This is a genomic window from Vibrio kyushuensis (assembly GCF_050337325.1).
GTDB lineage: Bacteria > Pseudomonadota > Gammaproteobacteria > Enterobacterales > Vibrionaceae > Vibrio > Vibrio kyushuensis.
The window spans coordinates 57,672-113,730 of record NZ_JAKJSV010000007.1 but is presented as its reverse complement, the minus strand read 5'-3'; the positions used below and the strand labels follow the sequence as shown (position 1 = coordinate 113,730).

The 56,059-nt window shown below is 43.2% G+C and carries 57 protein-coding genes and 9 tRNA genes (2 of these 66 only partly in view); 23 read left to right on the top strand and 43 right to left on the bottom strand.

Features of this window, described 5'->3' with window-relative positions; genetic code table 11:
- Positions 1-1,551: the 5' portion of a 2',3'-cyclic-nucleotide 2'-phosphodiesterase gene (gene cpdB, locus L4D20_RS16220; protein ID WP_428802645.1), read on the bottom strand. The gene continues 411 nt to the left of window position 1, outside the view; 1,551 of the gene's 1,962 nt are visible here — the first part of the coding sequence; its start codon is at positions 1,549-1,551; the stop codon falls past the left edge of the window.
- A 486-nt stretch (positions 1,552-2,037) separates the two neighbouring features.
- Between cpdB and cysD the strand changes: the two genes are divergently transcribed.
- The 4 genes from cysD (at position 2,038) to cysC (ending at position 6,856) form a co-directional block, all read left to right on the top strand.
- Positions 2,038-2,946 carry a sulfate adenylyltransferase subunit CysD gene (gene cysD / locus L4D20_RS16215; protein WP_428802644.1) on the top strand — a complete coding sequence of 303 codons (909 nt, stop codon included), beginning with the start codon at positions 2,038-2,040 and terminating at the stop codon, positions 2,944-2,946.
- Between the two features lie 17 nt (positions 2,947-2,963).
- Positions 2,964-4,391, top strand: coding sequence for a sulfate adenylyltransferase subunit CysN (gene cysN / locus L4D20_RS16210; protein WP_428802643.1), 1,428 nt, complete (start codon positions 2,964-2,966; stop codon positions 4,389-4,391).
- A gap of 86 nt (positions 4,392-4,477) precedes the next feature.
- Positions 4,478-6,202 carry an SLC13 family permease gene (locus tag L4D20_RS16205; RefSeq protein ID WP_428802642.1) on the top strand — a complete coding sequence of 575 codons (1,725 nt, stop codon included), beginning with the start codon at positions 4,478-4,480 and terminating at the stop codon, positions 6,200-6,202.
- A gap of 30 nt (positions 6,203-6,232) precedes the next feature.
- Positions 6,233-6,856 carry an adenylyl-sulfate kinase gene (gene cysC, locus L4D20_RS16200; protein WP_428802641.1) on the top strand — a complete coding sequence of 208 codons (624 nt, stop codon included), beginning with the start codon at positions 6,233-6,235 and terminating at the stop codon, positions 6,854-6,856.
- Positions 6,857-6,873: 17 nt separating this feature from the next.
- On the opposite strand, the gene L4D20_RS16195 is transcribed toward cysC, so the two are convergent.
- The 8 genes from L4D20_RS16195 to msrA all read right to left on the bottom strand — a co-directional run bounded on the left by L4D20_RS16195 (position 6,874) and on the right by msrA (position 13,222).
- On the bottom strand, positions 6,874-7,776 hold the full coding sequence (locus L4D20_RS16195) for a TIGR03899 family protein (protein ID WP_428802640.1): 903 nt from the start codon (positions 7,774-7,776) through the stop codon (positions 6,874-6,876).
- A 298-nt stretch (positions 7,777-8,074) separates the two neighbouring features.
- Positions 8,075-8,581 carry a DUF3299 domain-containing protein gene (locus L4D20_RS16190; protein ID WP_428802639.1) on the bottom strand — a complete coding sequence of 169 codons (507 nt, stop codon included), beginning with the start codon at positions 8,579-8,581 and terminating at the stop codon, positions 8,075-8,077.
- A gap of 8 nt (positions 8,582-8,589) precedes the next feature.
- Positions 8,590-9,849 (bottom strand): ABC transporter permease, encoded by a 1,260-nt coding sequence (locus tag L4D20_RS16185; protein ID WP_428802638.1) that lies wholly within the window; start codon positions 9,847-9,849, stop codon positions 8,590-8,592.
- Complete coding sequence (locus L4D20_RS16180) at positions 9,846-10,562, bottom strand: ABC transporter ATP-binding protein (protein WP_428802637.1); 717 nt, start codon at positions 10,560-10,562, stop codon at positions 9,846-9,848. The genes L4D20_RS16185 and L4D20_RS16180 overlap by 4 nt, the downstream gene beginning before the upstream one ends.
- Positions 10,563-10,632: 70 nt before the next feature.
- Complete coding sequence (gene zrgA, locus L4D20_RS16175) at positions 10,633-11,400, bottom strand: zinc uptake protein ZrgA (protein WP_428802636.1); 768 nt, start codon at positions 11,398-11,400, stop codon at positions 10,633-10,635.
- Positions 11,401-11,439: 39 nt separating this feature from the next.
- Positions 11,440-11,739 (bottom strand): DUF2607 family protein, encoded by a 300-nt coding sequence (locus L4D20_RS16170; protein ID WP_428802635.1) that lies wholly within the window; start codon positions 11,737-11,739, stop codon positions 11,440-11,442.
- Positions 11,740-11,911: 172 nt separating this feature from the next.
- Positions 11,912-12,463: a YtfJ family protein gene (locus L4D20_RS16165; RefSeq protein WP_428802634.1), complete on the bottom strand. Its 552-nt coding sequence runs from the start codon at positions 12,461-12,463 to the stop codon at positions 11,912-11,914.
- Positions 12,464-12,595: 132 nt separating this feature from the next.
- Entirely contained in the window at positions 12,596-13,222 is a 627-nt protein-coding gene (gene msrA / locus L4D20_RS16160; protein WP_428802882.1) for a peptide-methionine (S)-S-oxide reductase MsrA, read from the bottom strand.
- 150 nt (positions 13,223-13,372) lie between these two features.
- On the opposite strand from msrA, the gene tamA reads away from it, so the two are divergent.
- The 3 genes from tamA to L4D20_RS16145 are packed head-to-tail and all read left to right on the top strand — an operon-like array spanning position 13,373 to position 19,249.
- Complete coding sequence (gene tamA, locus L4D20_RS16155; RefSeq protein WP_428802633.1) at positions 13,373-15,088, top strand: autotransporter assembly complex protein TamA; 1,716 nt, start codon at positions 13,373-13,375, stop codon at positions 15,086-15,088.
- A 13-nt stretch (positions 15,089-15,101) separates the two neighbouring features.
- Complete coding sequence (gene tamB, locus L4D20_RS16150) at positions 15,102-18,878, top strand: autotransporter assembly complex protein TamB (protein ID WP_428802632.1); 3,777 nt, start codon at positions 15,102-15,104, stop codon at positions 18,876-18,878.
- A 17-nt stretch (positions 18,879-18,895) separates the two neighbouring features.
- Positions 18,896-19,249: a DUF2799 domain-containing protein gene (locus L4D20_RS16145; protein ID WP_428802631.1), complete on the top strand. Its 354-nt coding sequence runs from the start codon at positions 18,896-18,898 to the stop codon at positions 19,247-19,249.
- A 49-nt stretch (positions 19,250-19,298) separates the two neighbouring features.
- On the opposite strand, the gene ppa is transcribed toward L4D20_RS16145, so the two are convergent.
- Both ppa and fbp read right to left on the bottom strand, forming a co-directional pair.
- Positions 19,299-19,826, bottom strand: coding sequence for an inorganic diphosphatase (gene ppa / locus L4D20_RS16140; protein ID WP_428802630.1), 528 nt, complete (start codon positions 19,824-19,826; stop codon positions 19,299-19,301).
- Between the two features lie 220 nt (positions 19,827-20,046).
- On the bottom strand, positions 20,047-21,057 hold the full coding sequence (fbp, locus tag L4D20_RS16135) for a class 1 fructose-bisphosphatase (RefSeq protein ID WP_428802629.1): 1,011 nt from the start codon (positions 21,055-21,057) through the stop codon (positions 20,047-20,049).
- A gap of 241 nt (positions 21,058-21,298) precedes the next feature.
- Here fbp and mpl point away from each other — a divergent pair, with 241 nt between their 5' ends.
- The 5 genes from mpl (at position 21,299) to thiQ (ending at position 26,978) form a co-directional block, all read left to right on the top strand.
- Positions 21,299-22,651, top strand: coding sequence for a UDP-N-acetylmuramate:L-alanyl-gamma-D-glutamyl-meso-diaminopimelate ligase (gene mpl, locus L4D20_RS16130; RefSeq protein ID WP_428802628.1), 1,353 nt, complete (start codon positions 21,299-21,301; stop codon positions 22,649-22,651).
- A gap of 35 nt (positions 22,652-22,686) precedes the next feature.
- Positions 22,687-23,307 (top strand): flavin prenyltransferase UbiX, encoded by a 621-nt coding sequence (locus tag L4D20_RS16125; protein ID WP_428802627.1) that lies wholly within the window; start codon positions 22,687-22,689, stop codon positions 23,305-23,307.
- Positions 23,308-23,647: 340 nt separating this feature from the next.
- A complete protein-coding gene (thiB, locus tag L4D20_RS16120) occupies positions 23,648-24,652 on the top strand; it encodes a thiamine ABC transporter substrate binding subunit (RefSeq protein ID WP_428802626.1) in 1,005 nt (334 codons plus the stop codon).
- Between the two features lie 32 nt (positions 24,653-24,684).
- Positions 24,685-26,280, top strand: a complete 1,596-nt coding sequence (gene thiP / locus L4D20_RS16115; RefSeq protein ID WP_428802625.1) for a thiamine/thiamine pyrophosphate ABC transporter permease ThiP — start codon at positions 24,685-24,687, stop codon at positions 26,278-26,280.
- A complete protein-coding gene (gene thiQ / locus L4D20_RS16110; RefSeq protein ID WP_428802624.1) occupies positions 26,274-26,978 on the top strand; it encodes a thiamine ABC transporter ATP-binding protein in 705 nt (234 codons plus the stop codon). The genes thiP and thiQ overlap by 7 nt, the downstream gene beginning before the upstream one ends.
- A 90-nt stretch (positions 26,979-27,068) precedes the next feature.
- On the opposite strand, the gene yjgA is transcribed toward thiQ, so the two are convergent.
- Complete coding sequence (yjgA, locus tag L4D20_RS16105) at positions 27,069-27,599, bottom strand: ribosome biogenesis factor YjgA (protein WP_428802623.1); 531 nt, start codon at positions 27,597-27,599, stop codon at positions 27,069-27,071.
- 121 nt (positions 27,600-27,720) lie between these two features.
- Between yjgA and pmbA the strand changes: the two genes are divergently transcribed.
- A complete protein-coding gene (gene pmbA, locus L4D20_RS16100) occupies positions 27,721-29,064 on the top strand; it encodes a metalloprotease PmbA (protein WP_428802622.1) in 1,344 nt (447 codons plus the stop codon).
- A gap of 153 nt (positions 29,065-29,217) precedes the next feature.
- Here pmbA and mgtE read toward each other — a convergent pair whose 3' ends face one another.
- The 12 genes from mgtE to L4D20_RS16040 form a co-directional block, all read right to left on the bottom strand.
- A complete protein-coding gene (mgtE, locus tag L4D20_RS16095) occupies positions 29,218-30,573 on the bottom strand; it encodes a magnesium transporter (RefSeq protein WP_428802621.1) in 1,356 nt (451 codons plus the stop codon).
- 130 nt (positions 30,574-30,703) lie between these two features.
- A complete protein-coding gene (locus L4D20_RS16090) occupies positions 30,704-30,982 on the bottom strand; it encodes an HPr family phosphocarrier protein (protein ID WP_428802620.1) in 279 nt (92 codons plus the stop codon).
- Between the two features lie 45 nt (positions 30,983-31,027).
- The gene (rapZ, locus tag L4D20_RS16085; RefSeq protein WP_428802619.1) at positions 31,028-31,888 is read right to left on the bottom strand and encodes an RNase adapter RapZ; all 861 of its coding nucleotides are present in this window, start codon (positions 31,886-31,888) and stop codon (positions 31,028-31,030) included.
- Between the two features lie 8 nt (positions 31,889-31,896).
- Complete coding sequence (gene ptsN / locus L4D20_RS16080) at positions 31,897-32,343, bottom strand: PTS IIA-like nitrogen regulatory protein PtsN (RefSeq protein WP_428802618.1); 447 nt, start codon at positions 32,341-32,343, stop codon at positions 31,897-31,899.
- Positions 32,344-32,345: 2 nt separating this feature from the next.
- Complete coding sequence (gene hpf, locus L4D20_RS16075; protein ID WP_428802617.1) at positions 32,346-32,633, bottom strand: ribosome hibernation promoting factor; 288 nt, start codon at positions 32,631-32,633, stop codon at positions 32,346-32,348.
- A 25-nt stretch (positions 32,634-32,658) separates the two neighbouring features.
- Positions 32,659-34,131, bottom strand: a complete 1,473-nt coding sequence (locus L4D20_RS16070) for an RNA polymerase factor sigma-54 (RefSeq protein WP_428802616.1) — start codon at positions 34,129-34,131, stop codon at positions 32,659-32,661.
- Between the two features lie 51 nt (positions 34,132-34,182).
- The gene (lptB, locus tag L4D20_RS16065; protein WP_428802615.1) at positions 34,183-34,908 is read right to left on the bottom strand and encodes an LPS export ABC transporter ATP-binding protein; all 726 of its coding nucleotides are present in this window, start codon (positions 34,906-34,908) and stop codon (positions 34,183-34,185) included.
- 2 nt (positions 34,909-34,910) lie between these two features.
- The gene (gene lptA, locus L4D20_RS16060; RefSeq protein WP_428802614.1) at positions 34,911-35,405 is read right to left on the bottom strand and encodes a lipopolysaccharide transport periplasmic protein LptA; all 495 of its coding nucleotides are present in this window, start codon (positions 35,403-35,405) and stop codon (positions 34,911-34,913) included.
- Positions 35,386-35,949, bottom strand: coding sequence for an LPS export ABC transporter periplasmic protein LptC (lptC, locus tag L4D20_RS16055; RefSeq protein ID WP_428802613.1), 564 nt, complete (start codon positions 35,947-35,949; stop codon positions 35,386-35,388). Before lptC ends, lptA begins: the two co-directional genes overlap by 20 nt.
- Positions 35,946-36,518, bottom strand: coding sequence for a 3-deoxy-manno-octulosonate-8-phosphatase KdsC (gene kdsC, locus L4D20_RS16050; RefSeq protein WP_428802612.1), 573 nt, complete (start codon positions 36,516-36,518; stop codon positions 35,946-35,948). The genes lptC and kdsC overlap by 4 nt, the downstream gene beginning before the upstream one ends.
- Positions 36,518-37,489 carry a KpsF/GutQ family sugar-phosphate isomerase gene (locus tag L4D20_RS16045; RefSeq protein ID WP_428802611.1) on the bottom strand — a complete coding sequence of 324 codons (972 nt, stop codon included), beginning with the start codon at positions 37,487-37,489 and terminating at the stop codon, positions 36,518-36,520. The genes kdsC and L4D20_RS16045 overlap by 1 nt, the downstream gene beginning before the upstream one ends.
- 20 nt (positions 37,490-37,509) lie before the next feature.
- The gene (locus L4D20_RS16040) at positions 37,510-38,475 is read right to left on the bottom strand and encodes a calcium/sodium antiporter (protein ID WP_428802610.1); all 966 of its coding nucleotides are present in this window, start codon (positions 38,473-38,475) and stop codon (positions 37,510-37,512) included.
- 243 nt (positions 38,476-38,718) lie between these two features.
- Between L4D20_RS16040 and mlaF the strand changes: the two genes are divergently transcribed.
- From mlaF to L4D20_RS16000, 8 genes are all read left to right on the top strand, one after another.
- On the top strand, positions 38,719-39,513 hold the full coding sequence (gene mlaF / locus L4D20_RS16035; protein ID WP_428802881.1) for a phospholipid ABC transporter ATP-binding protein MlaF: 795 nt from the start codon (positions 38,719-38,721) through the stop codon (positions 39,511-39,513).
- Positions 39,514-39,527: 14 nt separating this feature from the next.
- A complete protein-coding gene (gene mlaE, locus L4D20_RS16030; RefSeq protein WP_428802880.1) occupies positions 39,528-40,304 on the top strand; it encodes a lipid asymmetry maintenance ABC transporter permease subunit MlaE in 777 nt (258 codons plus the stop codon).
- A 2-nt stretch (positions 40,305-40,306) separates the two neighbouring features.
- On the top strand, positions 40,307-40,798 hold the full coding sequence (gene mlaD, locus L4D20_RS16025) for an outer membrane lipid asymmetry maintenance protein MlaD (RefSeq protein ID WP_428802609.1): 492 nt from the start codon (positions 40,307-40,309) through the stop codon (positions 40,796-40,798).
- Positions 40,799-40,802: 4 nt separating this feature from the next.
- Positions 40,803-41,471 (top strand): ABC transporter substrate-binding protein, encoded by a 669-nt coding sequence (locus tag L4D20_RS16020; protein WP_428802608.1) that lies wholly within the window; start codon positions 40,803-40,805, stop codon positions 41,469-41,471.
- Complete coding sequence (locus L4D20_RS16015) at positions 41,471-41,788, top strand: STAS domain-containing protein (RefSeq protein WP_428802607.1); 318 nt, start codon at positions 41,471-41,473, stop codon at positions 41,786-41,788. Before L4D20_RS16020 ends, L4D20_RS16015 begins: the two co-directional genes overlap by 1 nt.
- Positions 41,789-41,791: 3 nt before the next feature.
- On the top strand, positions 41,792-42,046 hold the full coding sequence (gene ibaG, locus L4D20_RS16010) for a BolA family iron metabolism protein IbaG (protein WP_428802606.1): 255 nt from the start codon (positions 41,792-41,794) through the stop codon (positions 42,044-42,046).
- A 9-nt stretch (positions 42,047-42,055) separates the two neighbouring features.
- Complete coding sequence (gene murA, locus L4D20_RS16005) at positions 42,056-43,321, top strand: UDP-N-acetylglucosamine 1-carboxyvinyltransferase (RefSeq protein WP_428802605.1); 1,266 nt, start codon at positions 42,056-42,058, stop codon at positions 43,319-43,321.
- Between the two features lie 86 nt (positions 43,322-43,407).
- Positions 43,408-44,148 carry a 1-acylglycerol-3-phosphate O-acyltransferase gene (locus L4D20_RS16000; protein ID WP_428802604.1) on the top strand — a complete coding sequence of 247 codons (741 nt, stop codon included), beginning with the start codon at positions 43,408-43,410 and terminating at the stop codon, positions 44,146-44,148.
- Between the two features lie 292 nt (positions 44,149-44,440).
- Here L4D20_RS16000 and L4D20_RS15995 read toward each other — a convergent pair.
- The 13 genes from L4D20_RS15995 to mutY all read right to left on the bottom strand — a co-directional run bounded on the left by L4D20_RS15995 (position 44,441) and on the right by mutY (position 50,327).
- Positions 44,441-44,516, bottom strand: a tRNA-Asn gene (locus tag L4D20_RS15995).
- A 33-nt stretch (positions 44,517-44,549) separates the two neighbouring features.
- Positions 44,550-44,625, bottom strand: a tRNA-Thr gene (locus tag L4D20_RS15990).
- 39 nt (positions 44,626-44,664) lie between these two features.
- Positions 44,665-44,740, bottom strand: a tRNA-Asn gene (locus L4D20_RS15985).
- A gap of 31 nt (positions 44,741-44,771) precedes the next feature.
- Positions 44,772-44,847 (bottom strand) — tRNA-Thr (locus L4D20_RS15980).
- 67 nt (positions 44,848-44,914) lie between these two features.
- Positions 44,915-44,990: transfer RNA gene (locus L4D20_RS15975), tRNA-Phe, on the bottom strand.
- A gap of 221 nt (positions 44,991-45,211) precedes the next feature.
- On the bottom strand, positions 45,212-46,837 hold the full coding sequence (locus L4D20_RS15970; protein WP_428802603.1) for a methyl-accepting chemotaxis protein: 1,626 nt from the start codon (positions 46,835-46,837) through the stop codon (positions 45,212-45,214).
- Between the two features lie 339 nt (positions 46,838-47,176).
- A tRNA-Asn gene (locus tag L4D20_RS15965) sits at positions 47,177-47,252 on the bottom strand.
- Between the two features lie 55 nt (positions 47,253-47,307).
- Positions 47,308-47,383 (bottom strand) — tRNA-Phe (locus tag L4D20_RS15960).
- Between the two features lie 7 nt (positions 47,384-47,390).
- A tRNA-Thr gene (locus L4D20_RS15955) sits at positions 47,391-47,466 on the bottom strand.
- 63 nt (positions 47,467-47,529) lie between these two features.
- Positions 47,530-47,605, bottom strand: a tRNA-Phe gene (locus L4D20_RS15950).
- 103 nt (positions 47,606-47,708) lie between these two features.
- Positions 47,709-48,860, bottom strand: a complete 1,152-nt coding sequence (gene mltC, locus L4D20_RS15945; RefSeq protein ID WP_428802602.1) for a membrane-bound lytic murein transglycosylase MltC — start codon at positions 48,858-48,860, stop codon at positions 47,709-47,711.
- A gap of 121 nt (positions 48,861-48,981) precedes the next feature.
- A complete protein-coding gene (locus tag L4D20_RS15940; RefSeq protein WP_428802601.1) occupies positions 48,982-49,254 on the bottom strand; it encodes an oxidative damage protection protein in 273 nt (90 codons plus the stop codon).
- On the bottom strand, positions 49,251-50,327 hold the full coding sequence (gene mutY / locus L4D20_RS15935; RefSeq protein WP_428802600.1) for an A/G-specific adenine glycosylase: 1,077 nt from the start codon (positions 50,325-50,327) through the stop codon (positions 49,251-49,253). Before mutY ends, L4D20_RS15940 begins: the two co-directional genes overlap by 4 nt.
- Positions 50,328-50,492: 165 nt before the next feature.
- On the opposite strand from mutY, the gene trmB reads away from it, so the two are divergent.
- Together trmB and glsB are read left to right on the top strand one after the other, a co-directional pair.
- Entirely contained in the window at positions 50,493-51,212 is a 720-nt protein-coding gene (gene trmB, locus L4D20_RS15930) for a tRNA (guanosine(46)-N7)-methyltransferase TrmB (RefSeq protein ID WP_428802599.1), read from the top strand.
- Positions 51,213-51,354: 142 nt separating this feature from the next.
- Entirely contained in the window at positions 51,355-52,275 is a 921-nt protein-coding gene (glsB, locus tag L4D20_RS15925) for a glutaminase B (RefSeq protein ID WP_428802598.1), read from the top strand.
- Positions 52,276-52,349: 74 nt separating this feature from the next.
- On the opposite strand, the gene hemW is transcribed toward glsB, so the two are convergent.
- The 6 genes in view from hemW to proC are tightly spaced (at most 47 nt apart) and all read right to left on the bottom strand, a layout consistent with a single transcriptional unit that may run on beyond the window.
- Positions 52,350-53,519 (bottom strand): radical SAM family heme chaperone HemW, encoded by a 1,170-nt coding sequence (gene hemW / locus L4D20_RS15920; RefSeq protein WP_428802597.1) that lies wholly within the window; start codon positions 53,517-53,519, stop codon positions 52,350-52,352.
- Positions 53,520-53,531: 12 nt separating this feature from the next.
- A complete protein-coding gene (locus L4D20_RS15915; RefSeq protein WP_428802596.1) occupies positions 53,532-54,122 on the bottom strand; it encodes an XTP/dITP diphosphatase in 591 nt (196 codons plus the stop codon).
- A 28-nt stretch (positions 54,123-54,150) separates the two neighbouring features.
- Complete coding sequence (locus L4D20_RS15910) at positions 54,151-54,582, bottom strand: DUF4426 domain-containing protein (protein ID WP_428802595.1); 432 nt, start codon at positions 54,580-54,582, stop codon at positions 54,151-54,153.
- A gap of 38 nt (positions 54,583-54,620) precedes the next feature.
- Positions 54,621-54,929 (bottom strand): DUF167 family protein YggU, encoded by a 309-nt coding sequence (gene yggU / locus L4D20_RS15905; RefSeq protein WP_428802594.1) that lies wholly within the window; start codon positions 54,927-54,929, stop codon positions 54,621-54,623.
- A complete protein-coding gene (locus L4D20_RS15900) occupies positions 54,929-55,486 on the bottom strand; it encodes a YggT family protein (RefSeq protein WP_428802593.1) in 558 nt (185 codons plus the stop codon). The genes yggU and L4D20_RS15900 overlap by 1 nt, the downstream gene beginning before the upstream one ends.
- Before the next feature lie 47 nt (positions 55,487-55,533).
- Positions 55,534-56,059, bottom strand: the 3' portion of a protein-coding gene (proC, locus tag L4D20_RS15895) for a pyrroline-5-carboxylate reductase (protein ID WP_428802592.1). It continues 293 nt past the right edge of the window; 526 of the gene's 819 nt are visible here — the last part of the coding sequence; its start codon lies off the right edge, out of view; the stop codon is at positions 55,534-55,536.

Sequence of the window (56,059 nt, the reverse complement as noted above, 5' to 3'; positions counted from 1 at the left end):
ACAGTTACCGTCATATTTTGGCGCCATAGTGACATCAATCTTGTATTCAACGCCATCCATTACATCGAAGTTGTAAGTACGGAAACCATCCCAATCGATAAGCGATTGTGGTGCTGTTGTTGTTGCATCGATATGCTTAAATTGACCGGCAGAACACTCTAACCACTCTTGCACTTCACGGCCTGTCACTTTAAGCGCAACGAGCGTGTTCGGGTAAAGGTATAAGTCAGCGGCGTTACGGAATGTTAGTTGGCCAGACTCTACTTCAGTAAAGTTAGCAGGATCATTCTTACGACCACCGGCTTTAAATGGTGCAGCAGCTGAAAGCACTGGGATGCCATCAAGATCAGGGTCACCTTGAATAAACGTCTCTACGTAATCTTTCTGTGCAAGGTTGACGATTTGAACCGTTGGATCATCTTGAACCAGTGACAAGAAGCTGTACATCACGTCATTTGCTTGACCAATGGGTTGGTTAACAAAGTCACGAGTGCCTTTATGATCGTCTTTAAGTGCTTCAATAATACCGGGATCAGCTTTGGCTAAAGATTTTTTGTTCGCTTTATCGAATATTGGTCGAGCTTCTGATTGGCCTTTAACCACGCTCCAGTTACCGTCTTGCTGTTTTAGAACTAGATCCATTACACCAACATGGCTACCCCAGCGACCAGGCATAACAGCGGTAACACCGTTGATCGTACCTTTCTCGTTATCAACACCTTGAATGTTGTCGAAACCACGACCAGGGAATACAGCATGAGAGTGACCAAATGCGATTGCATCAATGCCATCTACTTCTGACAAGTAATAAGTAGAGTTTTCAGCGCCTAGCTTATGAGGATCAGAAGAAACACCTGAGTGAGGAATCGCGACGATAACATCAGCGCCTTCTTTCTTCATTTCAGGAACAAGCTTCTCTGCCATCTTTTTGATGTCTTTCGCGAAGACTTGACCTTCTAGATTCTTCTTATCCCAAACCATGATTTGTGGTGGAACAAAGCCGATGTAACCCACTTTGATTTCGTGAGCTTTTCCATCCACATCTTTAAAAGTGTGAGTCTTAATTAGATACGGCTTGAAGTAATGATCGCCGGTCTTCTCATCAAATACGTTGGCACTAACGTATGGGAAGTTTGCGCCATCAAGCGTTTTTGCGAGGAAATCTAAACCGTAGTTGAATTCATGGTTACCAATGTTACCCACATCATAATTAAGCTGGTTCATTGCCTTGTAAACAGGGTGAACTTCGCCTGCTTCAATGCCTTTTGCAGCCATGTAGTCACCCATTGGGCTGCCTTGGATAAGATCACCATTATCGACTAAAACACTATTTTTTACTTCTTGTTGTGCTTGTTTTACTAGTGTCGCGGTGCGAGCAAGGCCGATTTTTTGTGACGGAGCATCTTTGTAGTAATCGTAATCCATCACGTTGGTGTGAATATCTGTTGTTTCGATGATACGTAGCTTGATGGTATCGGCCATTACAGGGCCAGCCATCATTAACATGCCACCAAGAACTGCCATCGAAAGGGGTTTCACTGCCATTTTCATTTTGTTCTCCATTACGGGGGATAAAGAATAATCTTGATTAATGTAACAAAAACTAGTGCAACAAAGTGTTGTGGTTATATTAAAACGTGATCTGCTTGCATGATGGGTCAAATAACTGCCAACAAGATCTCACTAATGTAAATGCAATGTTCAACTTCAATTGCGCTTGAAAATCAGAAGATTATTTTGCTTATCCATTTTTGTTATAAAAAATGAACTTTTAGAATTTCAAGTAATATAAAGAGATGGTCATAATGCACTCATAGATAAAATGGATGCGATTATGATGACACTTTAAATTCTGTGTACATTCTAACCCGCCCCTAAAAATCATTACTGTTGATTAGGATAGACGCTTTTGTCTTAAAGGTTAGATGGAATCTTTTCTAATACTCATTTCAACAATAGTGCTATTGCCAACTCAATATAATCCTGACCATAGATTTAGGGACAAAATTAAGCCTAAAGGCTTACAAGGAAATAGATATGGATCAACAACGCTTAACCCACTTGAAGCAACTTGAAGCTGAGAGTATTCATATTATTCGAGAGGTCGCTGCTGAGTTTGATAACCCAGTAATGATGTACTCGATTGGTAAAGACTCATCGGTCATGCTTCACCTTGCTCGCAAGGCTTTCTATCCAGGGAAAATACCGTTCCCGTTATTGCACGTCGATACGGATTGGAAGTTTCGTGAAATGATCGAGTTTCGCGATCATGTAGCGAAAAAACATGGCTTTGATCTTTTGATTCATAAAAATCCAGAAGGCATGGCAATGGGTTGTAGCCCGTTTAAACATGGCTCTTCAAAGCATACTGACATAATGAAAACTCAAGGCTTAAAGCAAGCATTAAATAAATACGGGTTTGATGCTGCTTTTGGTGGCGCACGTCGCGATGAAGAGAAATCACGAGCAAAAGAGCGTGTTTATTCATTTAGAGATAAGAACCATACATGGGATCCTAAAAATCAACGCCCGGAGCTATGGAAAACGTATAACGGTCAGGTGAATAAAGGCGAGAGTATCCGAGTATTCCCGTTATCGAATTGGACCGAACTCGATATTTGGCAATACATCTATCTTGAGAATATTGAGATTGTACCGCTTTATCTTGCAGATAAGCGTCCGGTGGTTGAGCGTGATGGCATGCTAATCATGGCTGATGATGATCGCTTAGAGCTACAAGAAGGCGAAGTTATTGAAGAGAAGTATGTTCGTTTTCGTACTCTTGGCTGCTACCCACTAACCGGTGCTGTTGAATCAGAAGCGAATACACTGCCTGGCATTATTGAAGAGATGTTGGTGGCAACATCAAGTGAGCGCCAAGGGCGGGCGATCGACCATGATCAGTCAGGATCAATGGAATTGAAGAAGCGACAAGGTTATTTCTAAGGATCTAAGGAAAGAATATGAACAATGTAATTGAAGCTCAGGTGGCTGAGCTTGGTATTGAAGGCTACCTAAATCAACATCAACATAAATCATTACTTAGATTCCTTACTTGTGGCTCGGTAGATGATGGAAAAAGTACTTTAATTGGGCGCTTACTTCATGACACTCATCAGATTTATGAAGATCAACTAGCAGCGGTACACAATGACAGCCAACGTGTTGGGACGACAGGTGAAAAGCCAGACCTTGCTCTATTAGTGGATGGTTTGCAGGCTGAGCGTGAGCAGGGCATTACAATTGATGTAGCGTATCGCTATTTCTCAACTCAAAAACGTAAGTTCATCATCGCGGATACTCCGGGACACGAGCAGTACACAAGAAACATGGCAACCGGTGCGTCTACGTGTGATGTTGCGATTATATTGATTGATGCCCGTAAAGGGGTGTTGGATCAAACACGTCGTCATTCGTTTATCTCTAATTTGGTCGGCATTAAGCACTTTGTCGTTGCCGTGAATAAGATGGACTTGGTCGATTATTCGCAGGAAACGTTTGAAAGAATTCGTAACGAATACCTCTCGTTTGCTGAAAACCTACAAGGTGAAACTGACATCCAAATACTTCCTCTTTCTGCGCTAGAGGGCGAGAACGTAGCATCGCCAAGCAAAGAGATGAGTTGGTTTAAAGGGTCAACACTACTTGAGTTACTTGAAACCGTTGATATCGATCGGTCAAAACTAGAAGGTGAATTCCGTTTCCCTGTTCAGTATGTGAATCGTCCGAACTTAGACTTCCGTGGCTTTGCTGGCACCATCGCTTCAGGCACAGCTAAAGTCGGCGATAAAATCAAAGCGCTTCCTTCAGGCAAAGAGTCGAAAATTGCACGTATTGTTACGTTTGATGGAGATTTAGAAGAGGCGCAAGCAGGCCTTGCTGTAACACTAACATTGGAAGATGAGATCGATATCAGCCGCGGTGACTTGATCGTACTTGATAGTGCTCAAGTTGAGTCGACCAATCACCTTTCTGCGGATGTGGTGTGGATGACAGAGCAAGCTCTTCAGCCTGGGCGTGAGTACGATATTAAGATTGCGGGTAAGAAAACGGTAGGCCGTGTTGAGGCAATTCGTTACCAGTATGACATCAATAACCTGTCGACCTTCTCAGCCGCCGAGCTTCCTTTAAACGGCATTGGCTCTTGTGAGTGGACATTCACGGAATCCGTCGCTGTCGATAGCTACCAAGATTGTACTGACACGGGCGGCTTTATCATTATTGATCGCCTTAGCAATGTCACGGTAGGTGCCGGTCTGGTGCGTGAGAGTTTAGCTGAGGTTGAGCAGCAAGTAGGTAATATTTCAGCATTTGAAGTAGAGCTAAATGCGCTAGTTCGTAAGCACTTCCCACACTGGAATGCGAAAGATCTTAGCCAGCTATTAAAATAGTGCTTTGGTAAGTAACTGTTTAAATGAAATAATTTGATAAGTGACAGTATGAAGTGAGCAGTCACTATCATATCTAAGGATGGATTATGTGGGAGCAAGGATTGGTCATGGCGATGCTACTTGGCATCATCACCTGCTTGTTGGTCACTCGAATAAAGCCGAGTATTATTTTTGCTAGCGCGGCATTTTTAGCGTTTATGGCAGGAACGATTGAGCTTACTTCGATTGCGACTAATTTCACTAATTCATCCTTATTAACGTTAGTGCTACTCATTTTGGCGTCGTGTGCGCTTGAGAAAACACGACTGATTAGCTGGGTTAGCCGAAATATCTCAGAAGGGCGTTTAGGCACAGTTGTCGCCAAGTTGGGTATTTCGACGGCACTGTTATCGTCATTTACCAATAATACTGCAGTGGTGGTTTCACTGATTGGTGCCATTAAACGCAACCAAAAGCACGCACCATCAAAGTTGTTAATTCCACTCTCATACGCCGCTATTTTAGGCGGTACATTGACTCTGATTGGCACCTCAACAAATCTGATTATAAATAGTTTTGTTGAAGATGTTGGCTTGCCTAGTCTCACATTTTTCACTCCGACTCTCATTGGATTAGCCGTCTTAGTGGGTGGGGTGATTATTCTGATCCCATTAAGCTACCTGCTACCTAACTATGATGACCACGCGCAAGATGATCTGCCTTACTTTTTAGAAGCGATTGTCGAGCCGGGTTCGCCGTTGGTGGATAAAAGCATTAGTGAAAATAATTTGCGAGCACTGAGAAAACTGTTTTTAGCCGAAGTGATTCGCGATGGTGAGAGCATGCCATCGGTTGAGCCTGACTTTGTGCTTCAAGCTAAAGATAGGTTGCTGTTTTGTGGAGACATAGAAAGCGTTGCGACACTGCAAGAGATACAAGGATTGACTCTGTTTGGGCAGCATCACTTGAATGGGCAAGGGTTCGTTGAAGCGGTCGTGAGTTCATCCGCCAGTTTTTGTAATAAGACACTTAAATCGAGCCATTTTCGTGATCGTTTTGATGCGGTCGTCGTGGCTATTCGACGCGGTCACGAGCGCTTAGAAGGCGGCCTTGGCAATATCGTTCTTACCGCTGGTGACACTTTGGTTCTTGTCCCTGGTAAGCGCTTTGAAACCGAGCGTCGTGCGCATCGTCGTGAGTTTGTTTTGATTAATGATTTAGACTCCAGTGCCAAGTTAGACTCTAATAAATCTAGTCTTGTATTAGCAGGTTTTGCTTTGGTCATTGGTTTAGCTTTGCTAGAACTGGTGCCCATTATTAAAGGGCTTTTGGTTTACATACTGGTGCTGCTTGCCTTTGGCGTTGTGAAAATTAATGAGCTTCGTCGTCGTTTCCCTATTGATATTGTGGTTATTGTGGGCTCTGCCCTCTCAATTGCTCAACTAATGCTTTCCTCTGGCTTATCAGTTCGTATGGGCGAGATGTTTATGGAAGCCTTTAATGGCTGGGGCGTATTTGGCGCGCTAATCGCAGTCTACTTAATGACATTAATATTGACAGAGTTAGTGACCAATAATGCAGCGGCCGCATTGGCTTTTCCTATTGGCTACAGTATGGCACTAGGATACAACGTCGATCCTATGCCGTTTATTATGGCTGTGTTGTTTGGTGCAAGCGCGAGTTTTATCTCTCCTTACGGGTATCAAACCAACCTTCTGGTTTACAGCGTGGGCAACTACAAATTAACTGATTATATGAGAATAGGGATCCCAATTTCGATTGTGTACTCAGTGCTTGTACTAAGCCTAATTCCTATTTTTTTCCCATTTTGAATTTAAAGCTTTAATTTAAGGAAGTAAGTTATGGCTACTTTGACGCCAGAGAAAGATGAAAATGTTGTGTGGCACCAACACGTTATTGATAAAGAGTATCGAGCGAAAATAAAGCAGCAAAAACCATCGGTGCTTTGGTTTACTGGCCTTTCTGGTGCGGGTAAATCAACCGTAGCTGGTGCGCTTGAAAATAAACTCGCTGAACTTGGCTACCATACCTATCTGTTAGATGGCGATAACGTTCGGCATGGGTTATGTAGCGACCTTGGTTTTTCAGAGCAAGATCGTCGTGAGAACATTCGTCGTATTGGTGAACTGTCTAAACTGATGGCAGATGCTGGGCTTATTGTATTGTCAGCATTTATCTCACCGCACCGCTCAGAGCGTCAGCTAGTTCGTGAGATGCTACCAAGTGGAGAGTTTTTGGAGGTGTTTGTGAATGCACCTCTAGATGTGTGTGAGAAGCGCGATCCGAAAGGTTTATACAAAAAGGCTCGAGCAGGAGAGATCACTAATTTTACCGGAATCGATTCTGTGTATGAAGCGCCAACTAACCCTGAAATTGATCTACTGGCGGGTGAGTCTTCTATTGATGAATTGGTCGAGCAATGCCTTGCTGTACTTCGTAAACAAGGCATTATTCAAGCGGGTTAAACGTGAGGTTAGGCGAATTAAACGGTGTGATGGATGGTACTTTTCACATCTGTATGCACCGTGAACTTTTGGCTCAGTAGTGCGATCACTTGATCGTAATACTGGGCATTCGGTTTATTACCTAAAAGCTTACATAGCTCGTTACCTGTAGGGCTAAAGCGATAATAAAGCAGTCTCACACCTTTCGTTTGAGGCTGAAGCGAATGATTCTTACCCTGATAGCTTAATGGTAGTGGAGGATCGATCTCTATCTCCCCCGATTCAAGCTCAGTACCGTGTAGTAACCCAAGTTCAATTAAGACCAATAAACTCGAATAGGGAAGCTGAAAATTACCGGTATTGACGGCGGTTGTGGTATCCCGTTTACCAAAGCTAAATATTCCATTACGTGCTTTATAGCCGACCAATAATTTCTTACTGTTATCGGTACCAAAGCTGCAAGCCAGTGAGGCTGCTTTCTGCAGTACCTGAGCTTCTTTTGGACTCATATCTTGTAGCACTTTGAGCGCTTTCATTGAGGTAGAGCCTGGGTTCGTCACTTCTCGCTTTAAGACCTGTGCCCATAACCTTTGCATTGAAGGGTTATGTATCTCTTGTGCCATATCAAAATATCGATATAGCCAATCTCTATCGGGCTTTCCTGCGGTTTCATCTCGACATGCGGCATGAGTGGCTTTAAGGATTTGTTCGAGATTTTTCTGCCGTTGCTCGTGCCTTTTTCGCTCTCTTTCCATTGCTCTATCAAGTGGCGTTTTTTCCACTGGGTCTTCTTGCAGAAGCGCGTCTAGACCATAAGTTTGAGCGATATTAAGCACACAGCTAGCGCTGTCTTTAATGTAGGTCGATTTTTTCTCTTGTTGCTTCTTGGTGTTACCTGTCGATTCATGTTCGATAACGATGGGTTTGTTATCACTTGCCATAGATGTCCCTCATGCCACTGAGCTTTTTCACAACTACTTAAAATGTAACGTGTTATGAGCAGGACTGCTAGAGAAAGACTAAATGATGTACAAAAAATGAGACTATTAAAGATGATAACAATTTGTTAAAGTTGTTACCATTGATTGAGAGGGCTTATGAAGTATATCAAAGAGAATAAAGTTAAAAAGCACCTATCAATCCTTCTACTCTTACTGCTATATATGGCGATATTAGCGTATTTATCTAGCTTTCTATCATAGAGTAGAAGATTGACAGGTCAGTTTGTTACGTTAACGGCTACATGTCGTCATATTCAGTAATAGCAGTCCCTTCTAGGAAGTAAGCGGTTTCTGCTAGTTCATGGCTGATTGTTTCGGTTTTTAACGTTCCCGTTACATATATCACATCCCATAATTGTTGCACGGGTGCACCTTCAGGAAACTTGACGTAGATAATCTGATTGGGCGGCGGTGGTGGAACGTGAATACAAGCACCAAAATAGGGTACAAGTAGAAATTCAGTGACTTTATTTGCATCCCCTTCAAGTGGAATAACAAAACCTGGAATTTTAACTTTACTATTATTAAGCTCAGGTCGAACAGTCCCAACTTTTGACTGTGCCATTACATCGCCAGAGTGATCAAGCGCAGGCATGCCCGCATTATCAAATTGATTTCGCTCAGATTCTGGAACTAAATCTATCCAATTTAGCACCATCGCTTCTTCAGCTGTGCCAGCAGCTGTAGCAATGTTAGGCACTAGTGCTGCTAGAGACAACACAATGCTTAAGAGAATTTTATTCATATTGATTCCTAAATCCTAATAGTCATACCGTCGCTTAGAGACTGTCTGTAGGCTCTTAGCGCTGGAATAAAGCCGATGATAATACCCGCCAGTTGAACAAATCCTAACAGAGTCCATTCGTAGGTGGTAATCGCACTCATGGTAATGGTTATTCCATATTGTTGCTGGATTATTGGTTGTCCAACTGCTAGGGCGAGATACAAGCCACTAACGCCAACTAAAATACCAACAAATGTCAGTGCGCTTGCCTCACTAATGAGTAGGGCAAAGACATGCTTTGGACGTGCCCCCATCGCTCTGAGAATTGCCATCTCTCGCCTTCTCTCTTGAAGGCTCGTTAATAGACTGCTGAGCATACCAAGTAAGCCTGCGATAACAACAAATATTGAGACAGCCATTAGTGCCTGCTCTGCAACCGACATCATTCCCCAAAGCTCATGTAGAGCAACGCCGGGCATAATAGCGCTTAACGGTTCTTGTGGGTAAGTATTGATTTGGCGTTGTAGAGCAAATGTTTGAATTTTAGATTTTAGCCCAAGCATCATTGCTGTGATCTGCTTAGGTTCAAATTGATGCTGGCTTAGTTGCTCGGCTGAAGGTGCATTACCGAGGTTTGCCCCGGACTCCCAACCGACATGAATGGCTTCAATAGCTTCAAGAGAAGTGTGGACTGTTTTATCTACTGGTGTCCCTGTAGGCGCAAGAATACCGACGACGGTAAAGGGAAGGTTGTCATGTCGACTGAATCCAACGTCACCAATGCCATGAGCAATGATGATTTCGCTGCCTACCTTGTAATCTAGAGATCTTGCGACATCTGAACCGATAACCGTTTCAAAAAGAGTATTGAATGGCTTACCTGCACTGAAAGTAAGTGATTGCTTACTTCCATATTTATAATGTTCAAAGTAGCTGTCATTGGTTCCCATCACTCGGAAACCGCGATGTGAATCGCCTAAAGAGATAGGAATCGCCCAGTCTACCGCTCGGTGTTGACTAAACTCTTGGTAGCTTTTCCAGTCGATGTTGTTGGTGGCGTTACCAATTCTAAATACAGAGTAGAGTAGTAGGTTCACTTGCCCTGAGCGTCCGCCAACAATCAAGTCAGTGCCGGAAATCGTATTGGCAAAACTATCTTTCGCTTGAGTTCGTATACGCTCAACGCCCATCAGCAATATGACTGAAATGGCGACGGTTAAAATAGTGAGTATTGCTGTCGCTTTTCTATTACGAACACTTTTCCAAGCAAGGCTTGTTATGGCTTTCATTGGTTTTCACCTGCTTTATTTAACTGCTTTAGATTAATGGAGCGGTCAAACAGCGCTTCGAGTGTTGGATCGTGACTAACAAATACTAAGGTGGATTTAGCAAGGTTTGCCTGCTCCATCAAAAGCTCGATAAATGCGCTACGGTTTTCATGGTCAAGTGCCGAAGTTGGTTCATCAGCGATAATGAGCTTGGGTGAGCCGATCAGGGCTCTTGCTGCCGCGACTCGTTGTTGCTGCCCAATACTCAGCTCAATCACCGGTTTATTGAGTAGTTCCTGTGGTAGGTGCAAACGAGTTAAGAGTTCTTTCGCTTCTTGCTCTGGAGACTGCTGCAGTTGTTTTTTTCGTTGTGTAGAAAATTGACAAGGCAGGATGACATTCTCAATCACACTCAGATATGGAAGAAGATTAAATTGCTGAAAAATATAACCGATATTATCGGCACGAAATTTATCACGTAAGCTTGGGTTAAGCGTACGAATTTCCGTACCTAATACATCAACCTGACCTTGCTGCACTTGGTTGATGCCAGTTAGTAGCCCTAGCAGTGTTGATTTACCACAACCACTTGGACCTTTAATAAAGACGTGCTCACCCTCTTGAATCGAAAACTCGGGGATATCTAATATCGCTTGGCTAGCATTTGGCCAAGTAAACTGCAAATTCGTTATGTTGACTACCGTGTTAGCGGTATCAGACAAGGTACTATCCATTTCAAATTCCAATCAGTGAATGTGCTAGGGCAAGTGACTTACCCTAGCAAAAATATCTTAATAATGAAGGCTAAAAAGAGACTGTATTGTTCTTCGGTGTTAATTTCGTTGCCGACTGTGCTTTGTCAGTAAGTAAGTTAACACTGATCGATTCTGTGCCTTTAAATTGTTCGAACCAATCGGTTGAGATAGTTTGCAGTTTATTTATGTCATCACAGTGAAAGTGGTATTCAATCGTGAAAGTGCCGTGCCCATCATTATGATCGCCATGGTCATGCCCTTCATGATCGTCATGTCCATCGTGCTTGTCGTGGTCGTGGTGCTTGTGATCATCATGACCTTCATGCTTATCGTGGTCATGATGTTTGTGATCATCATGGCCTTCATGCTTGTCGTGGTCGTGGTGTTTGTGATCGTCATGGCCTTCATGCTTATCGTGGTCATGGTCTTTGTGATCGTCATGTCCATCATGCTTGTCGTGGTCATGATGTTCGTGATCGTCATGGTCATCACCACCTAACGTATGTGTCACTGACTTAAATTCAACATGACATTTTGCTGCTGCGTTTAAAGCGAAAATATTGTCTACATTGTCTAAAGTTTTAAGTGCGCTTGCTAGCGTCTCTTTTTGTTGTTCGTTTTGTGGCTGATGCTCAAATCCAACGACATCAGCACCAGGAGCGGTCACTTCAATCAGAAGTTCGTGCGCATCTTGAGCAATATTGAATTCTACATGGCCGTGAACGTGTGCTTCATGTTGGCGAAAAGTGCTATCAGCGAGGATTGGAGTACTCATAAGTAAGCCGATAGTTACAGCAAGCGTTGTCTTCATTTTCATTTGGATCTAATCCTTAATTGTTGAATATATATAGTACATCTAATAGTAAGAGATTAGTTGAAATGGAGGAGAGCGCGCTAAGTAAGCATGGAAAGGAACAACGATTGTCGCTGTGATATAGAAAAGTGGCGCACTGCTTAGAAGGACTTGATCAAGCCCTGTGGGCATAGCGTGTGTAAGCCCGTTAGCCACTGCTGAAAATAGTTGGCACTGGTGTTGGCTATGGTGCTCTGGATGAAAATCATACTGATGTTCCACGTATGCGAAATTAAGCCATAATACTCCAAGTAAAGAGCATAGCGAGATCAGTCGTTGAGTAGCTGTTATCGGCTGAATCATGGCAACGTGAGCAGTCCAGTAGAGTGTAAGTGTTATAGTATAACAATATTGTTGGCATGATTGTCAGAGTAATTTGAGTAAAAATACCACTAAGAAAAACAGCGATAACACAAAGGCTATCGCTGATAATAGAGTATTGATTAAGGCTTGTTGATTTCCTTTGTTTGGCTAATTAAAGCTGTCCACGGATAAGCGTCAAAATAGACTCTACTTTGCTTTCATCTAAAGCACCTTCTTGAACAAAAACGACGACCCCATCTTTGTCTTGAACAATAATGGCCGACGACTCTTCTTTTAGTCCCCATGCCTCTGCTACTGCACCATCAGCATCGAGAACCATTGATGACCAAGGAAACTCTTTCTTACTGTTTTGAGCTTTGGATTTTACTATTGAGCCTGTTCCCCACATCGCATCATCTTGGTTAATGATGGTGGTGGTCTGATATGCATCCTCTGGGAATTTAGCCGCTGTGATTGCGGCCATTAGTGGCGCGTTGAGCTCTTTTGAACTGCCACGCCCTGCGATAGCTTGGATAACACGAACCTTGCCTAACATGGCTTGATTATTCCATGGTTGAAAGCTGGTTTCGCCATCCGTTAGTATGATTTCTCCATGCTTTTTAACCTCAACATCGTTAACGGGTTCACCCAAAGAGATGTTGTGAGCGTTAGTTAGAAATGGAGAGCAAGCAAGTATCAGAGTAAGAAGTTGTTTCTTTTTCATTATTATATTCCTTTTGATTGGCCGAAAAAGTATATACCCAAACCCTATCAAAGAGAGAAATCCAGTTAACTAAGGCGTGAACTCTGTGGCTTATTTGGTCTAATTACTCTAATTCGTTGCAGAGTAGAGAGATTATTTGAGAAAACAAACGCCTGTACCGCCTAATCCACAATATCCATTAGGATTCTTAGCAAGATACTGTTGATGATACTCTTCTGCATAGTAAAAGCGGCCAGCGGGTAGTACTTCGGTTGTAATCTCGCCTTTATCTTGCTTAGAAAGAAGGCTTTGATACTGCTGTTTAGATTCAGTAACCGTCGCTGCTTGCTCATCACTGTAGATATAGATGGCAGATCGATATTGTGTGCCAGTATCGTTACCTTGTTGCATGCCTTGGGTTGGATCATGTCGCTCCCAAAAATGAGTAAGGAGTTGTGTGAGAGAAATGATCGACGGGTCGTAAAAAATACGCACGACTTCAGTATGGCCAGTTTGTCCGGTGCACGTCTCTTCATACGTCGGGTTTTTCGTATAACCGCCGGCATAGCCAACAGAAGTACTGGTGACTCCCTCCAATGGCCAGAACAATCGCTCGGCGCCCCAAAAGCAGCCCATTCCAAATAACACTTGGTATTGACCAAGTTGAGGAGATTCGGTAATAGGCGTGTTATTTACATAATGCATTACAGGCGGCACTAATGCAGTGTCACGGCCAGGTAGTGCATCATGTGGGGTAACCATCACTTGTTTTGGATTCATCACGATTGATCTCATAATATATGTAACCTGGTTAGTATTAAGAGGTTAATAAAAAGTGCTAATTATATGAATAGCTAAAGACTAACTGAATTAATCTAGGTATTATTTTTATTAGCAGTAACTCTCATTTGTGGTTTATATCAATTAAGCATGATAACTAAGCGATTTCCAGTATTAATCTTGAGCCTTGTTTTATCCAATTTCGCTACGGCAAGTGAGATTGAGTTAAGCGTAGTTGGGCTAGAAGGCACATTACAAGATAATGTGGATGCTTATTTGTTGTCGATCCCTGAAACAGATTATGAAGTCTCGTTGCGCTTTCAATCTCGAATTGAAACTAATATTACTGAAGCGATTAATGCACTGGGTTACTACGATCCTAAATTTCGTTTTGAAATTGTGGATGGAAAAGAGCTGATCGTCCATGTGACTCCGGGTGATCCTGTGGTGATTACAGAGCTTGATATAGTGATCACTGGTGAAGCACAAAACGATGCGACTTTTACTCAATTAATCTCAAACAGTGGCTTGGTCATTGATCAGCCGCTCAATCATGGTCGGTATGATGCGTTGAAGTCTTCGATTCGTAATATGGCGCTGCAAAAAGGCTACTTTAAGGGCGATTTTTCTGTTAGCCGATTAGAGGTTGTCCCCAGCCTAAATCAAGCGATGATTCGTCTGCATTACGACAGTGGTATTCGTTATCATTTTGGCTCGACCTCTATCACTGGTAGCCAAATAAGAGATGAGCGCGTTCAATCTCTTCAGCCCTATCAGAAAGGAGACCCATACCTTATTTCAAAGGTGGGTGAGTACAATCAAAATCTTTCTAATACCGACTGGTTCTCATCTGTCTTTGTTGAGCCCGATTTGAGTCAGTTGGACGACAATCGAGAGCTTTCGATGAAAGTTTCATTGTCGCCACAATCTCGTAATCAACTTGAAACAGGTCTTGGTTATTCAACCGATGTGGGTGTCCGAGGCACGCTCAAGTGGAAAAAACCGTGGGTTAACGATCGAGGACACAGCTTTGACAGTAGTATTTCACTTTCTGTGCCTGAGCAGAGTGTTGTCGCGGGTTATAAGATCCCTTTGGATGACGCCCTTCATGAGTATTATCAAATCCAATACGGAATGAAAAAAGTGGATAAGTCGGATACCAACAGTCTGGAATCTAATTTATCTGTTGGTCGTCACTGGCTTTTAGACAGCGGTTGGCATCAAACTGTTCGAGTTCGTTATCTGATCGAAAACTATGAGCAAGGGCTTCAAGATGATGTAGGTCAATTTGTTCTTCCCGGTGTCTCTTTCTCACGTACACGGACCAAAGGGGGCAGCATGCCGATGTGGGGGGACCGTAAATCCATTACCCTCGAGTATGGTGATCCAGCTCTTTTATCAGAAACCCGTTTAGTTCGATTGGTTGGCGGTACTTCGTGGATTCGCGGCATTGGTAATAACCACCGAGGGCTATTCCGCATTGATGGCGGCGCTAACTTTACTCGCGAGTTCGAAAAATTATCACCGTCGCTGCTGTTCTTTGCTGGTGGTGATAACAATCTACGTGGTTATGGCTATGAATCTATCTCTCCAAAAGATGAAAGTGATTCCCTAACCGGTGGTAAATATATGTTAACTACCTCACTTGAGTACCAATATCGTGTTGTTGGTAATTGGTGGGTAGCAACGTTTTATGATTATGGTGATGCCTTCAATGAGTCTGCTGACTTTAAAGCAGGTGCTGGTGTTGGTATTCGTTGGGCATCTCCAGTAGGTCCGATACGTCTTGATTTTGCCAAAGGGCTCGATGTAGAAGAAGGGGGAGATGAGTACAAAATTCACTTCACTTTAGGCCCAGAATTATGATGAAGACGGCTGTATGACTAAAGTAGTTCTGAAGTGGACAAAGTGGTTTTCAATGAGTCTTATCTCATTGGTAGTGTTACTGCTTTTTTTAGTAATTGGTTTGTTATACACCAATACAGGGCTCAATGTTGCTCTATGGGGGGCACAACAAGCGTTACCTCAACTTCAAGTCGGTAGCTCTAAAGGGGCGATTTTTCCTCGCTTTACGCTTAATCAAATTACCTTTCAAGATGACGATCTATTTATAGATCTTAATGCGGAATCAATAACACTCGCCATTAACCCTAGCTGTTTTTTAGAGCCTTCAATTTGTATTAATGAACTGACGGCTGATGGCCTTAACTTTTCAATGCCTCAACTGCCTGAGTCTGAAGATGTACCAGCGAAGGCTGAGAGCAATACAAAGCCGTTAAAAATTTCAACACCAATACCCATTCGAATTAGTAAGGTTCGCTTATCGAATATCAATCTTGATATTTTGCAGAATCAAGTGAGTTGGCATAGCCTGACAACGGGCGCCCGATTCCAGAATAATCAATTACGTCTACGCCCAACGGTTTGGCAGGATATATCTCTTTCTCTAGCCACTTCTGATGGGAGTGAGGCCGCCAATCAAAGTAAACTGGGGACACCATCAGATAATAAAGAGCCTGCGCCAATTGAGCTCCCGTCAGTGACGATGCCACTCTCGTTAATTGTTGAACGCTTTGATATCAATGAGTTCAAGTTAGAGCAAGCGTCACCTATTGTCGTCAACCATCTTGGATTAGAAGCTCGCGCCTCAGGTTCAATAGTCGTTATTAATCAGCTAGAGCTCGCGATGCCAGAGGTTGAGGCTGACTTATCGGCAAGCATTGATTTACAAGATGGCTATCCGTTGGAGGCTCAATTATCCGCGTTGGTGAAGCACCCGCAGGCCAATGGGCAAAAGGTGTCATTAACAGCGACAGGTAGTGTTGCAGACCTTTCAATCGAGAGTGAATTTAGTGGGTTAGTAAAGGCTTACTTACAAGCAGATATTCAGCCGCTTGAGCCTAGCTTGCCTTATAGCGTTTTACTAAATAGAACCCAAGCTCAGTGGCCATTGTCGGGTAAAGCTGATTATCAGGTGGATATTAAGCAGCTATCAAGTTCAGGTAGTCTTGATGGGTATAAACTCGCACTTGATGCCGGTATCAAAGGTGTGAGCTTTCCTGATATAGCAATAGAGATGGAAGGTGATGGCGACTTAGAGCAGATTAATGTTAAGCAGATACAGCTTGAAACACTGGGTGGAACGATTGATGGGGAAGTCTTCGCGAACTGGAGTGACCCGATTAATTGGCAAGGAAAACTCTACCTAAACCATATTCAGCCCGGTTTGTATTGGCCGGAAGCCGAAGGGAACATCAGTGGTGATATTCATACAAAAGGAGCACTGACGGAACAAGGGGGTTGGCTAACTGACACCCCAGTTATCGATATTGATGGAATACTTCGTGATTATCCACTGAATATTGCTGGATCGTTGACCGCATCAGATAAACTGGGCGATGGTTCTTTTCATATTCAAACGCCAAGTTTAAAACTCTCTCATGGTCCAAACTCTGTTGAAGCAAAAGGCGAGTTAAGTCAGCAGTGGAACATGAAGGTTGCATTATCAATTCCCGAATTCGCTAAGTCTATTCCTGATCTTAATGGATCAATGTTAGGGGATGTAGCACTGTCAGGGCAGCTTACAGAGCCGAGTGTTCATCTTGCAATGACGGCGCATGATCTGTCTTGGCAAGATGAAGCGAGCATGGATCTTCTATCAGTGAGTGGGGATCTTAAACCTCTCCCCGAGCCTCTAGTCAATGTTCATATTCAGTCGAAACAGATCCAATATCAACAACACCTGATTGATGATGTGGATCTGAAATTGAAGGGAGCACTTGATGATCACGAACTACTTCTCGATATTCAATCTGAAATACTCTCGACAAGCCTAGCTATCTCCGGGGCATTGCAACAAGAGCCAAGCATAAGCTGGAAGGGGGCACTAGAGCGTTTATCACTGACGATGATACAAGGCCAATGGCAGTTAGAGAACGAGACTAAAATAAGTGTTGATGTTGATAAACAGCAAGCGTTTATTGCAGCGCATTGTTGGCGACAAGATGGTTCTTCAATATGCCTTGATAAGGATATTAATGTTGGAGAACAAGGAGAGGCTGAACTTTCTATTAACCACTTTAACTTTGACCAATTAGCACCATTCATGCCTCAAGATACAGCCATCGAGGGCGAGGTGAATGCTCAAGCGAGTGCCAAGTGGGGCCCAAATATCGCTCCAGAAGTGAGCGCTAGAATTCAAATGCCAGCCGGGCAGGTGACGAGTTTGCCTAATGCTCCCTTACGTGTTGGTTGGAATTCAGTTGCGTTAAATGCAAAGTTGACAGATAACCAACTGCAAGCGAATTGGTTATTAGATTTAACTGACAATGGTGAAATATCGGGAGATGTCACCATTCCAAATGTTGAGCAGCCAGATAAGCAGCTTGAAGGTGATCTTCGCCTGTCAAAAATTGGTTTAGCTTTTTTATCTCCGCTCATTGGTGAATACAACAAATTTGACGCGCAAGTTAATTCACACCTGGCATTGAGTGGCGAATTAGCTAAGCCGAATGTCACCGGTGAACTGCGAGTTGAGGAGATATTACTACGTGGTGAACTGTCACCTTTGGATATTCAAGGTGGCCAAATCATCGCAACATTTGGCGGAACAGATGCGACACTTCAAGCCAGTATCGAGACTCCGGATGGCCCTTTAAGTATTGAGGGTGATGCGGATTGGAGAGATCTAGAAGCTTGGAGTAGCCATATTCGAATCTTTGCTAATGAGTTACTCGTTAGTCAACCACCAATGCTTAAAGTGAAGGTGAGCCCTGACATGATGATTAGCCTCGCACCAGAACAGGCGAAAGTGACCGGAACCATCGATTTACCATGGGGCAATATAGTCGTTGAAGATCTTCCTCCGAGCGCGATTGGTATTTCTAAAGATCAAATTCTTCTTGATGAATCTCTGCAACCTATTGATGATTCCGCTGCTAGCGTTTTTGCTATTGAAACAGACATTCAAATTACGATTGGTGATGCATTTACGTTATCGGCGTTTGGCCTAGAGGGCAACTTAGTCGGGCAGCTTAATGTGACTCAAAAAGATAAAGGCCCAATCATTCATGGTGAAATCAATATCTTAGAGGGAACATATCGCTCCTTTGGCCAAGACCTTATTATTGATGAAGGTAAAATATTAATGAACGGTCCAGTGGATCAGCCTTATGTCTCCATCAGTGCAATTCGTAATCCAGAAAATACCCGAGATGATGTTGTGGCAGGCGTCCGTGTTGATGGACCTGTTGATGAACCAACGGTCACTATTTTTTCAGAACCTGCCATGCCACAGGCTAATGCTCTCTCTTATTTGTTACGAGGGCAGGACATTGATGCTGAAACTGGTGGTAATGCCATGACAACGACATTGATTGGTCTCAGTCTTGCGAAAAGCGGTAAGGTTGTGGGTGAACTTGGTAAAGCGTTTGGCGTACAAGACCTACAATTAGATACAGCAGGCTCTGGAGAGGAGTCCCAAGTGACTGTGAGTGGCTACGTGTTACCAGGGCTTCAGCTGAAGTATGGTGTTGGTATTTTTGATGCCGTTGGGGAGTTTACTATTAGGTATAGATTGATGAGTGACTTGTACCTTGAAGTTCTCTCTGGCGTAGATAACGCGGTGGACCTGCTTTATCAGTTTGAATTTGAATAATCATTTAAGGAGTGAATATGCGATATTTATTGGTGTTATTAACTATGGTTCTGGTTGGATGCGCACAGTTAGCAACCCCGGATTCACTGCTTGAAAGTGAGTGGGCTGAATTTGGGAAACAACGTGGGGAGAAGGGCTACTTACGTCACTCTCAACCTAAGCTCGAAGAACTTGATCAGCAAGGAATCCTAACTGATACATTATATGCCGCTTATGATACAGGCTATAAAGAAGGGCAATCAGAATATTGCTCTCAAAGTGCTTTTACATTAGGTTTATCTGGCAAGCCATATTTGGGCATTTGTAATAAGATCGATACTCAGTTTGATTATAATTACAATGCAGGAATGCGGGCTGGTTCTTTTAAATAAGTAATGAACGTTCATGCTTCAATACATGAGCGTTCATCCAAAATAAAATTCACTTCTTCGCTCGTTGATAAGAAAGCATAATCTCTTCTCTCGCAGCCTTTACATCTTTCCAGCCGTCGACTTTGACCCACTTTCCAGCTTCCAAATCTTTATAACGCTCAAAAAAGTGGCTGACTTGTGCTTTTAATAGCTCAGGGATATCGTCCACATCCTGAATATCATCATACTCTTTGGATAGTTTAGAGTGAGGGACAGCAAAGACTTTCGCGTCTTCACCTGATTCATCACTCATCATCAGAACGCCTACTGGGCGACAACGAATCACTGAACCCGGTATTAATGGGAAAGGAGTTGGGACGAGTACATCGACCGGGTCACCATCTAATGAAAGAGTGTCATTTATGTAGCCATAGTTGCACGGATAGAACATCGGTGCTGACATAAATCGATCCACAAATACTGCACCGGAATCTTTATCCACTTCATATTTTATTGGGTCGGCATTGGCTGGTATTTCGATAATGACATAGAGGTCGTCAGGCAGCGATTTTCCTGCAGGTACGAGATTCAAACTCATCAAGAACTCCTTGATATTGGTATTCGCATAGCAAGCCGTATTTCAAAATTGCTTGAGATATGAATGTTATTGATGATTAAAGTTTAGTCATGGATCCGCAGGATGCTAAATTTTAGGGTCACATTTATGAAGTGTGGTAAATCAGGAGGATACGGAAGGTTAACGATGAGAATAGACAAGTCAGTTTTGGCTGACCTGCCTATAAAAACACTATTATTGATTAGTCTTGGTTGTTTTTAATAAACTCTTCGACTTTATTCACCATGCTTTTCGAACCAGTGAAGAAAGGAACACGCTGGTGTAGTTCAGTTGGCTTTAAATCCATGATGCGATTAACACCATCAGAAGCTGAGCCGCCTGCTTGTTCAATGATAAATGCCATTGGATTACACTCGTACAATAGACGAAGTTTACCGTTCGGGTGAGCCTGAGTGCTCGGGTAAAGGTAGATACCACCTTTTAACAAGTTACGGTGGAAGTCTGAAACCAATGAACCAATATAACGTGATGTATATGGGCGCCCATCTTCCGGCTCATTCTCTTGGCAGTACTTAATGTATTTTTTTACACCAGTAGGGAAGCGAATGTAGTTACCTTCATTGATAGAGTATATTTTACCATTATCAGGCGTCATCATATCTGGGTGAGAGAGACAAAACGTGCCAATTGATGGGTCATAGGTAAAGCCATTCACACCATTACCAGTGGTGTAAACCAGCATTGTTGAAGAACCGTAGACGACATAACCAGCAGCAACTTGCTTGTTGCCAGGCTGAAGGAAATCTTCTTGTGTTGGTGGTGTACCAACAGGGGATACTCGACGGTATATTGAAAAAATTGTCCCGACAGATACATTTACATCAATATTTGATGAGCCATCAAGTGGATCCATTAAAACGACGTATTTAGCATTTTTGTTGAGTTCTTTATTAAACGCTACGGCTTCATCTTCTTCTTCACTGGCAACGCCACAAACTTGATCGCGAGCTTCTAGCGCTGCTTTAAATTTCTCGTTTGCGTACAGATCCAGTTTTTGTTGCTCTTCACCTTGAACATTATCTGTTCCAACAGAACCTGTGATATCAGCGAGTCCTGCTTTATTTATTTCTCTGTTTACGATTTTTGCAGCAAGTCGAATTGAAGAAATAAGAGATGAAAGATCACCGCTAGCGTGGGGGAAGTCCGCTTGTTTTGAAACAATGAACTCGCCAAGGGTGCGCATTTCAGACATGTTATATCCTTAACAATAATGAGTATGGGGGCGTGGCGATAACGTTTGCCTCTTAATTGGGCTTTATGCAATCACACTAAATATAGTGTAAGCGTTAGATCTTATTTATGGTAATGAAGTAACCGATTGAGTTCTCAAATCATTTGTCGTTTGTCAGCGATTTGCAATCTCACTTCCCTTTGATGATGAAATGGCGATAATGAGACTCTCAATCGAAAATCACTTCGTAAGGCTAGGTTGTATGCATATTCATATCTTGGGAATTTGTGGCACATTTATGGGCGGCGCAGCAGTATTAGCGCGTCAACTCGGGCATAAAGTAACGGGTTCAGATGCCAATGTGTATCCACCTATGAGTACGTTGCTTGAATCTCAAGGTATTGAAATTATTGAGGGATTTGATCCTTCTCAGCTTGATCCTCAGCCAGATTTGGTCGTTATTGGTAATGCCATGAGCCGAGGTAACCCTTGCGTTGAACATGTTTTAAATACCAACATCCGTTACACCTCTGGGCCACAATGGCTGCAAGAGTTCTTGCTTCATGACCGTTGGGTACTGGCTGTTTCAGGAACGCATGGCAAAACAACGACTTCTAGCATGCTTGCTTGGATTTTAGAGTCGTGTGGTTATAAACCGGGATTTTTAGTCGGAGGGGTGCTTGGAAACTTTGGAATATCGGCTCGCTTAGGCGAGAGTATGTTTTTTATAGTTGAAGCAGATGAATACGACAGTGCTTTTTTTGATAAGCGTTCCAAGTTTGTTCACTATCACCCTAGAACACTCGTCATGAATAACCTTGAGTTCGATCATGCTGATATCTTCGATGATCTTGAGGCTATTAAGCGTCAATTTCATCATTTAGTAAGAACTGTCCCTGGCAATGGTCGAATATTAGCACCAAAACAAAACTCAGATATTGATGATGTTTTGCAACGAGGCTGTTGGAGTGAAACAGAACTTACCGGTCCTACAGGGGATTGGCGAGCGGAAAAGGTAAAAAATGATGGCTCTGTATTTGATGTCTATTTGCATGACGAATGCATCGGTCGAGTGACATGGGATTTAGTTGGCGATCATAATGTTGATAACGCCTTAATGGCGATTGCAGCGGCAAGACATGTTGGTGTTACCCCCGATCTCGCGTGTGAAGCGCTAGGGCAATTCATCAATACCAAGCGTCGATTAGAGCTTAAAGGTGTAGTTAATGGTGTGACGATCTATGATGATTTTGCGCATCATCCAACCGCGATTGAACTCACTTTAGATGGCTTACGTAATAAAGTCGGTGAGAATAAGATCATTGCTGTTCTAGAGCCACGTTCTGCGACAATGAAGAGAGGTGTTCATAAAGAGACTTTAGCTACTTCATTGACCAAAGCTGACTCCGTTTACTTATATCAACCAAGCAATATTGATTGGTCACTGCAAGATGTCGCTAATAAATGCCAGCAAGAAACCACGGTATGTAGTGATATTCACGATTTAGTCGCTAAAATTAGTGAAGAAGCGCAACCTGGCGATCAAATATTAGTCATGAGTAATGGTGGTTTTGAAGGCATTCACGATAAGTTACTTAATGCATTAGAAGCTTAATTGATGGTTTATAGAAAATTGAAAAGTAATTAGAGATGAAAGAACAGACTAAAAAAGCCATAACACTGGCGTTTACAGGTGCATCTGGTGCTCCTTACGGTATTCGTTTATTGGAGTGCTTACTGGCTGCCGATTATAAAGTGTATTTGCTTATCTCTTCAGCTGCACGCGTCGTAATGGCTACTGAGCACGGGCTAAAGCTACCAAGTGGTCCTGATGCTTGCAAAAAAGCGCTGGTTGCACACTTAGGTTGCGATGACGATAATTTAGAAGTTTGCGGTAAAGAAGATTGGTTTTCTCCGGTTGCATCAGGCTCAGCTGCGCCAAAACAAATGGTTGTTTGCCCATGTTCTGCAGGTAGTGTTGCCGCCATAGCACATGGTATGTCTGACAACTTAATTGAACGTGCCGCCGATGTGGTAATGAAAGAGCGAGGACAGCTTCTTTTGGTGGTTCGTGAAACGCCATTCTCTACACTTCATTTAGAGAATATGCATAAGTTGTCTCAAATGGGTGTAACTATCATGCCGGCTTCGCCAGGTTTTTATCATCAACCTCAGTCTATCGAGGATCTTGTTGATTTTATGGTAGCGAGAATATTAGACCATTTAGGTGTTGAGCAAGGGCTAGTACCACGTTGGGGCTACTCCAAATAAGGCTCTTTCATCCAGGTTTGTTAGTTTAGTTGTTGAAGAAACGTTAATCCTTATGGATAAGTCACTCAATACAAATTACAATCACAAATGACTCATCGGGGAGCCAGATACGTATCTACGTGTCAGCTGAGATCAAGCCAAGCTTGGGACCCGCATTACGGTTTATCTGTCGTGACAAATAAACCGTTATTAACCTGAACCAGATAATGCTGGCGTAGGAATTGAGGGTGGAGCATCGACACCTGTTTATCTCAAACAGCAGTGTCGATTCTTGAAGTGGATATATCGTATATCACTGTCCCACCTTGTTTCTGCGCTGCTCAACTAAGGAGAGCGAGCAGTGAAAACCCCTCTAAATACAATTACCCTAGCGACACTAACATCTCTATCCGCTTTGTCATTCATGGCACAAGCTTCTGATACCCTGACTGTCTATACATACGATTCGTTTGCTGCAGACTGGGGCCCAGGCCCAACGGTTGAAAAAGCGTTTGAAGCTCAGTGTGGTTGTGACGTTAAATTTGTCGCATTGGATGACGGTGTTTCTATTCTCAATCGCCTTCGCTTAGAAGGGAAAAATAGCAAAGCGGATATTGTTCTAGGCCTTGATAACAACTTGATGGCGGAAGCGAAGAAAACAGGGCTGTTGGCTACGCACAAAGTAGATACATCGAATGTTGCTCTACCAAATGGTTGGAGTGATGATACCTTCGTACCTTATGACTTTGGTTACTTTGCTTTTGTTTACAACAAAGAGACGTTAGCTAATCCACCAAAGAGCTTAAAAGAGTTAGTAGAAGAGCGTGATGATCTGAAAGTGATCTACCAGGATCCGCGCACATCAACACCCGGACAAGGCTTATTGTTGTGGATGAAGTCAGTCTACGGTGAAGAGAGTAATGATGCATGGCAGCAGCTAGCTAAAAAGACGGTGACCGTGACGAAAGGTTGGTCTGAAGCGTACTCTATGTTCCTGAAAGGTGAATCTGATCTAGTACTTTCATACACAACATCGCCAGCTTATCACCTGATTGCCGAAGATGATGCGAAATACGCAGCGGCAGATTTCTCAGAAGGACACTACACGCAGATAGAAGTTGCAGCGAAAGTGAACAGCTCTACTAACCAGAAATTAGCGGATCAGTTTATGGCGTTCATTCTAAGTGATGAGTTCCAATCAGCGATGCCAACCGGAAACTGGATGTATCCTGTGACAGATATTAAGCTGCCTCAAGGCTATGAAACATTAACACTGCCACAAAAAGCTCTTAGCTTTAGTTCAGATAAAGTAGCTGCAGAGCGTAAAGCTTGGATTCGTGAGTGGCAAAGCGCATTAACGATGTAAGCTGTGGTGATTAGATTAACTGAGAGTCAGTATTGAATTCCATTCCTAAGATTGGCATATGGGTCGCGATAGCTATCGCGACCTTTGTCATTTCTGCATTAACAGCATTATTGTTAGAAGCGCCGTCCTTCGATCTTAGTTTAGTATGGGGCGATCCTTACTATCGTCATGTCACTAAGTTCAGTTTCTATCAGGCACTATTATCCTCATTGCTCAGTGTCGGATTTGCAATTCCAGTTGCGCATGCACTGTCGCGTCGCCATTTTAAAGGTAAAGATCTCGTACTCAAACTGTTTGCTACAACACTTGTGCTGCCTGTATTGGTTGGCGTATTTGGTTTGCTTGCTATTTACGGAAACAGTGGGTTGATATCGGTATGGCTTCAGCGCTTTGATAGCACAATGCCATTCTCGATCTATGGGTTGAATGGAATCTTGCTTGCGCACGTTTTCTTTAATCTCCCTTATGCTAGTCGACTGTTGCTCCAAGCATTGGAAACCGTGCCTACTGAGCAACATAAACTTTGCGCGCACTTGGGCATGAGTCACTGGGATAAGTTTAAATGGGTTGAATGGCCAAGGCTGAAGCAGCAACTACCACATGTGTTTGGCTTGGTGTTTATGCTCTGTTTCACCAGTTTTGCAACGGTGATGGCATTGGGGGGGGGACCAAAGTCAACCACTATCGAGCTTGCCATCTATCAGGCGATCAAATTTGAGTTTGATCTTCAGGCTGGTGCGTTACTTGCGATATGGCAGATGCTGCTTTGTGCGGTGATTGCATTTAGTATTCAGCGACTATCAAAGCCTTTACCCGTAAGCTCTGGTGCAACACAAAAGCGCCTCTATTTGATCAAGGATACATGGCGTTCAAAAGGGTGGGATAGCTTTTGGATCATGGGTGCTCTATTGCTCGTGTTACCCCCTTTACTTATGGTTACCCTTAGCGGGATGAATAGTCAATTGCCTGTTGTGTTAAGTGACAGCCGTTTTTGGTCTGCGCTGTGGTCCTCACTTAAAGTCGCCAGCTTGGCCAGTATTATTGCCGTGACCGTCGGGGTGAGTATTCTCGTTACTAGCCGGACACTTCGCTTGAGAAGCCAACATCGTCATGCCGATCAAATAGAGTTAATGGGTACTATCATTTTGGTGACGCCCGGCTTAGTCGTGAGTACTGGACTGTTTCTATTGCTGCGAAATATTACTGATGTATTTAGCGTTGCGAGTGTGGTGGTGGTTTCAGTAAATGCCTTGATGGCACTGCCTTATGTGATTAAAACCCTCGCTCAGCCCATGCTGCACATTGCCCAGCAATATCAATATGTGTGTGCCAGTCTTGGAATGAAAGGTTGGCAACGATTTAGAGTGGTTGAATTAAGAGCGCTTCGCAAACCAATGGCGCATGCCTTTGCGATAAGCTTTATGTTTTCTATAGGCGATCTCAGTGCCATTGCACTGTTTGGCAGCCAAGAGTTCAGAACACTACCTTTGTATTTATTTCAATTATTAGGCAGCTATCAAATGGATGCAGCCGCGGTTGTTTCAGTAACGTTATTACTATTGAGTGTGAGCTGTTTTGCAGTGATTGAAATGTTATTTAAAGCTAATGGGAGAGTGGGTAAGTGTTAAGTTTAAAAAATATAGATTACCACTATCATCAAGAGTGCTTTTGTTTTGATTTGAACATTGAGAAAGGCACAATTACGGCTTTAATGGGGCCGAGTGGGGCAGGTAAATCGACTTTACTAAGTTTGGTCGCTGGGTTTATTGATCCTGTTTCTGGCTCGATTGAAGTGGAAGGTCAATCGGTTGTGGGTAAAGCGCCCTACCTGCGTCCATTTTCGATGTTGTTCCAAGAGCACAATCTTTTCGCTCATCTCACGGTTCGAGAAAACATAGGCTTGGGTCTGCACCCTGGTTTGAACCTCAATGACGCTCTAAAACAGCAAGTGGTTGATGCAGCACAACAAGTATCGGTCGATGAATTATTAGATAGGTTGCCTGAACACTTATCAGGAGGACAACGTCAGCGTGTTGCTCTAGCTCGGTGTTTTGTTCAGCCTCACCCCATTTGGTTACTTGATGAGCCTTTTTCTGCCCTTGATCCTGTTTTACGTGAAGAGATGTTGGCTCTGGTTAAACGTCTCGCCAATGAGAGAAACATTACTGTATTGATGGTGACACACCATATTAATGATGCTAAGTCGATTGCCAGTCACTTTGCGTTCATTGCCAATTACAAAGTAGAAGTTGTTGATACAGTCGATCAATTGACTGAATTGCATGAAAATAAACAGTTGTCTGAATTTGTTAAAGCCGCACAGTAGTTTTCATCTCTAAAACATTTTTTAAGCAATAAAAAAGGTTGATAAAATAAACTTATCAACCTTCTTACGTTACTTTCCGTGGAAGCTATACTACTTTTGTGCCGCTTCGTGCTGCTCTTTCAATACCTGAAAAACTTCGCGGAAGGCTTTTGCAGGCTTACCGGCTTTCTTCTCTTTATTAGCTTGACGAACTAGCTGGCGTAAGCGCTGGCGATCGGTATCAGGGTATAGATCCATAATATCAGCAATAGCACTATCACCTTCTTCAATCACTCGGTCGCGTAGCTTTTCAAGTTTATGAAATTCGACCGTTGCTTGTGAGTGCTTGTTGCGGATCTTATCTAGCCCCGCTTGCAATGGTTCAGTATCGAGCGTACGCATCATCTTACCAATGTATTGCAGTTGACGACGTTTCGCTTCATTCTTGAAACGTTGCGCATCTTTAATTGCATCAGCAAGATCTTCACTCATTGGGATCTTTTTCAACATAGTCGGCGTTAGAGCAACTAGCTCTTCTCCCAACTTTTGCAAGATATCCATATCGTGCTTCATTTCGGTTTTGCTCACCCAAATGATCTCTTCTTCCGGTTCCCAAGGCGCTTTCTGGTTTTTACGAGCCATCTTTTCTGCCTATATCACTGTCTTAAACTAATATTAGGTCTATTTTAACAACAATCGTGGGGAGATTGCGAAATTCTTGTTATCCTAAGCCAATATAATTCAAAAATGACTCAGATTAGATATGGATGTAAAACAACAAGTCGCTCAACAGCGCGTTGATTTAGAAGCCGCAGTCGCGAAAGCTCTTGAAATGGCTTCGGTGAGTGCAGATGCTGCAGAAGTTGCGATCACTAAATCAACGGGACTCAGTGTTTCTACTCGCATGTGCGAAGTTGAGAACGTTGAATTTAACAGTGATGGTGCGTTAGGGATTACTGTTTATCGAAATCAACAAAAGGGCAGTGCATCAACGTCTGATCTGAGTGATAAAGCGATTGCACAAACTGTCGCGGCAGCATTAGATATTGCTCAATATACTTCAGCCGATCCCAATGCAGGTCCTGCACCGAAAGAGTTTATGGTTACGGATATTCCAGATTTGGACCTTTTCCATCCGGATACGCCAGATCCTGATTACGCAGCACAGATTGCAATTGCAGCTGAAGAGAAAGCACTCTCATTCAGCGATAAAATCAAGCAGAGTGACGGCGCAAGCTACGACAGTCACTATGGCGTAAAGGTTTATGGTAATAGCCATGGTCTGCTTGCAAGCTACGCATCAAGTCGTCATAGCACGAGTTGTTGTGTAATTGGTCAAGGTCAAAATGGTGAGATGGAGCGTGATTACAGCTATACACTTGCACGTCACCGTGACGAACTATGGACACCAGAATCTGTTGGTCAGCAAGCGGCAGAGAAAACCATTAGCCGTTTAGATGCTAGAAAGCTGGCAACAGGAACTTATCCTGTGATGTTTGCGGCTGATGTGGCAACAGGGCTTATTGGTCACTTAGTCATGGCTATTAGCGGTGGTAACCTATATCGCAAGTCATCATTCTTGCTCGATAAGCTCGGTGAGAAGATTCTACCAGAGTGGTTTAATATCTCAGAGCGCCCTCATGTTCTACGTGGTTTAGCGTCTAGCCCATTTGATAGTGAAGGTGTTTATACTCAAGACCGTGAAATTATCACTGATGGTGTTTTGGCTACTTACCTAATCACCAGTTACGCCGCGCGTAAAATGAATATGCAGGTAACTGGACATGCTGGTGGTATCCACAACTGGTATGTTCAATCGACAGGTCAAAACTTTGAGCAGATGCTTAAAGAGCTTGGCACTGGTCTACTTGTTACGGAAGTAATGGGCCAAGGTGTGAACATTGTGACTGGTGACTATTCTCGTGGCGCAGCTGGTTTCTGGGTTGAGAATGGTGAAATTCAATATCCAGTCTCTGAAATTACCATTGCTGGCGATTTGAAAGATATGCTTTCACGTATCGTCGCCGTTGGTAGTGATGTAGAAACTCGCTCTCAAATTCAAACCGGCTCTATTTTACTTGATACGATGAAGATTGCTGGCGAGTAACAAGTTTAGTTAAGCTTATAAAGCTAGATACCGAATAGAGAAAAGGCTTAACAGTGATTGCTGTTAAGCCTTTTTTAACTTTCTACTACCGGCTTTCACAAGAAAGCGCAGAGGCATTTGTTTTAATAACTAAATATTCTAATAACCAAATACTTAAATAACCAAAGTCGCCAAACCAAGGAAGACAAACAAGCCAATGACATCGGTGATGGTTGTGAGCATCATGCCGCCTGCCAGTGCAGGATCGATATCCATCTTTTTAAGCATGATAGGGATACTTACACCGGCGATACCAGCCACGAGTAAGTTGACCATCATAGCGGCAGAAATAATCCCACCGAGTACCCAGTCAGACTTCCAAGCAACAACAATTGCGCCAATGATTAATGCCCAGAGTATGCCATTTAAAAAGCCGATAGCCGCTTCCTTTAGCAGTAGTTCACGCTTGTTAGAGTCACCGATATGACCCAGAGCAAGACCACGAATAACGAGTGCCACGGTCTGGTTACCAGCAACACCGCCCATCGATGGAACGATGGTCATTAAGACGGCGATAGCTGCCATCTGTTCAAGCGTTGCTTCAAACATATTGGAAACGGATGCAGCAGTTAGCGCCGCGAGGACATTCACACCAAGCCAGATACTACGTTTACGAGCGGATTTAACCACTGGTGCAAAGGTATCTTCATCGTCATCAAGACCGGCCATGCTCATCATTGAGTGTTCAGCGTCTTCACGAATAACGTCAACCACATCATCGATAGTAATACGGCCAACAAGGTGTTGGTTCTTATCGACAACCGGTGCAGAAACCCAATTACGACGCTCAAACAGGCTAGCGACATCAGAATCACTGGTGTCTACCGAAATTGCCTCATCTGCATCATCCATTACCTCGATGATTGGCATATCAGGTTGTGTGGTCAATAGTGCTATTAGTGGCAGTTGACCAATCAAGCGACTCTCTTGATCGATAACATAAAGTGAGTCCGTCGCCTCAGGCAGTTCACCTTTCATGCGAAGGTATCGCAACACAACATCCACATCGACATCTGCACGAATGGTGATAACGTCGGTATTCATAATACCGCCGGCCGTACCTTCAGAGTATGAAAGTGCAGTCTCTACACGCTGACGATCAGAAATGTCCATCTGTGACAGAACTTCACGCGAGACATCGTCAGGCAAGCTACGCAAAACGTAAGCAACATCATCGGTATCCATACCTTCGGTTGCTTCAGCCAGTGTCTCTGGAGCCATCTTCGAGACGAGTCCATCTTTGACATCTTCGCTGAGCTCATCGAGGATCTCACCGTAATCTTCAGGATCGGTCAGTTGCCATAGAACTTCACGGCTTTTTCGTGGAGAGGCTTCAAGGAGGTGAGCGATATCTTCAGGTTCCATGTCTTGCAGTTGGCGTCTGACATGGACAAAGCGACCATTTTCGAGTGCGTCGGTTACTTCTTGGAGGGCTTGGTGAGCCTGATCAAATTCAATTTGCTCTGCCATGGATTCCCCCTATCTCTTAGTACTTACAATGCTTTGAATAGTAACTTAATTCTATACCTAAGCAACTAATAATGTGGCTGACAGATGATAAAAATAATGTGGGTATTTAAGTGGTGAGTGGCGTTGAGGGTTACTCTTCTTCTTCAAAACGGTCTTCAATTAAATGACAAATTGCTTCTAGAGCGTTAATTGCGTCATTACCTTCAGCGTTGATCGTAACATGTTGCCCTTGAGCAGACTCTAGCATCAGAAGTCCCATTACGCCGTCAGCGGTTGCTTCCGTACCTTCATGATTGATGATCGTTAGGATGGCGTCAAAAGACTGAGCAAGCTCAACAAGTTTAACAGCAGCGCGAGCGTGCAGCCCAAGACGGTTTTGGATTAAAACAGTACGACTTTGTTGCTGCATATTAGTCCCTTTAAATAGCGGTATTAATAAAATAGAGGCAGGGTTTTATGAGTGATGCTCTTCTAAAGAGGCATGACGAATTTGGACCTGTTTGCCAAGCTTCGAAAAGTACTCACCAATCTGTTGAGTCAAATAGACGGAACGATGCTTTCCACCAGTACAACCAATGGCTACCGTTAGGTAACTACGATTGTTGTTTTCTAAATTTGGTAGCCAATTAGAAATGAAGGTTTGAATCTGATTCTTTAATTCTGTTACTTCATTGTGGCTTTCTAAGAATTCAATAATAGGCTGATTGAGTCCCGTCATTGGGCGAAGCTCTGGCTCCCAGTGGGGATTGGGTAGAAATCTGACATCAAAGATATAGTCAGCATCGTTAGGCAGACCATATTTGAACCCAAATGACTGGAAAACCATGATCAGATCTTTGCTTTCACACCCTTCAACTTTCATTCTTACTGTTTCACTCAGTTCGTGAAGAGACTGGTTACTGCTATCAATAAGTAGGTTAGCGTGCTCTTTAACTGGCGAGAGAACTGTTTTTTCTAGTTCAATTGCTTGAGCAAGTGAAGGTTTTGAATCACTTAGCGAGAGAGGGTGGATTCGACGGGTTTCGCTGTAGCGCTTAAGTAGCGTTTCTTGGTTTGCATCAAGAAACAGCACACTGATATTGGTGTTCTCTTGCAGTTTAGTGACGAGGTCATCGACCAATGTAGGTTCTTTTGGCAGGTTTCGAATATCGATACTTACTGCTACGTTTTGTTTGCTGTCACTGACCGAGTGCATAAATGCATCCAATAAATTAACAGGAAGGTTATCAACGCAGTAGTATCCAAGATCTTCGAGAACTCTCAGTGCAACGCTTTTTCCGGCACCTGAGTGACCACTAACAACAATTAAACGCATGATAGAACTCAGTGATTGATCATGATGTTGTAAAGCTCTTCATCATTTTGAGCATTACGCAGCTGTTTTAACACTTGTTTGTCATTTAGGCGTGCAGCCATGGATGACAATGTTTTGAGGTGTTCTTTACATTGCTCTTCAGGTACCAGTAAAGCAAAAAGTAAATCAACAGGTCGATTATCAATCGCACCAAACTCGATTGGCTGCTCGCACTGCAGTAGTACAGCGATTGCGTGGTCACTTGAATTCATTCGTGCGTGAGGAATGGCAATACCGTTACCAATCCCTGTGCTGCCAACCTTTTCGCGGCTGAGCATACATTCAAATAACTCTGTTGAGTTTTGCCCTGTTTGGTTTGCAACGATCTCGCTGATCATCTCTAGGGCTCTTTTTTTGCTGGTGCATTGAACTGCACTTTTGGTGCAGTTCAATGTCAATACTTCGCTTAATTGCATGGTTAATGGCTACTTAGCTTTTCTTTGTGCTTATTGAGTTGTCTTACGAGTTTATCCACGAGTGAGTCAATCGCCGCGTACATACTTTCATCATCGGCGGTGGCGTGAATATCTCCCTGATTTACGTGCAGCGTAGCTTCAGCGATCTGGCGTACTTTTTCAACCTTCAATACCACATGAACGTCATTTATGTGGTCAAAAAACCGCTCGAGCTTTTTAAATTTGGTATTTACATAGTCTTGCATTGAATCGGTAAGATCAACGTGATGGGCATTAATATTGATTTGCATAGACTTTCCTTTTCAGTTTGGGCCTTTATAGCAGGCGTTTACGCTGACTTGATGGGGCAATGCCCAAAGATTCGCGGTACTTCGCTATCGTCCGTCTAGCAACCTGAATCCCTTGTTCAGCCAGTAAGGCTGCAATTTTGCTATCACTGAGTGGTTTTGCGGTATTTTCTGCCGCAACCAACTTTTTGATAAGAGCACGTATTGCAGTGGATGAACATTCTCCTCCGTTGTCAGTACTGACATGGCTAGAGAAGAAATATTTCAACTCGAATATACCTCTAGGGGTATGCATAAATTTCTGTGTCGTGACTCGAGATATGGTTGACTCATGCATTTCAACCGCTAATGCAACATCATTGAGAACCATCGGTTTCATCGCTTCTTCTCCATATTCGAAGAAATCGCGCTGATGTTCAACTATGCATTTGGCAACTTTGAGCAGCGTCTCGTTTCTGCTTTCTAAGCTTTTGATTAACCACTTGGCTTCTTGCAAGTTACTTCTGATGTATTGGCTATCAGGGCTACTGCCTTTACCAAGACTGGCATATTGCTGATTAACTTTTAGCTTTGGAACACTGTCTGGGTTAATGGTGACAACCCATTTGCCATGATCTTTAAACACAGAGACGTCAGGAATAACGTACTCAGCATGGTCTGGTGTAATGCGGCTGCCGGGTCTTGGATCAAGTTGTTGGATCAGAGTGAGTACGTCACGAAGATCGGCTTCTTTTAACTTAGTCTCTTTGATGATCAGTTTGTAATCACGATTACCGAGTTGATCGATGTGATCGCTGAGCACCAGCTTTGCTTCTTCTAGCCAGGGTGTCTCTTTAGGGAAAGTAGCGAGTTGAAGGAGTAAGCAGTCTTGTAGATTTGCAGAGCCAACCCCAAGAGGGTCAAACTGCTGAATACGTTTGCGAACCGCTTCTATCTCGTCTAGCTCTATCTCTTCGCTATCAAAGCTTTCTAAGATATCGGTGGTCGAGATAGTGAGATAGCCATAGTCGTCTATAGCGTCAATGATCGCTAAGGCGATGGTTCTATCTGTATCGCTAAATGGAGTTAAATCGAGTTGCCAAAATAGGTAATCTTGCAGTGACTGGGTTGTTTCGCCTTGATAGACAGGTGCATCATCATCGAATGCAATCCCGGTGCTACCAGTGTTAGCGGAATAGACATCTTCCCATGTTGTGTCTATCTCAAGGTCATTGCTGATCTCCGACTTTTCAATTAACTCTGAACTGTCTTTTAGATCTGGTTCTGCTAATTCAGGTTCGGCGACTTCAACCGTCGGTTCTTTATCTTCAGTCGTGTTTTTTTCTTGGGCGACGGGTTCGTCACTCGGCTCTTCGACATCGAGCAGCGGATTAGAATCAAGCGCTTCTTGAATCTCTTGCTGAAGGTCGAGAGTCGACAACTGCAACAAACGAATCGCTTGCTGCAACTGGGGAGTCATGGCTAACTGTTGACCTAGCTTGAGCTGTAATGAGGGTTTCATTCAGTATCGCTTACCTTGTTATTATTAGAATCCACTTCGCTCTCTATTTAATCATAGACGGAATTGTTCACCGAGATAAACTTGTTTTACTTGTTCATTATTGAGAACATCTGCCGGAGTTCCTTCCGCGATAAGATGTCCTTGGCTCACTATGTAAGCTTTTTCACATACATCAAGGGTTTCACGAACGTTATGGTCGGTAATCAGTACACCTAAACCACGATCACGTAAGTGTTCAATGATTTTCTTAATATCGATAACTGAGATTGGGTCAACACCTGCAAATGGTTCATCAAGCAAAATGAACTGAGGGTTAGCAGCCAGTGCTCGAGCTATCTCGACTCGGCGACGTTCACCACCAGAAAGTGCCATACCGGCACTTTTTCGGATGTGTTGAATGTGGAACTCTTCGAGCAGATCTTCGAGTTTATCTTGTCGCTCTTCTTGTGTGATCTCTTCACGAGTTTCAAGAACGGCCATGATGTTATCTTCTACCGATAGCTTACGAAAAATAGACGCTTCTTGTGGAAGGTAGCCAATCCCCATTCGAGAGCGGCTGTGCATCGGTAGGATACTAATATCTTTATCATCGATACTAATCTTACCTTCATCACGTGCAACCAACCCAACAATCATATAGAACGACGTTGTTTTACCTGCCCCATTTGGACCAAGCAACCCAACAATTTGTCCCGACTCAACTTGTAGGCTCACGTCAGAAACTACGCGGCGGTTTTTATAACTTTTCGCCAGATTTTCAGCTTTTAGTATCGACATAGTTACTCTTGTACCGTTTGAGGTTGTAGTACTGTAGAGACGCGATCGCCATTATTACCATCAGCAATAAGCTTCTGGTCTGTAATCTGATAGCGGATCTTTGAACCACGAGTGATGCTGTCGTCTTGAGAGAGCATGGCACGCTTGATCATCGTTAAGCGGTCATCCACCATTTTGTAATAGAGCTCTTCAGCTTCACCGTAAAGCGTCTTGCCATCATCTGTAAGTTGAGAGAAGGTCGCTAGATCGCCATAGCCTTCAATCTCTTCGATGGTGCCATCTTCTGGGTTACGCAGCACAATAACTTTGTCAGCATTAATATTAATGCTACCTTGCTTTAGCTTAACGTCACCAATGAAAGTGACTTTATTGCTTTGCATATCAAGATGCTGGCTGTCTGAATCTATGTAAACGGGTTGGTCTTTATCTGTCGAGAGCGCCATTGCGCTACCTGAAGCGACCAAACAAGCAATCAGGCTAAGGTGCGAGAGTTTCATATCTACCTTGAACATAGTTGTAAAGAACAGCGTTGTTATCAGCAAAGTTGCCTTTCATCGCCTGTCCTTCTGTTTCAAATTGTGGGCCCACAAGAACAACTTGGTTGTCAGCCCAAAAATCACGATTGGTTAATTTAATACTGAGTTCTTCTGTCGACATCGTATCAAAACCTGATTCAGCGAGCAGGTTATTAGCAATTACATTGTCATACAGAGTCAAAATTTGATCGCTATCGAGTAAGGCTCTATCAGCGGTAATTTCCCACTCTTGCTCAGTACCTTCTTTGTATATTTTAAGTACTGGTAGATCAAACCAAGTGTCACCACTTTCGGCAAAGTTTTCCAAATATACCGAGGTAATGATATAGCTGCGAATGCCACTTTCTGTGTAAGAGACGTTCTCAATATCACGACCTGTAAACATTGGAAGTTCTTGGTCTGGAGCGACTTGAATATCAAACTCTTGTTCTTTGTCATACAGGTAATACGTCGACCATGTGATGACAAAAAATAGTAATAGATAAATAATACGAGACAGACTCATATACTAAGGCCTTTATGGCAATCAAGTTCATCGCGTGCTTGAAGAATTAAATCACACACTTCACGAACGGCCCCGTGACCACCTTTAATCGATGTGACGTAGTTGGCACGTTTGGCGAGCAGTGGGTGTCCATCAGCAACGCAAACTTTTAAACCGACTTTTTCCATTACTGGCCAGTCAATTAAGTCATCTCCAATATAACCTGTTTGTTCTGGTGCAACATTGAGCTTGTCACAAATATCCAAATAGGCTTTTACTTTGTCGTCTTGACCTTGATAAATGAGTGAAATACCAAGAGCTGTCATGCGATTTTCAACAATTTGAGATTTACGGCCAGTAATAATGGCGATTTCAATACCTGCGTTCATTAACGACTTAACACCATAGCCATCACGGGTATGAAAAGTCTTAAGCTCTTCACCATTGTTGCCCATGTAGATGCGGCCATCTGAGAATACGCCATCAACATCGCATATAAGCAGTTTGATCTCTTTAGCGATAGCAACAATTTCAGCATCAACAGGGCCGTATAGGGTTTCTACTTGATCTTTAAGAGCATGAGTACTCATTACATTACTCCAGCTTTTAGCATGTCATGCATATTTAGCGCGCCAACAAGTCGGCCTTCATGGCAAAGCATAAGACCATTGATGCTTTTCTCTTGCATCAAGTTCAACCCCTCTGCGGCGAGCATATCAGGATGTGCAATGCTCGGATTTTTCGTCATAACTTCACCAATGGTTGAGCTATGAATGTCGATACGTTTGTCTAGAATACGCCTTAAATCACCATCGGTAAATATACCGACGAGGTGTTGGTCTTTATCGACAACAGCTGTCATACCAAGCCCCTTTTGGCTTATTTCGAGTAAAGCATCACGAATAAGGGTGTCGGCAGTAACAGTCGGTAATGTAGTACCAGAATGCATGATATCTGACAGTTTAAGCAGTAACTTGCGCCCAAGGGCACCACCAGGGTGAGACATTGCAAAATCTTCAGCAGTAAAGCCACGTGCTTCCATTAAAGCCACGGCTAATGCATCGCCCATCACAAGTGTTGCGGTGGTGCTGGAGGTCGGTGCAAGTTCAAGAGGGCAGGCCTCTTTTGGTACAGTAATTTGCAGGTGGAAATCAGCAAGTGTTGCCATGTTAGAGCTTGGTTTTCCTGTCATGCTGATGATGCAAATATTACGACGTTTTAGTACTGGAAACAGAGATAGGATTTCAGATGATTCACCCGAGTTTGAAATTGCGAGTACAATATCACCGGTTCCAATCATACCTAAATCACCGTGAGCGGCTTCTCCAGGATGAACAAAGAAAGAAGGCGTTCCAGTACTTGCTAATGACGCTGCAATCTTATTGCCAATGTGCCCAGATTTCCCCATTCCCATGACAACAACCTTACCGTTGTTGGCAAGGATATGTTCACAAGCTCCAGAGAAGTCTTGATTAAAATACTGTTCTAACTGTTCTAAAGCTTGCATTTCAGTCGTCAGTACTTGTTTAGCGACACGACGATAATCAAAAGTTGAGGACATAGCGCTACTCCAAATCTGCGTTATGCAGTCATATTGATGATGAGATAAGCCTGATAAGCAATAAAGAGGGTAAATAGAACTCCACCCTCTATGCGATTAATACTGCGAGATTTGCCCAGTGCCATCACGACAAGCAGCAACGAAACGGCCAGCATGACCCAGAAGTCTCGATCCATTGCCTGTGCATTGATAATCGATGGGCTTAAAATACCAGGGATGCCCATGACTGCGAGAATGTTGAATACGTTTGAGCCAATAATGTTACCGACTGCCATGTCGTCCTCACCCTTTAATACGCCGGCTAAAGAGGCCGCAAGTTCAGGTAGGCTGGTACCAACGGCGATAATCGTGAGGCCAATGACTAGGTCACTCATGCCAAAGAATTTAGCGATAATAACGGCGTTATTGACTAGTACACTTGCCGCAATCGGTAGAATAATCAAACCGATGACAACCCACATACCGGCTTTTATGTTACTCACACCCTCAGGGACTTCAGACTCTTGTTCATCAATGAGAGCATCACCATTTTTCTTCTCATTTCTGCTGATGCGTAACATCGTCAGGATGAAAAAGGCGAATAGAACAAACAGTAGAATACCTTCAGGGCGGCCAAGGTGGTTATCCCACAAGATAACGCCAGCGACTAAGGTCACGCCAATCATTAAAGGAAGCTCACGTCTTAGAACCGCAGAGCTAATAGATAGAGGCTTAATTAACGCGGTAATACCGAGAATTAAGGCAATGTTTGCGATGTTTGAACCCAATACGTTACCAACGGCAGTATCGGTTTTTCCATCTAATGCGGCAGTGGCTGAAACCATCATTTCAGGAGCTGAAGAACCCATGGCTAGTATTGTCATACCGATAACCAATGGCGATATACCTACATTTCGTGCAAGTGCGGCAGCACCAAAAACCAGTTTGTCCGCACTCCATACTAAAAATATGAGTCCGACAATGAGAAATGCTACAGCTTCCAGCATGATGATTCCTAAAATTAATTCAATAATGGCTTAACCGTTAATTTTGACGGTTTGGTCGGTAAAAGGGAAGATTTAGATGAAATTAATTCTCTGTTAGTGAGTAACTTGTCTCGATGTTAATAACAAAGGGACGGTTTTTTTCGACGCATATCGAATTCAAAGCCTAATACTTTAATTTAACGAGTAATATGCTTATTATTCATAATCTAATGGATGCACATTTATGGATGATACTCAGTGCCTATGCCAGCAAGTGATCTCATTACAATCAACCAATTAAACTTCTCTCGTTCGGGGAGAGTCATTTTTGATGATATAACCTTGTCTGTTCCTACCGGAAAAATCACCGCGATTATGGGTCCCTCAGGGATAGGGAAAACAACGTTACTGCGATTGATCGGAGGCCAGCTATCTCCTGACTCTGGCGAAATATGGTTTGATGGTGACAATATCCCTCAGCTAAATCGCAGCCAATTGTATCAATCACGTAAAAAAATGAGCATGCTATTCCAGTCAGGTGCTCTGTTCACCGATTTGAGCGTGTTTGATAATGTTGCCTACCCTTTGCGAGAGCATACCAAGCTAGATGAGTCGTTAATTCGCACATTAGTTCTGCTAAAACTTGAAGCCGTAGGTTTACGTGGTGCAGCGCAATTAATGCCAAGCGAACTTTCTGGAGGCATGGCAAGGCGTGCAGCTTTAGCTCGAGCTATAGCACTTGACCCAGAACTTATCATGTATGACGAACCTTTTGTTGGCCAAGACCCGATCACTATGGGCGTTTTGGTTGAACTTATCCGTAACTTAAATCAGGCGTTGGGTGTCACCTCTGTGGTTGTTTCTCATGATGTCCCTGAAGTGATGAGTATTGCCGACTGGGTTTACTTACTTGCCGATGGAAAGGTCATTGCACAAGGCTCCCCTCAAGAACTTGAGGAGAATACTGATCCTAAAGTTGTACAGTTCTTACAAGGTTTCGCGGATGGACCCGTTCCATTTCGCTACCCTGCTCGTGATATTAAACAGGAGTTATTTTAATGATTGCGACATTGATGGCGTTTATATCTAGCATTGGTCAACGCGCGATCTCAATATGTGAAGCTTTTGGGCGAGCCAGTTTTATGCTTTATGGCGCGCTTATCACTCGGCCACAACCGATAAAAAACTTTCCTCTATTATTGAAGCAACTGCATAGCGTTGGTGTTCAGTCTTTAGCAATTATCCTCGTGTCAGGTCTATTTATTGGTATGGTTCTGAGCTTGCAAGGGTACGTGGTATTGGTTGATTACGGAGCTGAAGGAAGCTTAGGACAAATGGTAGCACTCTCTCTATTGCGAGAGTTGGGCCCTGTAGTGACGGCATTGCTCTTTGCTGGACGTGCAGGCTCTGCGTTAACCGCTGAAATTGGCCTTATGAAAGCAACCGAACAGCTATCAAGCCTAGAAATGATGGCTGTCGATCCCCTTAAGCGAATTATTGCACCAAGGTTCTGGGCGGGGATTATTTCTATGCCGCTGCTTGCGATGATCTTTATGGCGGTTGGCATTTGGGGTGGTCAACTGGTAGGGGTCGATTGGAAAGGCATCGATCACGGAAGCTTTTGGTCTGCGATGCAATCTTCGGTAGAGCTGGGTAAAGATATTGGTAATAGCGTGATTAAATGTATGGTATTTGCTTTTACTATTACATGGATAGCGCTGTTTAATGGTTACGACTCTGTTCCTACATCAGAGGGAATTAGCCAAGCCACAACACGTACCGTTGTGCACTCATCTCTAGCTGTATTAGGGCTAGACTTTATACTGACCGCATTGATGTTTGGGAATTAATCATGCAACAAAATAAAAAAATGGAATTTTGGGTTGGCGGCTTCGTACTGGTGGGAATTTGCGCAGTCTTGATAATGATTTTTCAAGTTGCTGACGTTAAAGGGCTAGGTTCGAACGATACTTATACCCTACATGCTGAGTTTGACAACATAGGAAGCTTGAAGGTGCGATCTCCCGTTAAAGTAGGTGGGGTCGTTGTCGGTCGAGTAACCAGTATCGGTTTAAACCCTGATAACTTACTGCCATTCGTTTCGATGGATGTAAGCAGTGATTATCAACAGTTTCCTGAGACATCAAGTGTACAAATTCTGACTTCTGGTCTGATTGGTGAGCAGTACATAAGCCTAATACCAGGTTTTGTTTTTGATGATGAAGAGATGCTAATTGATGGTGATTATGTAGAAGATACTAAATCGGCATTGGTGTTGGAAAACTTGATTGGCCAAGTGCTATATAGCCTTGGTGGGTCTGATGATAAAGAGGCTGAGGAGTAGTCGTATGTTTAAAGCTCGTAAGTTTAGTAGCCACTGGTTCAGTATTGTCATTGGATTCGTTAGCTGCTTATTAGTATCGACCTCCATTCACGCTGAAGTACTCGATAAGACTCAGCCGTATCAAATGATGAAGCAAGTCTCAGAGCAAGCTTTCTCACGCTTAAAGGCAGAGCAGGATATTGTGCAGCAAAATCCTGAGCATCTGAAAGTGATTGTGGAAGAGGAGCTGATGCCGTACGTCAATGACAGATACGCAGCGTTAAAACTACTTGGTCAGAATGTCAAAGGTGCAGATAGAAGTGATGTCGGTGTTTTTATGCAGGCGTTTCGTAAATATCTTGTTACCTCATATGCTCAAGTATTGACGCAATATACCAATCAAACGATTGAGTTAGGACCAGAGCCGCGCTTAGAAGCAGGTAAGAGAATTACTACGATTAAAGTCGATATTATTGACGCACCTAGACCGAATATAAAGCTTGAATTTAAGCTGCGCAAAGATAAGAAAACGGGAGAGTGGGCCGCGTTTGACCTTATTGCAGAAGGCATTAGCTTGTTATCAAGCAAGCAGTCAGAGTGGAGCGGAAAGATTCGCCAAGAAGGAATATTAGCCGTTGCGAAAGAACTAGAGTCATTAGCAGCAAAGCCTATTCATTTTGAGAGAACACAGTGATGAGTCATCCTCAGTGGCAGCAGTCTAGTTTTGATAGTGTTAGTTTGCTTGGCATTATTGATAGAGAAACAGTCCCGTCGCTGTGGAATTATGCGCAAACATGGCAAGTGGACGAAAAAGAGGTCGAAATATCACTAAAAAATGTAGAAAGAATTGATTCTGCAGGAATGGTGATGTTAATTCACCTAATAGAGCATGCAAAAAAGCAAAACTGTCATATAATGCTCAGCTTCGTGCCAGAGCAGCTGAGCACCTTATTCAAGTTAAGCCATATAGAATCAATCTTAACTGAACACATACACATAAAGCAGGGGTGAATTGTGGATAGCGCAAAAGTACAACAGATTTTAGAAGAGACATTAAGCCTTCAAGAAGTGCACGTAAAAGGCGAGGGAAGCCATTACGAAGTCGTCGCTGTTGATGCTTGTTTTGATGGGATGAGCCGCGTTAAAAAACAACAACTTATTTATGCACCTCTGATGGAATTCATTCAAAGAAACGACATCCATGCAGTATCAATAAAAGCGTTTACGCCCGCAGAGTGGGCACGCGATAAAAAATTGATGTCGTTGTAAGGTTATTTAATGGAAAAGTTTCGAGTAATTGGATCGAAGGCACCGTTAAGCGGTGAAGTGACGATCTCTGGTGCTAAAAATGCAGCACTGCCTATTTTATTTGCTTCAATCTTGGCTGAAGAGCCGGTTGAGGTAAGCAATGTCCCACATCTTCGTGATATCGATACGACGATGGAGCTGCTTAAGCGCTTAGGTGCGAAGGTTTCACGTAACGGTTCAGTTCATGTTGATCCAAGTAATATTGATGAATACTGTGCACCGTATGACTTAGTGAAAACGATGCGTGCATCTATTTGGGCTCTTGGTCCATTGGTTGCTCGATTTGGCTATGGTCAAGTGTCACTGCCTGGCGGTTGTGCAATTGGTGCGCGTCCTGTGGATCTTCATATTCATGGACTAGAGCAACTTGGCGCAACAATCACGCTAGAAGATGGCTACGTTAAAGCTTCTGTTGACGGTCGTCTTAAAGGCGCTCATATCGTCATGGATAAAGTCAGCGTAGGCGCAACAATCACGATTATGTGCGCAGCTACGCTTGCAACAGGTACGACTGTTCTTGATAACTCAGCACGTGAGCCTGAAATTGTTGATACTGCTGACTTCCTAAATAAGTTAGGCGCTAAAATCAGCGGTGCAGGAACTGACACAATTACCATAGAAGGTGTTGAACGCCTTTCTGGTGGTAAGCACGCAGTTGTCGCTGACCGAATCGAGACGGGCACGTTCCTTGTTGCTGCTGCAGTTTCTGGCGGTAAGGTTGTATGTCGTAATACTAATGCTCACCTGCTAGAGGCGGTATTAGCTAAGCTTGAAGAAGCGGGTGCTGACGTTGAGACCGGTGATGATTGGATCAGCGTTGATATGACGGATCGAGAGCTAAAAGCGGTAACGATTCGTACGGCACCTCACCCTGGTTTCCCAACGGACATGCAGGCTCAATTTACGCTGTTGAACTTGATGGCTAAAGGCGGCGGTGTGATCACCGAGAATATCTTTGAAAATCGCTTTATGCACGTTCCTGAGCTTATGCGTATGGGGGCTAAAGCCGAGATTGAAGGCAATACTGTGATCTGTGGTGATGTTGAAGAGCTAAGCGGTGCTCAAGTGATGGCAACCGATCTTCGCGCTTCAGCGAGTCTTGTGATTGCAGGCTGTATTGCACAAGGTGAAACGGTTGTTGACCGTATTTATCATATCGATCGTGGTTACGATAAGATTGAAGATAAGCTGTCTGCACTGGGTGCAAATATTGAGCGATTCAGAGAATCGGGTTAATATCAGCTTCAGAATTAGAGCCGAAACCTTATCCCTAATTGGCATAGCGTTTCGGCTTTTTTATTAGGTTCTATTGGAGAACAATAATGATTGCACTTTTTCGTATAATTGCCTTGGCTGTTTTTGCGATCGTCATGTTTGTTTTTGGTTGTGGTTATTGCTTATTTAGCCCGCGCAACCCAAAGCACGTATTCACATTTGGCCGCTACTTCGGCCGTATGTCTAAAGTATTTGGTATCAAATTAGAGCTACGTATCCCTGACGATGCGTATGAGCGTGGTCAGCATGTCTATATTGCCAACCACCAAAACAGCTGGGATCTATTTACTATCTCTTCTGCGGTAACACCAAAAGTGGTAACGGTAGGGAAAAAAAGCTTAGCTTGGATGCCTCTGTTTGGTCAGCTTTATTGGCTAACCGGTAATATCCTTATTGATCGCGCTAACCGCTCTAAAGCGAAAGGAACGATCGATCAAGTTGTCGACAGCATTAAGAAAAGTGGCGTATCGGTATGGATGTTTCCTGAAGGGACGCGTTCACGTGGTCGTGGATTACTTCCATTTAAAACGGGTGCCTTTCACGCTGCAATTGGTGCCAAAGTGCCTATTATTCCGATTGTGTGTAGCTCAACAGGCCACGTTAAACTTAATCGTTGGAACAATGGTCATGTTATCGTTGAAATGCTTCCGCCCGTAAGCACAGAGGGCTACGATAAGAGCACTCTTCGTGAGCTATCTAATGGTTGTCGTGAGCAGATGAAAGAGAAGCTTGAAGCACTCGATAAAGAAGTAGAAACGTTGAATCAAGCTAGAACAGCAAAGAGTTAAGCTTACTCGTTAGATTTTAAAAACCAGCACTTGATGCTGGTTTTTTTGTGTCTGAGATTTAGTGGTTAACAGTGCTTTGGTAATACGCACAGGGTAATTAGAGTAAATCAGGGAAGGTTGTCTCAAAAGGATACGAAGATAGGACATAGAGCGATATAGGCGCGAATAGAGTGGGGGTAGGACACTGAGCTGTAAGTATTAATCAGTGGGACTAAATTGCCAGATCATGAAATGCTAGTAGCAAATTATAGGTATAAAAAAACCTCATCAAATGATGAGGTTTTTTTGAATATGGCTCCCTTTACTGGACTTGAACCAGTGACATACGGATTAACAGTCCGGCGTTCTACCAACTGAACTAAAAGGGAACAGATTTTGTATTTCTTCCTAAAGGGAAGAAATGGTGCCGACTACCGGAGTCGAACTGGTGACCTACTGATTACAAGTCAGTTGCTCTACCTACTGAGCTAAGTCGGCACGTATTTTTTAACTACCGTTTTCACGTTAGTTGTAATGTGGCTCCCTTTACTGGACTTGAACCAGTGACATACGGATTAACAGTCCGGCGTTCTACCAACTGAACTAAAAGGGAACAGATTTTTCTAAAGTAAGTTAGGAAAGAATGGTGCCGACTACCGGAGTCGAACTGGTGACCTACTGATTACAAGTCAGTTGCTCTACCTACTGAGCTAAGTCGGCACACTATATTCTTCTTAAACTTTCTTTCTTAACTGCTGATACTAACACACCAACAATTTTAAAATTGTGGTGCCCGGAGGCGGAATCGAACCACCGACACGAGGATTTTCAATCCTCTGCTCTACCGACTGAGCTATCCGGGCAACGAGGTGTATTAAACGGTTTTTCTCTTTTCAGGTCAACACTAAATTGCAAAAAAAATATCGTTTGTTGTTTTTCTATACTCAGTGAGGCATTTTTACTCATTATTAAGGGCTAGAGGACGATATATGGTCATTGTGATAGGGTTCAAAAACTTAGACAGCGAGTAATAAATCAAAAAAAAGCACGCTTTCTAGCGTGCTTTTACTATTTGCTACCCAAATTATTGCTTAACAGTGAACTTGTTGACCCAAGTTTCTAATTCATTTGAAAGAGAAGTCAGGGTTTGTGTACTGTTATGACTCTCAGTAACAACACCACTTAGTTGAGTACCGCTCTCCTCAATCATATTAATACGCTTAGAAATATCATCACCTACTTGGGTCTGTTCAGCCGCTGCAGTCGCGATTTGATGGCTCATTGCTGAAATAGACTCTAAGGCGACAACAATCTGCTGTAGAGCTTCAGAAGCATTTTGAGACTCTGTCACTGTGCTTTGGCTTGTCTCAGCACACACTTCCATTGTATTGATAGCGTTGCGCGAGCCTTCTTGAAGGTTGTTGATCATCTGCTGTATTTCTTTGGTGCTCTCTTGAGTTCGACCTGCGAGATTACGAACTTCATCAGCAACAACGGCAAAGCCGCGACCTTGCTCACCAGCACGAGCAGCCTCAATGGCTGCATTAAGTGCAAGCAGGTTGGTTTGCTCAGCGATATCGCCAATTACGTCCAGAACCTTCACAATGCTGTTTACGTCGTTATCAAGGTCCGCAACAGCTTGGCTTGCTGTACCTAGCTGAGTGGCGAGCCCTTCAATGTTATCTACCGTGTTGTGGATTAACTGCTGAGTATGCTGGCTCTGCTTATCCGCTTCATCCGTGTTGCTAGCCGTATCTCGAGCAGAGTCTGCTACATTCATTGCTGAGGAGGCCATCTCTGTCATTGCTGTGGCGATCATGGCTGTCGATTGCTGCTGTGTATCAGTTAACGTGGCAATGCTACCTGCACGAGCTTCAACTTGGCTTAGCTCACCACGTAGGGCATGCATTGAGCTATCGAGATTAGTTACGAGCTCGGCGAGTGAGCGACTCATTTGCTGTACAGCATGATAAATACTGCCATTTGGAGCCGTATTCTCAAAAGAGATCTGAATATCACCATTGGCTACTGCTTGAACGGCATCACTTACTTCCTGAGGTTCGCCGCCAAGTAAAGCTAAGATCTTACGAATGGAAATAATAACGACAGCAAGAATCCCACCTGCAATGACAAGACAAAGGAATAGTTGCCATTGAGCGGTCGCCCAAAAACGAGCGTTGGCTTCGTTGAAACCAATCCCTGTACCAACGACCCAATTCCAACGAGGTGTTTTTTGGGCGATGGATAGCTTTTCTTCAATAGAGCCATCAGGCTGTTTTTGAGTCCAAGTATATTCAATGATTCCGCGTCCTGAACGGCTCAATTCATTTAATATGATTTGGCCGACGCTATTGCCGCTGCCATCTTTGAATTCGTGAAAACTAGTATCGTGAATCTCTGGGTCATGAGGGGCCGCAACAAATATCATATTTTCATCGGCAACATATACATATTCATTATCTTTGTAGATATTGTTACGCAGAAGACGTGTCGCAAGCTGCTTTGCTTGCTCGTCATTAAGAGTGCCATCAGCTGCCATCTTTTCAACTTCAGTCAAAATACTGTAGGCACTTTTAAATAATTCAGTCACTCGCGCTTTATTATCAATATTACTTGCAACGCGAAGTGTCCATAGACCTGTCATGGTTAGCGCTAAGAGAGCGATAAGTATGAGACCTGAGAGTAAATAAGCTTGTGTCTTTAATTTCATTGCTTCTGTCTCCACAAAAGTAGTGGTGTGTAAATGATACAAAGTATCGAATTGCCATATACGCGTAAGGATAGTGTAGAAGTGTAAATACGAATATTCGATTAATCTTAAAACTTGATAGAGATTAAATTTCTAGAGCAAAAAAAGTATCAGGCTAAAGTGTTGTTATCAAACGGCTTATATCACTCTGTGGTTAAATGCCATTATGTACATAGATAGAGTTTGAAGTGTAATTGCTAGGGATAGTCTGTTTTCTTTGGATAAAAGGGGAGTAGGCTGGAAGATAGGTAATCTGCAGATACAAAAAAGCCTCATCAAATGATGAGGCTTTCTTTAAAGTGGCTCCCCTTGCAAGACTTGAACTTGCGACATACGGATTAACAGTCCGCCGTTCTACCAACTGAACTAAAGGGGAATTATCTGTGTCAACATCAGGTCTAAAAGACCATTATTTGTTAAGCACCAAATAATGGTGCCTCGAGGCGGAATCGAACCACCGACACGAGGATTTTCAATCCTCTGCTCTACCGACTGAGCTATCGAGGCAAAAGAATGGTGCCGACTACCGGAGTCGAACTGGTGACCTACTGATTACAAGTCAGTTGCTCTACCTACTGAGCTAAGTCGGCACACTAAATTCTTATTGCTTCTGCTGCTGTTTAATTTTACTTAGACACCAACAAATCAAATTGTGGTGCCCGGAGGCGGAATCGAACCACCGACACGAGGATTTTCAATCCTCTGCTCTACCGACTGAGCTATCCGGGCAACGGAGCGCTATTAAACGGATTTTCTTCCACTTCGTCAACAGGTTTTTTAAAATAAATGCAAAAAAGTGATTAACCGCTGTTTATTTACTCAATTGTTTCGTTTAGGTTTTCCCCGAGTTAAATTCTTTCTTGTAGTTGGTTACTTTTTCTAGGTAGCGTCTTGCTTCCGCATTGGAGTGCTTATTTGTCAGTGCCCAATAAACTTGATTCGGTTGCAACGAGTTAAGATCACGCATCGCTCGTTTACGGTCATTGCGGTTAAACGTATTTAATACACCACCTGCACCACCGTTGTAAGCCGAAATCATACTGTACTCCAGAGAGAGTGGATGATTAATGTCTTTGAGGTAGCGGTTTTTTAGGATGTAGAAGTATGCGGTGCCCGTATCGATATTCTTTGCTGGATCGAACAAGTACTCAGGTGATGGCTCACCGGGTTTCTTCTTAACTAACTTAAATACATCACGTCCTGCTGTTTTTGGCACAACTTGCATCAGACCATAAGCATTTGCCCAACTCACCGCATAAGGGTTAAAGCTGCTTTCAGTCTTGATGATTGCATAGATAAGATCTTCTGGAATATCGTATTTTTGCGATGCTTGGCGAACAATACTCGCGTATTTGTAGCTTCGGATCTCTACTTGATCCTCCACCATAGGGATCTCTACGTAGTAGGCTTTTTTAAAGTCTACGTTTTTAGTTTTCAAATGGTTAGCTATGAGGTAGTCAGCGAATTTATTAGCGCGCCAAGACCACTGAATGGGTTTGTCATCTTGGTCGACGACTTGTTCATACAGAAAAGGTCGCCCTTCAAGTTTGATGCTTTTTGACGAGAATAGATCGACATTTAGCGGGTCATCGGGCGTCAATAATGTCGTGACAATGGCATTTCTCAGATGTTTTTTAGGGTCTGTTGGCGAGACTGTTTCAACAACAATCGTGCCTTTGTCAAAGTTTACTTCAGAGCGACTTAGGTAATTATCAATGTACTTTACGTAGTTACTTTTACCCGCGACTTTAATCTCTCGGCTACCCCAACGCTTTTCAATGTTGCCACTAAAGCTGCTGATTAGTGCGTCTAAAGCGCCGATATCTTTTTCAAATTGGCCAGGAAGCTCGGCAAGTTTGGTGGCAAATCGATTAGTTGGCTCGTAGTTAACGTCGTAAATACTCTCAACAAATTCTCGACTACATCCGGTTAATACTGTTGCGCTAACTAGTGCCGCTGTAAAAAAGTAGGCTACCTTTTTCATAGATTCCCTAAGTTCATCATAGATCCCTAAATAACGTCTTCGTCAATCGTAAAGGTTTAGCACCACTAATAAACGGTGCTAAGCCTAAATTTAATCGGAAGACGTTTTAGCTGTTTTTCGATTACTGACTTGGTGGTGTATAGCCTTCTATATGGACTTCTTTACCTTCAAATAAGAAGTTAACCATTTCAGTTTCAAGCAGTTTTCGGTGCTCTGGATCCATCATGTTGAGCTTCTTCTCGTTGATCAACATCGTTTGTTTGCTCTGCCACTGTGCCCAAGCCTCTTTTGAAATATTGTCAAAAATACGCTTACCAAGTTCGCCTGGGTAAAGTTGAAAATCTAGCCCGTCCGCGTCTTTGTTTAAACGAGCGCAAAATACAGTACGGCTCATAGTGATTCCTTTTTAAAAGTTGATTGAAGCTCAAATGGTAAGCTTTCCAGTAGTTGTTTTACTGGAGCAGCTAAGCCGACTTCATCTGGTTGAGATAAGTTATACCAAAGACCTTTAGCCTCTTCCATTATCAAATCCGGTTGTTTTGATAACTCTACCAATATCGGAGTGATATCGAGGTGATAATGGCTAAATGTGTGGCGAAATGAGATTAACGTTTGTTGATGCTTTATATGTGTATCTTGAATTGCTCTCTTATCAAGCTGATATTCAACGGCTTCATCAGTATGCTCAGGAAAACAGTAGAGGCCACCCCAGATACCACTTTGAGGTCTTTGCTCCAGCCAAACTTGATTGTCGTTATGTAAAATAACAAACCAAGTCTCTTTTACTGGTTTCTCTTTTTTCGGTTTTTTTCCCGGGTAGTCGAGCGGGTTATCTTGTTTATTTGCCAAGCATAACGTTTCAATAGGGCAGAGCGTACACTTAGGTTTGCTACGTGTGCAGACCATTGCGCCCATATCCATCATGGCTTGGTTATATCTATCGACATCGCTATCGGGCGTGTGCGCTTCAGCAATTTCCCATAGCTTGTTTTCTACTTTTTTTTGTCCCGGCCAGCCGTCAATAGCAAAGCTGCGTGCCAAAGTTCTTTTCACATTACCATCTAAAATAGCGTGAGGCTGTTTATACACAGACGATAGAATCGCAGCGGCTGTGGAACGTCCAATCCCTGGCAAAGCGTTCATTTCCTCTAGCTGTAGAGGAAACTCGCCGTTGTATTCCGTGGCAACAATTTGCGCGGCTTTATGTAAATTACGCGCTCTAGCGTAATAGCCAAGGCCTGTCCACAGGTGTAGCACTTCATCCTGCTTTGCGTTCGCTAAGTCGATAACAGTAGGGAAACGCTGTAAAAATCGCTCATAGTAAGGGATAACAGTCGCGACTTGAGTCTGTTGCAACATGATTTCAGATAGCCAAACACTGTAGGCCGTTTTGTTTTGTTGCCAAGGTAAACTTTTACGCCCGTAAGCGTCATACCATTCTAAAATGGCGTTTGCGAAAGGAGTCACGACATGCTCGATGTTTTTCTTTTATTAGACCTAAAATTGCACCACAATTACGGTTGGATGTAAAACAGACAATTTGTGTGGGAATTTATCTGTAGAAAGACTTGCACCTGAGGCAATTCTTTGGATAATCCCCGCTTTGATGAATCAATGTGCAGGCAAATACCAATGAGTGAAGTGACCACTAACGAATATACTGAAGACGGCAAACTGGTTCGTAAGATCCGTAGTTTTGTTCGTCGCGAAGGCCGCTTAACGAAAGGCCAAGAAAATGCGATGAATGAATGTTGGCCAACAATGGGTATCGATTACAACCCTGAACTTCTTAACTGGAGTGGAGTATTCGGTAATGAAAACCCGGTTGTATTAGAAATTGGCTTTGGTATGGGTGCTTCATTGGTAGAAATGGCGAAAAACGCACCTGAGAAAAACTTCTTAGGTATTGAAGTTCATAGCCCAGGTGTTGGTGCTTGTTTAGCTTCTGCTCGTGATGCTGGCGTAACGAACTTACGCGTGATGTGTCATGATGCGGTTGAAGTGTTCGAACACATGATTCCAAACAACAGTCTGCACACGCTACAGCTTTTCTTCCCTGACCCTTGGCATAAAGCGCGTCACCACAAGCGTCGTATTGTTAAAGCTGAATTTGCTGAAATGGTACGTGGAAAGCTACAGCTTGAAACGGGTATTTTCCACATGGCAACAGATTGGGAAAACTACGCAGAGCATATGATTGACGTTATGCAGCTAGCACCTGGTTTTGCAAACATTGCAACGGATGGTAATTACATCCCGCGTCCAGATGAGCGTCCTTTGACAAAATTTGAAGCACGCGGTCATCGATTAGGTCACGGTGTGTGGGATATTAAATACAACCGCACTGCTTAATCGATTTATTAAATAAAATTAATATCGAGAAAAGCCAACACGTTATGTTGGCTTTTTTGCCCTCTACGCTTTCTATTTTCGTTAGAAGGTTTTAAGTCTAGAGCAGGTTGACGATGTAAAGCACTTGGAATTGGAGCTGTAGATGAAACCAACGCAGTTGATCTTAGACGAAATTTTGCAAGAAGTTCGCCCCTTGATTGGTCAAGGAAAAGTCGCGAATTATATTCCTGCTCTTGCCAAAGTGGCGAATGACAAATTAGCGATTGCTGTATACACCAAGGAAGGCGAAGTGATCAAAGCCGGTGATGCGGATGATGCTTTCTCAATCCAATCAATTTCAAAAGCGCTCAGTCTAACGCTTGCAATGTCGCTGTATAAGCCCGAAGAAATTTGGCAACGGGTAGGCAAAGAGCCGTCAGGGCAGGCTTTTAACTCACTGATCCAACTAGAGATGGAACAGGGCATCCCACGTAATCCATTTATCAACGCTGGTGCGATTATAGTAGCTGACTTATTGCAAAGCCGTCTATCTGCGCCTAGACAGCGTTTACTCGAGTTTGTGCGTCAGTTGTCCGGTGATACTCATATTGTTTACGACAAGGTCGTAGCGGCTTCAGAAATGATGCATAGCGATCGTAATGCAGCGATAGCTTACCTTATGCGTTCATTTGGTAATTTTGAAAATGATGTTATTCCTGTTCTCAATAATTACTTCCACGCTTGCTCACTGAAAATGAGCTGTGTGGATCTTGCGAAGACGTTTAGCTACCTCGCCAACAAGGGAACCTCGGTACAGACGGGTAGACAGATCATTACTCCGACACAAACGAAACAGCTCAATGCTCTGCTGGCGACTTGTGGCTTGTATGATGGTGCAGGGGAGTTTGCTTATCGTGTTGGTATGCCGGGGAAATCGGGTGTTGGCGGTGGTATTGTTGCTATTGTGCCTAATGAAATGACGATTGCAGTCTGGTCGCCAGAGCTTGATCAATCGGGTAACTCACTAGCGGGAACTCAAGCGTTGGAAGTGCTTTCAGGTCGTATTGGTCGTTCGATTTTCTAATTGAATCTTTCATTACATCTTAAATTAATAAAAATGGAGCCTAGTTGGCTCCATTTTAAGCGTTATGATGCTTGTTACTCTTCCATCATAAATGCTTCAAGAAGATCATTTAAAAAGAGCTTCCCTTTTTGCGTGATCTGCCAATGAGTATCGGTTTCACTTAAGTACTGTTTATCTAGTGCCCAATGAATGGTTTCGTTAACGGCACTTAGAGGTAGCCCAGTAGTATCGATAAAGTCCTGTTTTGGACACGCTTCCATTAATCTAAATCGATTCATGAAAAACTCAAAAGGACGGTCATCGTGATCAACGTAGTTTTCATCGGATAGATAAGGCTTGGTTAGATTTTGATAGGCAGCCAAATATCCTTTAGGGTGCTTAATCTTTGTAGTGCGAACAATGCGACCATCAGCAAAGCTCAATTTACCGTGTGAGCCACAGCCTATGCCTAAGTAATCACCAAAGCGCCAATAGTTGAGGTTATGCTGACACTGATATTCCGGTTTGCTGTAGCCTGATATCTCATATTGAACATAACCAGCATCACTGAGTTTTTTATGTCCTTGTTCAAATATATCCCACAAATCATCGTCATCAGGAAGAGTCGGAGTCTTGTAGTAGAACATGGTGTTGGGCTCAATGGTCAGTTGATACCAAGACAAATGCGGAGGGTTTAGTTCAATTGCTTTATCCAGATCATCCAACGCTTGCTCGATACTTTGTTCGGGTAGACCGTGCATTAAATCGAGATTAAAACTATTGAGTTTTATATCGTGAGCGAGATTGGCTGCGTTGATCGCTTCTTGCGGCCCGTGAATGCGTCCTAAGCGTCCTAGCTTCTCCTGCTCAAAGCTTTGTACTCCGATTGAAATACGAGTGACTCCCGCTGCCTTATAGCCAGTAAAGCGTTCCACCTCGACAGTTCCAGGGTTGGCTTCCATTGTGATTTCGATATCATTTTTAAATGGAATGCGTGACTCAATGCCTTTAAGTAGGGTATCAATCCCCTCGGCTGAAATTAGACTCGGCGTGCCGCCACCAATAAAGATGGAGTGAATAGGACGAACATTATCGTTAAGTTTATAGCGCTCAATATCACTATCTAGGTCTTCAAGCAGCGCTGAAATATACTCTTCTTCTGGGATTTTCCCTTTTTGTGCATGCGAGTTAAAATCGCAATAAGGACACTTTTGTACACACCATGGAATGTGTACATATAAGCTCAGTGCAGGAGGCTTTAACATCGTTTTCGTCGCTTACTTTTCAAGTGCTGCAAATAGGCTTTTAAGCGCTTTGCCGCGATGAGATAGCTGCTTTTTACGAGTTGATTCTAGAAGAGCAGACGCACAGTTTTCTTCTGGTACGTAAAAAATAGGATCGTAGCCGAAGCCATTCTCACCTTCAGCTTCGGTGAGAATGCTACCTTCCCATTTTCCGTGGCATACGATAGGCGTTGGATCGTTTTCATGACGCATTAGCACTAAGACACAGTGGAAACGTGCTGTTCGCTGTTCTTCTGGTACGTCTTTCATCGCTTCCAATAGCTTTTCAAGGTTTTGCTGATCACTTGCCCCTTCACCTGCATAACGAGCTGAGTAGATCCCCGGAGCGCCTTTTAGAAAATCCACTTCTAGGCCTGAATCATCAGCAATAGCAGTTAACCCTGTTTCTTTTGCAGCGTGACGAGCCTTGATGATGGCATTTTCAATAAATGTCGTGCCTGTCTCTGCTACTTCTGAAACGTTAAACTCACTTTGTGCGATAACATCGAAACCAAAATCAGACAGTAAGTCTGCCATTTCACGCACTTTGCCTTGGTTGCCAGTCGCTAATACTATTTTTTTCATTGTCTTCTCGAATATGGATAGGTTGAAGCTATTCTTCAACGTAAAATTTTTGTTGGAACGTTAATGGACCAGCACCAGAGTTGCCTGCGTGTACGTCAATATTAAACGTAAGCACTTCTTCGTTACTGATTGGAAATTCAGCTAGATAGTAGATGGCATCTGCTTCTTTGATTTCTCGAAATTTTAACTGGCGAGTCTGGCCGATTAGGTTTCGTGCGCTGCCGGATACTTCTGCTGTTGTTGCTGGCTTGCCCAATTGAGAGTTGTCCAACACGCTGATGTTTAATATTGCAGAGTAACCATTACGTTTAAGTTTGTAACTGGTTGCCACCTCTTTGGTGAGGAAGGTGGAGTTAAAGGCGGAGTAGTGGACTTCGACATCTTTAATTGTCGTAAATTGCCCAGCCCACGTCGGTGAGATGAGTAGAGTACTAATAAGTAAGGTGATCCATCGAGTCATTAAGTATTCCTTATCTAAATTCACAAATTAAAAAGCCATCATAAGATGGCTTCAATATCACTTGGAATGAGAGCAGGGCTTTGAACTCTTATCTGTTTGTGCCGCCCTAGCTCACCTTTTTCAATATCGATTAACCCTTTAGCGACTTTAAATTGTTTGGAAAGAAATTTAGTTAAATGTGCGTTTGCTTTCCCGTCAATAGGAGGAGCAGTAATGGCAACTTTAAGTTCATCACCATGTACGCCAACAATTTTATCTCGACTTGCTTTTGGCTGAATGTAGAGCCTTAAAACAATGTCGTTTCCATCTTTCCAAGCCGCTAATTCTTTATGAGCCGCTAAAGGCATTATAGCTGATGCCAGATAGGACCGATTAAGTCGCCCATCAAGAAGTTCGCAAATTGCAGACCAATAAATAGCACTAGCACACTTAAATCAAAGCCGCCCATCGCTGGAAGAATACGGCGAATCGGTGCCAGCATTGGTTCAGTTAATTGATGGAATACAAATTCAATTGGGCTACGACCTTGGCTTACCCAGCTTAAAATGGCACGGATAAGCAGTACCCAGAATAGAAGACCGCCAGCGGCTTTAAGTAGTGATAATAAGCCTAGGAATAGGAAGTCAGGGCTAAATGCGAAAGATCCACTTGAATTGATCATCACTAGAGCGACAAACTTCAGAACGCAAAGTACGTAAGCAAATAAAATTGTTGCCAGATCGATACTGCCAATTGATGGAATAACACGACGAAGCGGCGCAACAACAGGTTGAGTCGCTTTGACAATAAATTGTGAGAATGGGTTGTAGAAATCAGCACGTGAAGCTTGTAGCCAGATACGTAGCATGACGACCATGATATACAGGTCAAATAGTGTTGAAATTAAAAAACTCATTGAGCTCATAATCAGTCCTTAAGACAAAGTGAAATCGTTTATATCAAACGGTTAAATTAAAATTCTTGTTCCATCTCTTGCGCTCTAGCAACGGCTGATTGCATCGCTTTAGCTACAATATCTGAAAGTTGATGTTCGTTAAATGTTCTTAGTGCCTCGGCGGTAGTGCCACCTTTTGAGGTGACTTGCTCACGCAGAGTTGAGAGCTGAGTATCAGGGTTTGCTACCACCATCTCTGCTGCACCTAAAGCTGATTGTTGAACAAGCATGCGCGCCGTTGATTCATCAAAACCTTGTGCAATAGCTTCGGCTTGCATCGCTTCCATAAATAGGAAGAAATAAGCAGGCGCACTGCCAGCAGCAGCAATAATGTTATTAATGCCAGATTCTTGCTCAACCCAACTTACTTTGCCAACGGCACTCATCAGTTCAGCGGCAAACTCTTTGTCTTGTTTCTTTACATTGTCAGCAGCGAATAAACCGCTCATGCCCTGACCAACCAAAGAAGGGGTATTTGGCATAACACGTACAAGGCTTAGTGTGGCATCAAACATTTCGTTAAGGCGAGCAGCACTAATTCCG

Bases quoted from the DNA above. Each gene is read 5' to 3' on its own strand.
- cysD (WP_428802644.1), top strand. From the start codon at position 2,038: ATGGATCAACAACGCTTAACCCACTTGAAGCAACTTGAAGCTGAGAGT.
- cysN (WP_428802643.1), top strand. From the start codon at position 2,964: ATGAACAATGTAATTGAAGCTCAGGTGGCTGAGCTTGGTATTGAAGGC.
- L4D20_RS16205 (WP_428802642.1), top strand. From the start codon at position 4,478: ATGTGGGAGCAAGGATTGGTCATGGCGATGCTACTTGGCATCATCACC.
- cysC (WP_428802641.1), top strand. From the start codon at position 6,233: ATGGCTACTTTGACGCCAGAGAAAGATGAAAATGTTGTGTGGCACCAA.
- L4D20_RS16195 (WP_428802640.1), bottom strand. From the start codon at position 7,776: ATGGCAAGTGATAACAAACCCATCGTTATCGAACATGAATCGACAGGT.
- L4D20_RS16190 (WP_428802639.1), bottom strand. From the start codon at position 8,581: ATGAATAAAATTCTCTTAAGCATTGTGTTGTCTCTAGCAGCACTAGTG.
- L4D20_RS16185 (WP_428802638.1), bottom strand. From the start codon at position 9,849: ATGAAAGCCATAACAAGCCTTGCTTGGAAAAGTGTTCGTAATAGAAAA.
- L4D20_RS16180 (WP_428802637.1), bottom strand. From the start codon at position 10,562: ATGGATAGTACCTTGTCTGATACCGCTAACACGGTAGTCAACATAACG.
- zrgA (WP_428802636.1), bottom strand. From the start codon at position 11,400: ATGAAAATGAAGACAACGCTTGCTGTAACTATCGGCTTACTTATGAGT.
- L4D20_RS16170 (WP_428802635.1), bottom strand. From the start codon at position 11,739: ATGATTCAGCCGATAACAGCTACTCAACGACTGATCTCGCTATGCTCT.
- L4D20_RS16165 (WP_428802634.1), bottom strand. From the start codon at position 12,463: ATGAAAAAGAAACAACTTCTTACTCTGATACTTGCTTGCTCTCCATTT.
- msrA (WP_428802882.1), bottom strand. From the start codon at position 13,222: ATGAATCCAAAACAAGTGATGGTTACCCCACATGATGCACTACCTGGC.
- tamA (WP_428802633.1), top strand. From the start codon at position 13,373: ATGATAACTAAGCGATTTCCAGTATTAATCTTGAGCCTTGTTTTATCC.
- tamB (WP_428802632.1), top strand. From the start codon at position 15,102: ATGACTAAAGTAGTTCTGAAGTGGACAAAGTGGTTTTCAATGAGTCTT.
- L4D20_RS16145 (WP_428802631.1), top strand. From the start codon at position 18,896: ATGCGATATTTATTGGTGTTATTAACTATGGTTCTGGTTGGATGCGCA.
- ppa (WP_428802630.1), bottom strand. From the start codon at position 19,826: ATGAGTTTGAATCTCGTACCTGCAGGAAAATCGCTGCCTGACGACCTC.
- fbp (WP_428802629.1), bottom strand. From the start codon at position 21,057: ATGTCTGAAATGCGCACCCTTGGCGAGTTCATTGTTTCAAAACAAGCG.
- mpl (WP_428802628.1), top strand. From the start codon at position 21,299: ATGCATATTCATATCTTGGGAATTTGTGGCACATTTATGGGCGGCGCA.
- L4D20_RS16125 (WP_428802627.1), top strand. From the start codon at position 22,687: ATGAAAGAACAGACTAAAAAAGCCATAACACTGGCGTTTACAGGTGCA.
- yjgA (WP_428802623.1), bottom strand. From the start codon at position 27,599: ATGGCTCGTAAAAACCAGAAAGCGCCTTGGGAACCGGAAGAAGAGATC.
- pmbA (WP_428802622.1), top strand. From the start codon at position 27,721: ATGGATGTAAAACAACAAGTCGCTCAACAGCGCGTTGATTTAGAAGCC.
- mgtE (WP_428802621.1), bottom strand. From the start codon at position 30,573: ATGGCAGAGCAAATTGAATTTGATCAGGCTCACCAAGCCCTCCAAGAA.
- L4D20_RS16090 (WP_428802620.1), bottom strand. From the start codon at position 30,982: ATGCAGCAACAAAGTCGTACTGTTTTAATCCAAAACCGTCTTGGGCTG.
- rapZ (WP_428802619.1), bottom strand. From the start codon at position 31,888: ATGCGTTTAATTGTTGTTAGTGGTCACTCAGGTGCCGGAAAAAGCGTT.
- ptsN (WP_428802618.1), bottom strand. From the start codon at position 32,343: ATGCAATTAAGCGAAGTATTGACATTGAACTGCACCAAAAGTGCAGTT.
- hpf (WP_428802617.1), bottom strand. From the start codon at position 32,633: ATGCAAATCAATATTAATGCCCATCACGTTGATCTTACCGATTCAATG.
- L4D20_RS16070 (WP_428802616.1), bottom strand. From the start codon at position 34,131: ATGAAACCCTCATTACAGCTCAAGCTAGGTCAACAGTTAGCCATGACT.
- lptB (WP_428802615.1), bottom strand. From the start codon at position 34,908: ATGTCGATACTAAAAGCTGAAAATCTGGCGAAAAGTTATAAAAACCGC.
- lptA (WP_428802614.1), bottom strand. From the start codon at position 35,405: ATGAAACTCTCGCACCTTAGCCTGATTGCTTGTTTGGTCGCTTCAGGT.
- lptC (WP_428802613.1), bottom strand. From the start codon at position 35,949: ATGAGTCTGTCTCGTATTATTTATCTATTACTATTTTTTGTCATCACA.
- kdsC (WP_428802612.1), bottom strand. From the start codon at position 36,518: ATGAGTACTCATGCTCTTAAAGATCAAGTAGAAACCCTATACGGCCCT.
- L4D20_RS16045 (WP_428802611.1), bottom strand. From the start codon at position 37,489: ATGTCCTCAACTTTTGATTATCGTCGTGTCGCTAAACAAGTACTGACG.
- L4D20_RS16040 (WP_428802610.1), bottom strand. From the start codon at position 38,475: ATGCTGGAAGCTGTAGCATTTCTCATTGTCGGACTCATATTTTTAGTA.
- mlaF (WP_428802881.1), top strand. From the start codon at position 38,719: ATGCCAGCAAGTGATCTCATTACAATCAACCAATTAAACTTCTCTCGT.
- mlaE (WP_428802880.1), top strand. From the start codon at position 39,528: ATGGCGTTTATATCTAGCATTGGTCAACGCGCGATCTCAATATGTGAA.
- mlaD (WP_428802609.1), top strand. From the start codon at position 40,307: ATGCAACAAAATAAAAAAATGGAATTTTGGGTTGGCGGCTTCGTACTG.
- L4D20_RS16020 (WP_428802608.1), top strand. From the start codon at position 40,803: ATGTTTAAAGCTCGTAAGTTTAGTAGCCACTGGTTCAGTATTGTCATT.
- L4D20_RS16015 (WP_428802607.1), top strand. From the start codon at position 41,471: ATGAGTCATCCTCAGTGGCAGCAGTCTAGTTTTGATAGTGTTAGTTTG.
- murA (WP_428802605.1), top strand. From the start codon at position 42,056: ATGGAAAAGTTTCGAGTAATTGGATCGAAGGCACCGTTAAGCGGTGAA.
- L4D20_RS16000 (WP_428802604.1), top strand. From the start codon at position 43,408: ATGATTGCACTTTTTCGTATAATTGCCTTGGCTGTTTTTGCGATCGTC.
- L4D20_RS15970 (WP_428802603.1), bottom strand. From the start codon at position 46,837: ATGAAATTAAAGACACAAGCTTATTTACTCTCAGGTCTCATACTTATC.
- mltC (WP_428802602.1), bottom strand. From the start codon at position 48,860: ATGAAAAAGGTAGCCTACTTTTTTACAGCGGCACTAGTTAGCGCAACA.
- L4D20_RS15940 (WP_428802601.1), bottom strand. From the start codon at position 49,254: ATGAGCCGTACTGTATTTTGCGCTCGTTTAAACAAAGACGCGGACGGG.
- trmB (WP_428802599.1), top strand. From the start codon at position 50,493: ATGAGTGAAGTGACCACTAACGAATATACTGAAGACGGCAAACTGGTT.
- glsB (WP_428802598.1), top strand. From the start codon at position 51,355: ATGAAACCAACGCAGTTGATCTTAGACGAAATTTTGCAAGAAGTTCGC.
- hemW (WP_428802597.1), bottom strand. From the start codon at position 53,519: ATGTTAAAGCCTCCTGCACTGAGCTTATATGTACACATTCCATGGTGT.
- L4D20_RS15915 (WP_428802596.1), bottom strand. From the start codon at position 54,122: ATGAAAAAAATAGTATTAGCGACTGGCAACCAAGGCAAAGTGCGTGAA.
- L4D20_RS15910 (WP_428802595.1), bottom strand. From the start codon at position 54,582: ATGACTCGATGGATCACCTTACTTATTAGTACTCTACTCATCTCACCG.
- yggU (WP_428802594.1), bottom strand. From the start codon at position 54,929: ATGCCTTTAGCGGCTCATAAAGAATTAGCGGCTTGGAAAGATGGAAAC.
- L4D20_RS15900 (WP_428802593.1), bottom strand. From the start codon at position 55,486: ATGAGCTCAATGAGTTTTTTAATTTCAACACTATTTGACCTGTATATC.